Below are 55,461 nucleotides of genomic sequence, written 5' to 3' on the forward strand. Positions count from 1 at the left end.
TGGAGCTGAAGATATTAAAAAAGATGATGATGATTTAATAATTTATACTAAAAGAGAAAAATTGCAAGAAGTAAAAGAAAAAATAGAAAAAAATAATATTAAAATTGAAAGCGCGGAAATTGAATTTATTCCAAAAGAAATAAAGAAAATAACAGAACAGAAAGAAATAGAAAAATTACAAAAATTATTTGAAGCGTTAGATGAATGCGATGATGTGAATAATTTTTATACAAACGCTGATTGGGAATAATTTTTGTTGATTGGGTTAATTTCTTTTGTCATTCCAGCGAAGGCGGGAATCTCTAAATATAGAGTATTTTATATAAATAGATTCCCAATCAAGTTGAAAATGACATTATAAAGAAAAAGGACTACATGATAAAATCACATAGTCCTTAAAAGGTTTTTTCGCCCACGGGGAGAGATTTTATCTCTCAATTTTAATCTGTTTAACAGACTAAAATTCCTTTTTTAACCCGCCGTTTATTATCTGTCAGGGGAACGACGCCCCGTTTTGCTCCTCGTTTTATAACATTCTATTCTTCCTTTTTTATGGGTTTATATTTTTATTTTTTAATTTTATATTATAATATAAAAATAGATTATGTTAATAGATGCGCCAAAAAATGAAATTATTTTAGGCATTGATCCAGGATTTGCGATCGTAGGTTATGGATTGATTAAAAAAGATAAAAATAATAATATTTTTGTAATTGATTATGGGGCAATTGATACTCCCACAAAAGATATTTTTCCTGATCGGTTGAAACAAATTTATGTTGAATTAGAAAATGTTATTAAAAAATACAAGCCTGATATAGTCGCGGTGGAAAAATTATTTTTTTATAAAAATGTAAAAACAGCGATAGAAGTTGGGCAGGCAAGGGGGGTTATAATTTTAATAGCAATTCAAAATAAACTTCCTGTTTTTGAATATACGCCCTTGCAAGTCAAGCAGGCTGTTGCTTCTTATGGTAGAGCGGATAAAAAACAAGTTCAGGATATGGTAAAAATATTATTAAATTTAAAAGAAATTCCCAAACCAGACGACGCTGCTGACGCTTTAGCAGTCGCTATCTGTTGCGCAAGCAGTTTGAAAGCAGAAAGTCTGTAAAATTGGAAGTTAGAATAAATTGTAATTACCAATCGATTTGGTAATATTTAATGGCTTAAAAAAAATTTAAAATTGTTAAATATGTTAATAGACACTCACACCCATACAAATTTTAAAGATTTTAAAGATGATTATAAAAATGTTATTGGCAGATCATTAGAAAATAATACTTTGTTGATAAATATTGGATCGCAAATCAGCACATCAGAAAGAGCAATTAAAATCGCTAATGAATATAATAAAGGTGTTTACGCGACAGTTGGATTACATCCAATACATTTGCAGGATTTTTATGTTAGCGAGGGGGATATGCAGTTTAAAAGCAGAAAAGAAAATTTTAATTATGATAGTTATAAAAAATTAGCTGAAAATAAAAAAGTTGTCGCGATTGGCGAAATCGGCTTGGATTATTTTCATATAAAAGACAGGGCAGTTGATGAAATAGACGATAAGCAAGAAGAAAAAATTAAAAAACAACAAAAAGAAATTTTTATAAAACAATTTAAGTTAGCGCAAGATTTGGGTTTGCCTGTGATGATTCATTGCCGCGACGCGCATAATGATCTGATAGAAATTTTGCGAAAATTAAAAATAGATTATCCTAAGGCGAAAGGAGTTATCCATTGTTTTAATCAAGATTTGATTATTGCTAAAAAATATTTTGATTTGGATTTTTTAATTTCTTTTACAGGAATTATTACTTTTGCAAAAGGATTTGATTGGATAAAAGATATTCCAGAAGATAGATTTATGGTAGAAACGGACGCTCCATATTTAACTCCGAATCCTCATCGTGGAGAAAGAAACGAGCCAGTTTATGTAAAATATATTGCAAAGAAAATTGCTGAAATTAGAAATGCAAGTTTTGAAAAAATAGCAAAAATAACAACTAAAAACGCTAAAAATTTTTTTCAAATTTAATAATTTAAAAATGGAGCAAGAAAAAACAAAAATATATATTGTAGCAACTCCAATCGGCAATTTAGAAGATGTAACTTTTAGAGCTGTTAAAATTTTAAAACAGGTTGATTTTATTTTGTGCGAAGACACCAGAATAGCAAAACGGCTTTTAAATAATTATGAAATTAACACTCCAACTATTAGTTATCATCATCATTCTGGAAAGTCTAAAATAGATAGTATAATAAAATTAATCAATCAGAAAAGAGATTTGGCTTTAGTAACTGACGCAGGCACTCCTGGAATTTCAGATCCAGGAAATGAATTAATAGGAGAGATTTATAAAATGTCGTTAGATGTTTTAATAATTCCGATTCCTGGCTCGTCAGCAATTTTAACTTTAGCGTCTGTTGCTGGAATTAATATGCAAAAATTTATTTTTTTAGGATTTCCTCCACATAAAAAAGGCAGAGAGAAATTTTTTAAACAAGTCGCAAATAGCAAAATTCCAGTGATTTATTATGAATCCCCATATCGTGTATTAAAAAATTTAGAATTGTTGCAGAAGTTTTGTGATAAAAAAGTAATAATCGGAAGAGAGATGACGAAAATATTTGAAGAGATTGTCAGAGGCGAAATAAGCGATGTTTTAAAATATTTTAAAAATAAAAAAATAAAAGGCGAATTTACTATAATAATACACTAATTTTAACTAATATTTTATGAAGTTTTATGTCACAACTCCGATATTTTATATTAACGCAAAACCGCATATCGGCCACGCTTACACAACTATAGCGGCTGATGTTTTGGCTCGCTATCATAAAATAATTGGAGATAAGACATTTTTTTTAACTGGCGTTGACGAGCATGGCGCAAGTATTGAAAAAAAAGCTAAAAAAGCTAATCTTGATCCTAAAAAGTTTGCTGATAAAATTTCAGCTGAATTTCAATTAACATGGGATGAATTAGATATTTCAAATGATTTTTTTATTCGCACAACAGAAGCAAAACATAAAAAAACTGTTCAGAACGCTTTACAATATTTGTATGATAATGGAGATATTTATTTAGGGAAGTACGAGGGGCTTTATTGTAAAGGATGCGAGCAATACAAAAGCGAAAAAGATTTAATTGATGGAAAATGCCCTGATCATCAAAAAAATCCAGAAAAAATTAGCGAGGAGTGTTATATGTTTAAAATGTCAGCTTATCAGGATAAATTGTTAGAACTGATTAAAACTGATAAACTAAAAATTAGGCCGATTGAACGCAAGAATGAGATTTTAAATTTTTACAAAGACGGATTAAAGGATATTTCTTTTTCTCGCAAAAATGTGAAATGGGGGATTCAGCTTCCTTGGGATAAAAGCCAGACTGTTTATGTTTGGGCAGACGCTTTTTTAAATTATCTAACAGGCTTGGGATGGGATGGAAATTTAAAAAAAATTCCAGAAATGTGGCCAGCTGATATTCATTTAATGAGCAAGGATATTTTGCGTGTTCATTCAACAATTTGGTTGGCAATGCTTTTGGCCTTAGATTTGCCATTGCCAAAGCAATTATTTATTCACGGTTATTTTTTAATAGATGGGCAAAAAATGAGTAAGTCAATTGGAAATGTGATTGCGCCAAAAGATTTAGTTAAAAAATACGGGGTTGACGGAACAAGGTATTTACTTATGAGCGCTACGCCATTTGGACATGATGGAGATGTTGGCTTGAAAAAATTTGATGAAAAATATAATGCTGACTTGGCAAATGGTTTAGGAAATTTAGTGGCGCGATCAATAACGCTTGTTGAAAAAATGCAAGATGTCGGAATAAAAATGCAAAACATAAATAAAAAATTACAAATTACAAATTCCAAATCACAAATAAATCCCAAATTACAAATTTCAAATTATAAAATTGATAAATCGTGGAAAAATTACATGGATAGTTTAAAAAATTTGCAAATAGATAAAGCAATCGATACTTTTAAAAGCGAGATTAAAATTTTAGATAATTATATTACTTCTACTAAACCGTGGGAGATGATTAAAAATAAAGATGAACAAGTCAAAGTTATAATGTATTTTATTTTAGAAAAATTACGGCATATCGCGTGGATGCTTTTGCCGTTTATGCCTGATACTGCTGAAAAAATTTGGGAAAGTTTAGGATTAGATATTACAGAAGAAAAAGAAAAAAAATTTTCAAAAGCTACAAAATGGGGCGGATTAAATCCAAAAACAAAAATTAAAAAAAGTAAACCATTATTTCCAAGAATTAATTAGTTATTATATAAACAAAAATAAAAAATTTCATTGATAAAATTACGATTTTTTTATTTTGTTTAAAAAAAGAAATATGCTTAAAATCAAAAAAAGTCATTTTTTTATGACAGTAGGATTGATTTGTTCTTTTGTTTTTATGTTTAATTTTGTTTTTGCTTGCGACACTTGCGATGACAATAGCGACAGCAACGATAGTAGTGTTGTTGATTCTATTATTTTTTCAGGAGATAACGCCAATGTTAAATGGACTGTTAATGGGTATTCTAATAAGGGATTTAAAGTTGTTTGGTCAAAAAATCCAAATCCAACTTATCCAACAAGAAGCGGAGATAAATATCATTATCACTCCAGTTTGAATAAAGATTCTGACACCTTAACGGCATTTGACGGGAATGGAATTTATTACGCGCGCGTATGCGAATATTTAGGTGGTAAATGCGGAGTCTATAGTAACGAAATAGTAATTGAATTATCTGATTCATCAAATAATAATAAGGAAGAAACAACAACTAATAATCCAGTTGTATCTATTAAACTAAGAGTTGAAGGAATAAAAATAAAATGGAAAACTAATGGTTATTCCGCTAAAGGCTTTAAGATTTCTTGGTCAAAAAATCCAAATCCAACTTATCCAACAAGAAGCGGAGATAAATATCATTATTATTCAAGCCCAAGCCAGTCAAGCGACACATTAAACGCTTTTAACGGCGATGGAATTTATTATGTCAGAGTCTGTGAATATTTAGGAGGTGTTTGTCGTATTTATAGCAATGAAGTAACTATTAATTTGCAAAAAGACGAAGAAATAAAAAAAATTGAAAATAATAGTAAATTATTAGCTGAAAATAAATTAGATGATATTTTAGCTGAATTAAAAGAATTAAGAAATTTAGTAAGAGAACAGCAAGATCAAATTAAATATTTGCGCTCTTTAGTTGACGATATGAATCAAATCACAAGTGGTATGCGGTCAGCAATTAATAACTTTATTTCTTACGGAGTTGACGAAAATACTAAATGGCTGGGCGCTGGAGAAAGAGCAGCGGTAATTTATTCTTATAAAAGTGCTTTTGGAAGATTGCCTTCCACAGAAGAAGATTTAACAGATACAATAAAGATTGCTAATGGACGATGGCCAAGCGCTGTTAGCGAGGAAGCATTAGAACGCGCTAAAGAAAAATTTAAAGTTATTTATTTACGCGAAGCAGATACTAATAATTTTAAAGATGACGCGGCAGTTACAATTATGGCTTATGGATTAAGACAAAGATCGGAAAATAGAAATTTGAATTCAGAAAGAAATGGTTTGAAAATTTTCCAATCAATTTTTGGGCACTTGCCGGAAACAACAGAAGATTGGAATGCTCTTCAATCAATTACTTATTCAGGATCAACAAGATAAAATATAAAATAAATTTATGATAATTTTTGATGTTATATTATTAATAATTTTAACTGTTTTTGTTGTCTGGGGATTATTTGCCGGATTTATTGAAGCGCTTGGGTCTTTAGTTGGAATTGTTTTAGGCATAATAGTTGCTGGAAAGTATTATATTGTTTTTTTTGGATGGTTTGATTGTTTTTTGCCTTTAGGAGACAGAACATTAAAAGTAATTGCTTTTTTAATAATTTTTATTTTAACAGCCAAGTTAGTCGGATTGTTGTTTTTCATAATAGACAAAATTTTTAAGTTGATTTCTATTATTCCTTTTTTAAAAACAATCAATCGTTTGTTAGGCGCGATTTTAGGATTAGCTGAGGGAGTTTTTATTGCGGGAGGATGTGTTTATATAATTAGCAAATATCCTATAAATTTATGGTTTGAAAATTCTTTACTGAATTCAAAATTATCTCCAATATTGTTAAAATTTTTTCATCCGCTTGTCGCGCTTTTGCCTAAAATTTTACAGGAGATAAAAAGTTTGATATAATAATTTTAACCACTCATTTAATAATTAGGAAAATATGAAATGGCATATAATATCTAAATTTGGTTTAATAGGCGCGGTTATATATATAATAATATGCGCTGGTTTTTTTATTTTCGCAACTAAATTTTGCGCTATTTTATATGATGGCTGGGGCGGCTTGGCATGTGCGTATTCAATACTTATTCCAGCAATGCCATGGATTTTATGGTGGGACAAATTATTATACTCATTTTTAATTAATTTAGTTATTTTTTATATCATTGGAACAAGCATTGAAAGGTTAATCATAAAAAAAAGAAAATCAGATTTTCAAAAACCTACTTTTTAAATTTAACCATATTTATTTTAGAAGGTTGACAAGGATATTAATAATCATTTAAAAATTAAAATATTAAAAATTATTTTTTATGCTTAGAATTAACAAAGATATTTGCATTGGATGCGGGACTTGCGAGAGCCTTTGTCCCGAAGTTTTTGAAATGAACGACGCTGACAAAGCAAAAGTAAAACCAAAAGCGCCAAATGGAATAAGCTGTATTCAAGAAGCAATTGATTCTTGTCCAGTGCAGGCAATTAGTAAATAATTTTGAATTACAAAATTATCAAAATGTCATTTCGACTGAGTCGAAGGCAAATGGAGGGTTTGTCGTTGCCTGTCCCGCAGAATTGCGGGGAGCGTAGCCGAATGGGAATCTTTTAATCTAAAGATTCTTTCCCGCCGTATGGCGGGATTTCACTCGCTCAGAATGACATTAATATTATATTTAGGATTAAAAAATAATATGTTTAAAGCTAAATATGACATTATAACAATTGGCGGGGTAACCAGAGATTTTTTTGTTTTAACTGAAAAAGGCGTAATATTGAGCAAAAAAAATATAGTTGCGAAAAAATTTTTGTCTTTTGAATTAGGATCTAAAATTTACGCGCAAAGTTTACGATCAAGCTTAGGTGGGGGTGCCTGTAATACAGCTGTTGGATTTTCAAAATTAGGGCTGAAAACTTCAATTAAAATTTGCGTTAATGAAAAAGAAGAAGGCGACTGGATTAAACAAAAATTAAAAGAGAAAAAAGTAGATATCAGCCAAGTTGTTAATACTAACAAAGAAGCTTCAGGATTTTCTTTCATAATTATTGATAGCGGAATTAAAAGCAAGGAGCATATTATTTTTTCTTGCAGAGGCGCTAACAAATATCTTAAAATAAATCCAAAAGAAAAATTTAACACAAAATGGTTTTACCTTTCCTCTTTTTCCGGCGATAATTGGCAATCACAATTAAAAAATATTAATCAAATAATAAAAAATCAAAATATAAAATTAGCTTTTAATCCAGGTCGCAGGCAAATAAACGAAGGAATTTCAAAATTAAAATTTATTTTAAAAAATACGCAAGTTTTGATATTGAATAGAGAAGAAGCAATAGAATTAATTTTGTTAAAACATTATTATAGCCAAGCTCCACATATTAAATTATTGTTAAAAGAGCTATATGTTTATTCTCCAAACTTAATTATTATTACAGACGGAACTAACGGCGTTTACGCTTATGACGGAAAAAAATTTTATAAGCAAAAAAGTTTAAAAGTAAAAGTAATAGACACAACTGGAGCTGGCGACGCGTTTTCTTCGGGATTTATTTTTGGTTTTATCAAATATAAAGGAGATATTAAAAAAGCGTTAAAGCTGGGCGTAAAAAATGGAGCAAGTGTTGTTAAAAAAATAGGCGCGCAAGAAGAGCTGTTGGATATTTTTTAATTTTTAATTTACCAGCTGGTAAATTAAAAATTAAAAATTTTATACCTTATAGTCTTGACAAAAAGCAATATTTTTTTTATTCTTAATATTATTATCGCGGGGTAGAGCAGTGGCAGCTCGTTGGGCCCATAACCCAAAGGTCGCAGGTTCGAATCCTGCCCCCGCAACATGAAGTTTTATTTGTATATTTTACAAAGCAAAAAAATAAAAAAAACAAGTAATGAATAAGGAGGCAAAAAAGGGTGAAGAAAATAGAGGAAAGAATAGGTAAAAAAGTTTTTTGTTGTAAAGATAAAAAAAGAAGGAATGGGACTATAGTTTCGGATTCAGACCCTGAAAAATTGATTGTCTATTTTGACAATCACATCATAAAAAATTGCGCAGGTTGCAGGTTTTTGGCAAAATGAGATATTATAAATTAGTGTGAAACAGGCGTTTGAAAAAACGCCTTTTATTTTTAAAACATTAAAAAGAATACTATTGACTATTTTAAAAAATAATATAAACTATTATAAGTTAGCGTTTTAAGAAAGGGTCGGTACCAAAGCGGTCAAATGGGGCTGACTGTAAATCAGCTGGCTTTGCCTTCGGGGGTTCGAATCCCTCCCGGCCCACAAATCAAAAATTAAATTAATCTATCATGCCCTTAAAAATTAATTTCCTCTGTTTTTAAAACGGACAAAAGGGCAGAAGTTCTGTATTTTAATTAATTAAGTGATTAAAATATAGGAATAAAAGGAAAAATTTATGTCTAAAAAAATAGAACTTTCAGAGATGCTGAAAGCAGGATTGCATTTTGGCCATAGTGTTTCAAAATGGCATCCTAAAATGGAGCCTTACATTTTTACTTCGCGTAACGGAATTCATATTATTAATTTGGAAAAAACAGCTAAAAAGCTTGAAAAAAGTTTAAGTTTTTTAAAGGATTTGTCATCTAATGGCGGTGTAACGCTTTTTTTAGGAAGCAAACCGCAGATTAGAGATATTGTTAAAAAAAGCGCTATAGACGCTGGAGCGTCTTATGTTGTTGATAGATGGTTAGGTGGAACTATTACTAATTTTTCTGTTATTTTTAAAAGCATTAAAAGATATATTCTTTTAAAACAGCAGAAAGAAAAAGGAGAGTGGATAAAATATAAAAAGAAAGAGCAGTTAAGTTTAGGAAAAGAACTTGAAAAATTAGAAAAAAAATTTGGGGGGATAGAAGCACTAAAAAAAATTCCTGATGTTATTTTTGTGGCAGACGCTAAAAATGAAAAAACAGCAATAGCTGAAGCAAAAATAAAAAAAGTTCCTATTGTCGCATTGTGCGATACTAATGTTAATCCAGAAGAAATTGATTATGTAATTCCTGGAAACGACGATTCAATAAAAGGAGTCCAAATGATTTTGGATTTTGTCGCATCAGCGATAAAAGAGGGTAAAGAAATTTTTGATAAAAAGCCGGGTATGATTGAGGAAAAATAATTTGATCAAAAAGATTTATATACAAAAAAAACATATTTGAAATATGTTTTTTTTGTGGTCAATCACTATTTATTAGAATACTTATTACTTTTTCCTTTTTTCTTTTTGTAATTTCTTTTTAATTTAGGCAATTTAACGCCTGTTGTTTCTTTGATTTTCTTTTTTCTGGGCATAGGTTTTGTTATTTTTATTATTTTATGCGGGGACGAAGGGACTCGAACCCTCGGCCTTCTGCGTGACAGGCAGACGCTCTAACCGACTGAGCTACGCCCCCGTGTTAGCTTATAGATTTTAGCTTTACTAGCTTTTAGGAATTTTATTTATATTCTATAAGCTATAAGCTAATGAAGCTAATATTAGGTGGACGATGTAGGATTCGAACCTACGACCCCTTCGGTGTAAACGAAGTGCTCTAACCAACTGAGCTAATCGTCCAAAATTAATTATAAAATATTAAACAATAAGATTTATTATATCAAACCGCAATATTACTGGATATTATAAACCAGCTACCTGTCCCGTCGAATGGCGGGAAGCTAATCGTCCTGATCTGTTATTCTATTTTATCTTTCCAATAAAATTGTTTTTTGGTTTTGATGTACCAATCGCTGATATTTGAAAATCTGTCTGAAGGAATAATAACATTAGATATTTTTACGCCTTTTATATTATTGTCAATCATATAAGAATAAATTGGCTGATAAAGAAATATTGCTGGCGTTTCATCATTAAGAATTTTTTGAAATTCATTATATTTTTCTTTTCTTATTTTGACATCATTTGTCGCAAGGGCTTCTTCTAAAAGTTTATCAACTTTTTTATTGCTGAAGCTTGATAGATTCAGCCCGCCTTTTTTATTTTGCGATGAGTGCCAAAATTGGTAGGGATCAGGATCAAACCCAGTCATTTCTCCATAAAGCAGAATTTCATAATTTTTTTCCTCTATTCTATTTTTTATTTCTGGATTTTCTAATAATTCTATTTCTGTTTTAACACCGATATTTTCCCAATATTTTTTTATTATTTCTGTTATTTCAATGTTTCGTTTAGAATTAGCGGAAACTATAATAACTGTTAGTTCTTTGTCTTCTTTTTCTCCGTCAATAGTTATTTCTTTATGATAAAATTTATCATCTTCATTTTTTATAAATTTTAAACTTTCAATCAATTTTTTACTTTCTTCTGGATTAAAAATATGTTTTTGATTTTCTTTATCAATCCATTTTGTTTTTAATATAGGACCATCAACAATATTTGCTTTATTTTTCAGCAAATCATCAATTATTTTTTCCTGATTAACCGCTAAAGACAATGCTTTTCTGATTTCTTTATTTTTTAAAAGGTCATTTTTATTTTGATTTAAAAATAAAGCCGTGTATTGCTGTATTGGAAAAGAAAAATTATTAAGATGTTCTTTATTTTTTAATTCTTCCTCCATTTCTGTCGGTATAAAGCTTAATCCTTGGACGCTTCTTGTTTTTAACGCTTCTACGGCTTCAATATATGATGAGAAAAAAACAAGAGACAAATTTTTAATAAGTGGTTTTTTTGAATAATATTTATCATTTATTGTAAGTAAATATGATTTTATATTTCCTTCTTCGTCTTTTATAAAAGAGTCTGCTTTATACGGTCCAGATCCAATCGGTTTTAAATTATATTTAGCCAAATTAATATTTGTTAAACTAACTTCTTCCCAAATATGTTTTGGCAAAATGCCAAAAGTCAAAACAGAAATAAACGGAGCATATGGTTCTTCAAGAATAAATTTTAATGTTCTATCATTGATTTTTTCAGTTTTTACCCCCTTAAAGCTAATGCCAAGAAGGCTTTTAACTTTTTGATACTTAGACAGTTCTACGGTAAAAATCACATCGTCAGCCGTGAGCGGTTCATTGTCTTGCCAGAGCAGATTTTCACGCAGATAAAAAATGTATGTTTTTTGGTCTTCGCTTATTTCATATTTTTCACAAAGATCAGGTTTTAACTTTTGGGTTTCTCCGTCATATTTTAACAATCCCGAAAATATCAATTTTACTAAATCAGCGTCCGTGTTGTTTGCTTGGCAAAACAGAGGATTTATGTATTGAGGACTGCCGACTATGGCTTCCGTATATGTTCCAGCGACAGTTGGTATCACTTGAATATGATTTAAATAAAAATTTATAGACAATAAAATCGCGCAAATACAAATAACAACGCTCAAAGATTTGATAATTATTCTTTCTTTGTTTGATAAAAAATGAGGCAATTTTCGCAACTGTTTTAATGTTGGAAAATGTGATTTCGACAGATTTAAAACCAATTTTTTATCTAAAGAATCTTGCAATATATTATCTGAGCGTTTTGTAAATATTTTTCCAATAATCTTATCAATTATATTGTTTATTTTATTTTTTGTAGATATGATGAACAGTTTTATTTTATCCACGAATTTGGTGTTAATGATATAGAATTATATTAAATAACTAAGGCAATAACGCCTGTCCCTAAAAATATGACAACCAAAATAATTGTGCTTTTGAATAAAAATTTTTCAGCTCCTCTTTTCGCGCTGTATATATCATTTGATCCTCCAAATATCCCTGATAATCCTGAACCTCTTTGTTGCATTAAAATAAAAATAATTAACAGCAAGGCGCTTACTAATTGTAAAACAATTAAAAAATTTTCCATAATTTTAAATTAATTTTAATAATTGACTTGTAACAAAATTAATTATGATATAAGTCTATTATAAAATTAACAAGAAATTTATATTTAGTCAATAGAAAAAACAAAAATTCATATTTTAAATTTCACAAACGCGAAAAAATGTGTTAATTTGTATATGAGTTACATTATTATCTATATAGTAGCAAAATTAAAAAAATAAAATATAATTTGTAAAATTTTGAGTTTTAAGTTTTGAATTTTAAAAAATATATGTTGAGCAAAAATAAAAAAATATGGCTTATTGCCGTTGATATGGGGTATGGGCATCAACGCGCGGCTTATCCTTTAGAAAAATTAGCTTATAGTGGAGATATTATTAATGTTAATAGTTATAAAGGCATACCAAAAAAAGATTTGAAAAGCTGGCGCCAGAGCAAAAAATTTTATAATTTTATTTCGCGCTTTAAGAATTTTCCTTTGATTGGAAAGCGCGTTTTTAATATTTTTGACAGGTTCCAGTCAATTTCTCATTTTTATCCAAAAAGAGATTTGTCTAAACCTAATCTTCAGCTTTTGAGTACTATTTCTTTAATCAAAAAGGGCTGGGGAAAACATTTTGTTGAAAAATTAAAAAAGAAAAATATTCCTTTGGTTACTTCTTTTTTTGTGCCAGCTTATATGGCGGAGATTCATAATTTTAGCAATGATATTTATATATTGGTTTGCGACACTGATATTAGCAGAGCATGGGCGCCTTATAAGCCGAACATCAGCAAAATTAAATATTTGGCGCCAAACCATCGTGTTATTGAACGCCTTAAGCTTTATGGCGTTCCTGCAAACAGAATTTTTTTAAGCGGTTTTCCTTTGCCTTTGGAAAATTTGGGAAATAAAAATTTGGATATTTTGAAACGCGATCTTGGAAGCCGTTTGGTTAATTTAGATCCGAAGCATAAGCGTATTGACAAATACAAAGGAAGTATTATAAAGGAGTTGGGAAAGAAAAATTTTTTTTATCATAAAAAAAGAATATTGTCATTGACTTTTGCTGTTGGAGGAGCTGGAGCGCAAAGAGATTTAGGGATTGTTATCGTAAAAAGCTTAGCAGACAAAATTAAAAACAGAAAAATTCAAGTAAATTTAATAGCTGGGATTCATAACCATGTAAATCAGTTTTTTAAAGAAAATATTCAAAAGTTAGGGCTGAGAGCTGAACTAGGCAAGGGCATAAAAATAATTTTTGCTTCTGATAAAAATAAATATTTTAAAAAATTTAATCAAGTTTTAAGGAAAACAGACATTCTTTGGACAAAGCCGAGCGAGCTTAGTTTTTATGTTGCTTTGGGAATTCCGATTATTATGTCAAGTCCGATCGGTTCTCAAGAAAAGTTTAATAAAAAATGGCTGATGGCGATCGGAGCCGGGATTCAACAGCAAAATCCAAAACATACTAATGAATGGCTATTTGATTGGCTTGAAGGCGGGATTTTTGTTGAAGCCGCTATTAACGGATATTTTAAAGCTGAAAAATTTGGTTTGTTTAACATAGAAAAAATAGTGTTTGGCAATCCAGAAAAAATTAGCAAAAAGAGCGAAAAATATCCGCAATATTAAAATCAATTTTCAATTTTTTATTTTTTTAAATTTATTAAAGCTGTTGCCAGATTGATTATCAATTACAAATAAAATATATGTCTTCTACCACTGAAGAAATAAAATCAAGATTGGATATAGTGGAGGTTGTTGCTGAATATGTTAAATTAACTCAAGCTGGAAGTAATTGGAAAGGCTTATGCCCTTTCCATAATGAAAAAACACCGTCGTTTTTAGTAAGCCAAGAAAGACAATATTGGCATTGTTTTGGTTGCGGAGAAGGTGGAGATATTTTTACTTTTATAATGAAAATTGAAGGGTTGGAATTTTATGAATCTTTAAAATTATTGGCGAAAAAAGCAGGGATTGAAATAAAGCAACAAAATATACAAACAATTAATTTAAAAAATAAACTTTTAGATATAAATGAATTATCTAAAAAATTTTTTCATTATATTTTACAAAATTCGCATTCGGCTGAAAACGCAAGAAAATATTTAGAGAAAAGAGGAATTAAAAAAGAAACAATTGAAAAATTTGAATTAGGATGCGCTCCTAATTTTTGGGATAAGTCATTAAATTTTTTAAAATCAAAAGGATATAAAATAGAAGATATTTTTTTGGCTGGAATTGTTGTTAAAAAAGATAATAGATATTACGATCGTTTTCGCGATCGTTTAATTTTTCCAATAAATAATTTGCACGGACAAACAGTTGGATTTAGCGCAAGAGCTTTAAATAAAGAAGACAACGCAAAATATATTAACAGTCCGCAAACAGAAATTTATAATAAAAGCGAAATTTTATACGGATTAGACAAAGCTAAAAATAGCGCGCGCAAAAAAAACGAAATTATTTTAGTTGAAGGACAAATGGATATGGTTTCATCTCATCAGGCGGGGGTTGACAATGTTGTGGCAACTTCTGGAACTGCTTTGACTAAACAGCAAATTAAAATTTTAAAAAGATATTCTGATAATTTGTTATTAGTTTTTGATGAAGATCAAGCGGGATATAATGCTTTTAGAAAAGGTAGTCAAATAGCTGTTTTTTCCGAAGCTTTTAAAACAGGAGCAAATTTAAAAGCAATTTATTTGCCTGACGGACAAGATCCCGATGATTGTATTAGAAAAAATCCAAAAGAATGGAAAGACGCGATTAAAAAAGCAATGCCATATTTAGAAAAATATATTAAGCAAGCATTAGATAAATTTGATATGGATAGTGTTGAAGGCAAAAAATCAATTTTGAATTTTATGAAAATTCTTGCTATCGTTCCCAGCAAAATAGAGCAAGATTATTATATAAAAAAATTGTCGCAAATTTTAGGTATTGACGAAGAATGTTTAAGAGAAGATTTAGAAAATATTAAAGAAAAACGCGCAAACACTGTTGTAAAAAATGAGCAAGTTGTTGCCGTTAAAAAGGATGGAAGTCTAAAATTAGCGGAACAGATTATTGCTTTATTGTTAAAATACCCTGATAGCGCGAGTTGTTTTAAAAGCAATTTAGACAAAGAAATTTTTATTAGTTCAGATTTAATTAAGATTTACGAAAAATTTTTTGATTTTTACAAAAACAAAAAAATAATGGGAAACTCAGAAGATTTTATTGATAGCTTTAAAGAAAGCAATGAGCAGTTATTCTATTTTTGCGAAGAATTTTTGTTGTTAGCTGAAAAGGATTTTTCAGATTTTGACAAAAAAGAAGCAAAAGAATATATAGTTGAACATTTAAAAAAATTGCAAAAATTTTATATTATAAAACAAAAGAAAATTTTAGAAAACAAAATAAGAAAAGCAGAAGAGCAGGACAGCGAGATCGTTGACGAATTATTGCAGGAAGCTTTTTTATTAGATAAAAAATTATTGGAGTTAGAATAATCAAAATATGATTAAAATATACAAAAATTCAATTCAGCAGAAAAAGCTGAGGCAGATAAAAAATTATGAAGTTCATAGCTGGATTTCTGTTGTCAGTCCGATAGAAAATGAAGCCAATGATATTGGCAGGCGTTTTAATATTTTCAAAGAAACAATGCAGGATTGCTTGGACGGCAATGAACTTCCAAGAATTAAAATTGAAAATAAAAACCTAATTGTTATTTTAAGAGTGACAGTAAAAAAAGATAATATTTATTCAACTTCTCCTTTAACAATTATTTTAAATGATAAAAATATTACGACCATAGCTTTGGAAGAAACAGATATAATTAATGATTTAAAAAGACAAAAGATAGAAGTCTACACAACCCAGCGTTCAAATTTTTTAATAAATATTTGCTTGTCAATAATCAATTATTATCAAAAAAATATAAATTCGATAACAAAAGATGTGCAAGCAAAAAAGAAAAATATACAAAAAATTAGTAAAAAGGATGTTTTTCATCTAATAGAAATAGAGGAAATTTTGAATAATTTTATTTCTTCATTAGTTCCGAATATAAATGTTATTAAAAGAATTTTAAGCCATAATTATATTGACTTATATCAAAAAGACAAAAATTTAATTAGCGATTTGCTGGTTGACGGAGAGCAGGTTTTGGATCTGTGCAAAACAAATCTGAGAACCATAAATAATATTAGGGAAGGTTATTCAACTGTTTTGTCTATGCGATTAAACCAAATTATCCAGATTTTGACATATTTGACTGTTTTTTTAACAATTCCAATGATTATTGCCAGCGCTTACGGAATGAATATTAGGCTTCCGTTTTCAGGTAGCGAAAATATTTTTTGGATTTTACTGCTTGTAAATTTTTTGATTATGGGAATTGTTTTAGTTGGTTTTATTATATTCAAAAAAAGGCTGTGATTGATTTTTTGTCGTTGCGAGGAATAGAGTTTAAGCAAAGCTAAAATGAAATGACGAAGAAATTTTATGATTCATTTTGTTAATTAAATTAAAATAATAAGTTTAAATAATATGGTATATCTGGCTTCGCCATAAATAATTAATAATATGCAAAACAAAATATAGGAAATGCAGGAGAATATTATATTGCCTCAAGATTATGAGCAGAAGATTTTGTAGTGACTATAACTTTGGGCAGAGCGGAAAAATATGATATTATAACTATCAACACAAGCGGTAAAACATTAAAAATTTCTGTTAAAACTAGAATACTTGATAATATAAAAAGATTTCCTCTTTCTAAAAAAGACGAAATCGGAGGAGCTAAAAATTTTTACTACATATTTATAAAATTAAATGAATTCAAAACGGAGCCAGATTTTTGGATAGTTCCAAGTATAAGAGTAAACGAAATTATTAAAATTTCACATAGTAAATGGATTAAAGGTGTTCCTAAAAGGGGAAAGACACGAACAGATTGTGGCATTAGAAATTTTTGGTTAGAGATTAATTCAATAAGCAAGGGTTTATTTCCTAATAATTGGGAAACAGAATTGAAGAAATATTATAAAAATATTCATCAACTAAGAAAGATTTAGATTATTTATGCCAAAAAAAATTATTACAACTAAAATCGCTATATTTAAAGGTAAGAAAATAAGAAAGACTATTTATAATAATGAATGGTGGTTTGTTATTGTTGATGTCATTGAAGCATTAACGGATTCAACTAACCCTAAGCAGTATTTAAAAAATATGTTGAATCGAGATGAAGAATTGGCTGGAGGGTGGGTTCAAATTGAACACCCCCTTTTAATTGATACAAGAGGCGGAAAACAAATGATGAAATGCGCCAATACAGAAGGAATTTTTCGAATTATTCAATCAATCCCATCACCCAAAGCCGAACCATTTAAGCGTTGGTTGGCAAAAGAAAGAGACTTGGTCGTTCCATTGTTTTAAAAAATAATTTTAAAGCATTAGACTAGAAAGGGTTAAAATCAGGAACTAAAAAAAATTAAAATAATTTGTGTTAATATCATTTAAAAATGTCATATTTGACGAAATTAATTATAATAATTTTTTAATTTATTATTAATTTTATGACAAAAATACGAACAAGATTTGCTCCAAGCCCGACTGGGTCTTTACATATAGGCAGTGTAAGAACTGTTGTTTTTGATTATCTTTTGGCAAAAAGCAAGGGGGGGGATTTTATTTTACGGATTGAAGATACAGATCAAAAAAGGCAAATAAAAGGAGCAATAAAAAATTTAATTGAAATTTTAGATTGGCTGGGAATAAAATTTGACGAAGGTCCTGTTGTTGGTGGAAAATTTAGTCCTTATATTCAGACTGAACGGCTTGATATTTATAAAAAATATATTGATCAACTTCTTAAAAAAGGAGAAGCTTATTATTGTTTTTGTTCTGAAAATAGATTAAAAGGATTGCGTGAAACACAAATCAAAAATAAACAAGCGCCAAGATATGACAATCATTGCAGAAATTTGAAGCCAGAGGAAGTTGAAGCAAAAATAAAATCAGGAGAAAAATTTGTTATCAGACAAAAAATGCCGTTAGGAGGGAAAACAGAAGTTTTTGACGAATTAAGAGGAAAAATAGAATTTGACAATAAAGAATTAGAAGATCAAATTTTAATGAAAGCAAATCAAATTCCAACTTATCAGTTTGCCAGCGTTGTCGATGATTATCTAATGGAGATTTCAGATGTTATCAGGGGAGCTGAATGGATTCCGTCGTTTCCTAAAAATATTCTGCTTTATAAAGCGTTTGGCTGGCAATCGCCAAGATTTATTCATATTCCCTTGACAATGAGTCCAAACGGTGGAAAATTAAGCAAAAGAGACGGGGATACAACTGTTGAAGATTACAGAAGAAAAGGCTATCTTCCAGAAGCGTTAATAAATTTTTCAGCGCTTTTAGGTTGGCATCCAAAAGATAACAGAGAGATTTTTACCTTGGAAGAGCTGGTAAAAGAATTTTCATTAAAAGGAATGGGGGTCAGTTCGGCTGTTTTTGATATTAATAAATTGAAATGGATAAATGGCGAGCATATTAGGAAAAAAAGTTTGAAGGAATTCCATAAAATGGCTTTACCATATTATAAAGAATTTAAAAAAGATTTGGATTTTTTTGAAATAAGCAGAATTTTGCAAAATAGAACAGAAATTTTAAGCAATATTCCAGAAATGATAGAATTTTTTAACAATCTCCAAAAATACAATATTGATTTGTTTGTGAATAAAAAAATGAAAACAGACAAACAAATTTCTTTAAAAGCTCTTGAAAAATCAATTTCTGTTTTAGAAAATATAAAAAATTGGAATCAGGAAACAATAAAAGAAAAACTTTTGAATTTAGTAGAAGAGATTGGATGTAAAAATGGACAAGTGCTTTGGCCGATCAGAATCGCTTTAAGCGGAAAACAGTTTACTCCAGGTGGCGCCATTGAAATCGCTTTTATCTTAGGAAAAGAAGAATGTATAAAAAGAATTAAAATAGGAATAGAAAAATTGATGTAAAATTGATTAACGAGCATATCTCAAAAAAATTATATTTATGGCTAAAAGAACAATATCTAAAAAAATAAAAAATTTTGTTTTTAATTATCTTCAATATCTTAAAGACGATGGTTTATCTATTGAAAAAACGTTTATTTACGCTAAAGGGGTTTAAAATAAATGGAGTGATATTGATTTATGTGTTATTTCTTTGAAGTTTAAAAATCAATTTGACGCGATGCGTTATCTTCTGCTAAAATCGTATAATATAGACGCAATTATTGAACCACATCCTTACCATCCGCGCGATTTTGTTAATGAAGATCCTTTGGTTTGGGAAATAAAAAAAACGGGAATTGAAATTTCTTTTAAAAAAATAAAGTCAAAAAAAATTAAAAAATAGATTATCTTGACATCAAATTTTTTTGATATTATTGTATTAATAGATTAAGAAGCAAAAAATATATTGCTTTAAGTTTTATTTTTTTGTGTATTAAATTCATATATTTAATAAGTTTGGATAATATTTATTAGCCTAAATAAATAATTTTTTTTGTTATCGTAGAATAATGCTCGGAGTTTAAATTAGATGTTTTGAATTTAAAAGTTTTGAATTTTGGTTATTGTAATTTATTTGGAATTTGAAAATTGTAATTTGTAATTTTTTTAAAAAATTGTAATTTTAATTCGAATTATATCTTATTCGTGTCATTCGCATAAATTCGCGGATTCGCATTATATTTATATGTTTAAAAATATATTTTCAAAATTAGTTTACAGAGGAGAAAAAAGCAACAGAAGAAAATATCGCCTTACAGTATTGGCAATTATTATTGTCGCTGTTTTTTGTTTTTGTTATGTAACGCCGAATTATTATGATAAAATTATTGATTGGCTAAATCCTAAGATAGGTCAGAATTTTCCGCATTTTATTAAAACGCCTTTTCGTTTAGGTCTTGATTTGCAGGGCGGAACGCACTTAGTATATGAAGCTGATGTTTTAAAGATTGAAGGCGAAACAAGCGAACAGGGTTTGGCGTTAGAAGGGGTTAGAGATGTTATTGAAAGAAGAGTTAACGCCTTTGGAGTTTCTGAACCAATAGTGCAAACCAATCATTCAGGCGATAATTGGAGGCTTATTGTTGAGTTAGCTGGCGTGCATAATGTTGATCAAGCAATTAAAATGATTGGGGAAACTCCGATTTTAGAATTTAAAGAAGAAAATCATGAGCCTTCCCGCGAATTAACAGAAAAAGAAAGCAAAGAGATGAAAGAATTTAATAATAAAGCTCTTGAAACAGCAAAAGATATTGTTATAAAAATTAATGGAGGAGAAGACTTTGGAGAGCTGGCTAAAGAATTTTCTGAGGATCCAGGCAGTAAAGAACAAGGCGGGGAGCTGGGGTTTGCCCAAAAAGGAATGATGGTGCCTGAATTTGAAGAAGCCATTTTCGGAGATTTAGAAGTAGGAAAAATAACAGAAGAGCCAATAAAAACTCAATTTGGTTATCATATTATTAAAAAAGAAGAAATAAAAGGCGGTATACAGCCAGACGGGGTTGACAACACGGAAGTTAGGTCAGCTCATATTTTGATTAGAACAAAATTAGAGGCTGATTTTGTGCCTCCTGTTGATCCTTGGAAAAACACAGGTCTTTCAGGAAAACAGCTTGTGAAAAGCCAAGTTGAATTTGATCCTAACACAAATGAGCCAGAAGTAGGACTGATATTTGATGACGAAGGAAAAGATTTATTTTCTGAGATCACAAAAAGAAATGTTGGCAAAAAGGTTGCGATATTTTTAGATGGAATGCCATTAAGTATACCTGTTGTTAATGAACAGATTCGCGACGGCAGAGCTGTTATTTCTGGAGGTTTTGACATTAAAGAAGCGAAAAAATTGTCGCAAAGGTTGAATGCTGGAGCTTTGCCTGTTCCGATCACTTTAATCAGCCAGAATACTGTTGGAGCAAGTTTAGGGCAAGCATCTTTAGACAAAAGTTTAAAAGCTGGCATTTGGGGTTTTTGCGCGATAATAATTTTTTTGTTGATTGTTTACAGGTTAAAAGGATTAGTTGCTGCGATAGCTTTAATTATTTACGCTGTTTTTACTCTGTCTTTATTTAAACTGTTTGGAATTACTTTAACATTAGCGGGATTAGCGGGATTAGTGCTGTCAATTGGAATGGCTGTTGACGCGAACGTTCTAATTTTTGAACGGATGAAAGAGGAAAAACATTTAGGCAAAACAGGGCTAAGACTTATTGATGACGGATTTTCAAGGGCATGGACATCAATTCGCGACGGAAATATCTCAACACTGCTTACATGTTTAATTTTGATTTGGTTTTCCACGAGTATGGTAAAGGGTTTCGCAATTACTTTAATCATCGGCATATTAATGAGTATGTTCAGCGCGGTTGTTGTGACTATGTTTTTATTAAAAGGTTTTACAAGAAAATAATTTTTTACATATCATTCTTAATATTTTTTAACATTGTCATTCTGAACTTGATTCAGAATCTGTAAATTTTAAAATAGATTCCGTGTCAAGCACGGAATGACAAATAGCTGTTATTCTCAGTATTGTCATCCTCAACTTGATTGTGGATTGACTGGGAATTTATCAACTTCATTTATGATAAATATTATAAATTATAGAAAAATATATTTTATTCTTTCAGGTATTTTAGTTACCGTAAGTATTTTTGCTTTTGGATTTTGGGGATTGAATCTTGGAATTGATTTTACTGGCGGGAGTTTATTGGAAATTGAATATGTTGATGACAGGCCTCGAATAAGCGCAATTCAAGAAAAATTGGCCAGTTTAGAATTAGGAGATGTTGTTGTCCAGCCAATTGGAGATAAATCTATGTTGTTGCGTTTTAAGTCAGTGAGCGAGGAAGAGCATCAAAATATTTTAAACAGATTGAGAGAAAATAATAAATCAGAAGAAAAAAATAAAGACTTGGCTGATGTTGAAGAAATAGAAAAAGAAGAAATAATAGAATCTATTGAAACAGGTGGGGGAAGTAATAAAATAATTGAAAAACGCTTTGATTCAATTGGTCCTGTTATCGGGCAGGAGTTAAAGAAAAAAACAATTTACGCTATTATGATCGCGCTTGTTGTTATTATTCTTTATATTGCGTGGGCTTTTAGAAAAGTTTCTAATCCTATATCTTCATGGAAATATGGAGTAATAGCTATTGTTGCTCTTTTTCATGATATTATTATCGTAGTCGGCATTTTTGTTTTTTTAGGAAAATTTTGTTCAATAGAAATTAACACTCCTTTTGTCGCGGCATTGCTTACGATTTTAGGATATTCAGTAAATGATACAATTGTTATTTTTGATAGAGTCAGGGAAAATTTAAAAAATTATGATTATAATTTTGAAAATACAATTAACAAAAGCGTAAATCAAAATTTATTAAGATCTTTTTATACATCTCTTACTACACTGTTAGTTCTTTTCTCTTTGTTATTTTTTGGAGGAGACACGATAAAAAGTTTTGTGCTGGTATTAATAGCGGGCATTATTTCTGGAACATATTCTTCAATCTTTTTGGCAAGCCCGTTGTTGGCTGTTTGGGAAAAAATAAATAAAAAATAAATTGATTTTTAAAATAAATAAACAGGCTATTCAATTTTGAATAGCCATTTTTTTGTTTTTATTAAAATAAAAAATATGTTAGAATAAATAAAAGAAAGTTTATTTTACATTTTTAATTTTAATTTTATGAATTTTTGTCCTAATCCGAACAAAAAATTGAATATTAAAACTAAGTATGGCGAGTTTAGCCGTTTTCCAATTAAAACAAATTTGATAAAACCAGACGATAATGTATTTGATTCTATAAAAAAATACGCCTTGCCTTATATTAAAGATAATGATATACTTTTTATAAGCGAAAAAGTTATTGCTGTCACGCAGGGGCGTTCTTATAGAATTTCAGATATTAAACCAACAAGATTAGCGACTTTTTTAAGCAGATTTGTTTACAGAAATCCCGGAGGAATAGGGTTGGCGATGCCTGAAACAATGCACTTGGCAATACAGGAAGTTGGAATTTTGCGGATTTTATTCGCCGCTTTTTGCGCTATGATAACCAAGCCGTTTAAAATTAAGGGAGTTTTTTATTTTATTGCCGGTGATGGCGCAAGATCTATAGATGGACCTGTTCCTTACGCGATTCCTCCTTATAATGAATACGCTAGCAAAGGTCCTGAAAATCCACAAAAAGTTATCAAAGAAATTGAAGAAAAATTTCACATTAAGACAGCAATTATTGACGCTAATGATTTAGGAATAAGAATTTTAGGAGCAAGCAAGGGAATTTCTAAAAAAATGTTAAGCAAGGCCTTGATTGATAATCCTTTGGGACAGTGCGACGAATCAACTCCAATGGGAATTTTGCGAAGAATATAATAATCTAATCCTTTCCTTATTTAAATTCATAGATTAAAAAGCAATTTGATAAAAAATCTATTTTAAAATTTATCTTGAATTTTTTTTAAAATGTTATAAAATTAATTAAACGACAATTTTAATTTAATTTTATTTATTACTTTTTAATATATTATATTTATTTATGAAATTTTTTTTTGGCAGGCATAAAAAATTTATTATTTTTATCATTATTCTTTTAATTGGAGGAGCGGTTGGCGCTAAGTATTTTTTAGTTGATGAGAAAATAAATTACGTTACCTCGAAAGTTAAAAAAGGAGATATAATCAATACAGTTTCTGTCACGGGATCAATAGTATCAGACATAATTACAGATCTTCATTTTGAAATAAACGGAAAATTAGAAAAAATTAATTTTAATGTCGGCGATAGCGTGAATAATGGAGATATTATAGCTGAGTTATCAGCTAATGATGAAAAAATACAGGTTCAAGAGGCAGAAGCGTCATTAAACGCGGCTCAAGCGAATTTGAATTTGAAAAGAGCGGGAGCTACATTGGAAGACATAAGAGTGGCTGAAACTAACGTAGCTTCAGCGGAGGTAGCTTTAAAAATTGCTAAAACAAATTTAACAAATACAGAGGCTTCTGGGGCAGAGGACATAAGAAAAGCAGAGTTGGATTTGCAAAATTCAGAACTTTCTTTGCTGTCATCTCAAATAGATATGGATAATAGTGAGATTAGTTTGTCAAATATTGTTGAACAGAATCAACAATCAGTTGATAGCGCGTACGAAGCATTAAAGGTTACTATGGAAAAAAATTTATTGAAAATTTATGATTACTTGATTGACATGGATGAAATTCTTGGCGTGGATGACGAAGACGTAAATGACAGCTTTGAATCGTCTTTGGGTATTTTAAAAAGCACAAGTCTTGAACGCGCGCAAACAGCTTATAGAATCGCAAAAAATAATTATATTGTTGTTGATGAGGAATTTATTGGATTAGAAGAAAATAGTTCTTCTGAAAAAATAAAATCGGTCGCTGATGATATTGACTCAGCTTTGCGTTTAATTGATACTGCTTTGTTGAAAACAAGAGTTTTGTTGAATAATTCTGTTGTATCATCTAATTTAACATCAACAATGTTAAGCGCTTTTAAATCAACCATTGACACTGGCAGGACAGGAATTAACACAGAAGCGAGTAATTTACAGACAAAAAAACAGGCATTAAATTCAGCTGAAATTTCTCAGAAATATAATATTGACACAGCGCAAGCCGTTTATGATATAGCAAAAAGTAATTATGAGAAAGCGCAAAAATCAAAAGAAATATCTGAACATAATTTAAGCACAACAAAGATAGATGTTGAAAATTTTATTAATAGCGCGGAATTAGAAATAGAATTAAAAACAAAAGCTTTAGAAACAGCAAAAGCTTCTTATAACTTTAAAAAGGCGCCTCCAAGAAAGGTTGATGTTGCCAGTTTAGAAGCTCAAGTTGTTCAAGCTCAAGCAGCGTTAAGTCTTGCAAAAAAGAATTTAGAAAAAACTAAATTAAAAGCTCCAAGCAACGGCATAATAATTAATATTAACGGAGAGTTAGGTGAAAACATCTCCATTTCAACTAATTTCGCTGTTATGATTTCGCAACAGCTTATTATTGAAGCAGATGTATCAGAAACTGACATTAGCAAAATTAAAATCAGCCAGCCTGTTAATATAACTTTTGACGCTTTTGGAGATGATAAAAAGTTTTTAGGCGATCTATTTTTTATTGATCCTGCTGAAACAAGAATTCAAGATGTGATATATTATAAAATAAAAATCGCTTTAAATGATAGACACGGCAAATCAATTCGTTCAGGTATGACAGCTAATATTGACATTTTAGCTGAAAGCAGAAAAGACGCGCTGTTTATTCCTCAAAGAACGATTATAGAAAAAGATGGCAACAAAATTGTTAAAATTTTAAAAAATGGAGATGTAAGGGAAACAAGAGTCGCGACGGGCATTAGGGGAGACGGCGGTGTAATAGAAATAATTTCAGGTTTGATGGAAGGGCAGGATGTAGTTGTTTCAATTAAAAAGTAATTTTAAACATTTTAAAATGTCAATTCCAGTCATAAATGTTAAAGATTTAAAAAAAGAATACCGCAATGAAGAAATAATAACAAAAGTTTTGCGCGGTGTTTCTTTTTTTATTAACAAAGGAGAATTTGTGGCGATTATGGGGCCTTCAGGAAGCGGAAAATCCACTTTAATGCATATTTTAGGATTTTTAGACAAGCCAACATCAGGCAAATATGAATTTGCTGGCAAAAACGTTGTTGATTTAGAAGATAATGAATTGGCGAAATTGCGTAATAAAAAAGCAGGTTTTGTTTTTCAATCTTTTAATCTTTTGCCAAGGACAACTGTTATAGAAAATGTAAAATTGCCTCTTATTTACAGCAATGACACGAAAAATTTAAATGAAAAAGCAAAAAAAGTTTTAGAAATAGTCGGCTTGGGACATCGCTTGTATTATTTTTCAAACCAATTGTCAGGAGGAGAAAAACAAAGGGTCGCTATCGCGCGCGCTTTGGTTAACGACCCTGAAATTATTTTTGCTGACGAGCCAACAGGCAATTTGGATTCTAAGTCAGGCGTGCAAATTATGAGAATTTTACAAGAGCTGAATAATCAAGGGAAAACAATAATTCTGGTTACTCACGAAACTTACACTTCTGAACACGCAAGAAGAATAATTTATCTTGTTGACGGGAAAATTGTTTCTGACCAAAATGTGGAGCACAGAAGATTTGCGAAAGACGGCGAAGTATTAAAATAGGTTTATATTTTTATGGATTATTTTTACGCTATAATTTTTGGAATTATCCAAGGAGCGACTGAATTTATTCCAATCTCAAGTTCGGCTCATTTAATAATATTCCATAAAATAATAAACTTGCCGATTAATAATGAACTTGCGTTTGATGTTTTTTTGCATCTTGCGTCATTTTTGGCTATTATTATTTTTTTTAAAAAAGATATTTTTCAATTATGCAAATCTTTTTTTAAACAAGATAAAAACAGATTGCCATATTTAATAATTTTAGCGACAATTCCAGCCGCTGTCGCAGGATATTTTTTAGAAAATTTGATAGATAATAATTTTCGTTCTTTGCATACTATTTTTATAACTTTAATAATCGGCGGGTGTTTGTTTCTAATAGTCGAAAAAATAGGAAAGAAATTGTATAATTTAGATAAATTAAATTGGAAAAATTCTTTAATAATTGGTTTTGCGCAAGCATTGGCGATAATTCCGGGAGTTTCACGATCTGGAATTACGATAACAGCTGGAATGTTTTTTAATTTAAAACGTGAAACAGCTGTTCGTTTTTCTTTTTTGCTTTCCGCTCCAATAATTTTAGGCGCTTCAATAACACAAATTCCTCAATTAGATATTAGCGGTTTGCCGAAACAAGATATTTATATATTGTTAATAGCTTTTATTTTTTCATTTTTATCGTCATTTTTCGCCATTAAATTTTTTATTTCTTTTGTAAAAAAATATTCATTAAAAATTTTCGCTTATTACAGATTTATTTTAGCGCTAATAATTTTACTATTTTTAATTTTTTAATTTATAATTTTATGAGAAAAAAATTATTCTTAAGTATTTTTCTTTTTACGCTCACAATCGGATTAAGCGGATGTTATGTTCCGTTTTTAAAAAAAGAAATCACAATTCCATTTTTTGAAAAAAAGCCGGAAAAAGCAATCAGTTTAATGATGGACAAAATGAGCGATCTGAAAACAGTAAAGTATAAAACAAATATTGCTGTTAAAATGCGTATGGATCCGTCTAAAATGGAAAATAGCCCTTTGTCATTTTTAAACAACGGCGCGAAACCAAAAGTTTTAGGCAAAAGCGTTTCGGCTTTTGATGATATGGGTATCTTGCCAATACCTGATAATAATATGAATATGCCGATACTTGGCGATGGTCCAACGGATTTTAAATATAATATTTTTTTATCTGGGGCGAGTGATAATAGAGACAAAAATAATTTAAAGAACGAAACAGAATTTGATTTTAATTTTGATATTGGCGGAATGGCAATGAGCGTTAAAGGCGAGACAAAAGTTGTTGATAAAAAAATTTATTTTAAAATAAATCAATTACCGATTTTAGTTGCTCCAATGTTTGGAGAATTCAGTAATAAATGGTATGAATTAGATATAGAAGAATTACAGGAATTTCAAAAACAGAAAATGGAAAAAGCAGGCGTAGAAACAGATTCAGAAAGTTTTGATTTTGAAAAAAACAGCAAGAAAATAAAAGAGCTTGCGAAAAAAATAAATAAATTAATAAAAGATAATGAATTGATTTCAGTTGATAAAAGATTAAAAGACGAAAAAATAGACAATAAAAAATGTTATCATTATCAAACAAGCGTAAATAAAAATAATTTAGATAAATTTATAAAAGGATTTATAAAAATAATAGGACAAACATTTATAGAAGAAAAAATAGATAATGAAAAATTTGATGAAGTTATAAATAACCCAAAATTCAATTCTTTTATTAACAATTTATATGAAATAATTCAAACAACAAAAATAGAGTTTTGGATAGATAAAAAAGATTTTTATTTGCGAAAATCAAAATTTAATTTCCAGCTTGATTTCGCGAAGATAGAAGTTAATAAACAAAAAATGCCAAAAGACTTTGCGAATGTTGAAATCAGCGGAGATTTGCTTTATTCAGATTTTAACAAGCCTCTAAATATTGTACCGCCTGTTGATCCTAAATCTTTAATAGAAGAAATAAAATTAGAAATGGGGAAAATAGGACAAGTAATATTCAAGCAACCTGGAATACCAAAGAAAGATTTTATTGACACAGATAACGACGGATTAACTGATGAAGAGGAAAAATTTTACGGTACAAGCATAATCAGTCCTGATACTGATGGAGACGGATATTCAGATTATGACGAAATTCAAAATAATTATAATCCTTTGGGGCAGGGGAAATTAAATCAAAACAATAATTAGTCAATTGCTAATTAAAGATAAAAAAAGCAATGACTGTAAAAGATGAGATACATAGGTAACACTCTAAATTTGCCTAAAATTAAAAAATCAGGCAAAATAGAGTGTTAAATCATAATTTATGTATTAATATGTATTATTAAAAAACTTATCAAATCAGAGAATTAAAAAATGAATGGTCTTTTTTAAAATTCAAATCAATTAAACTTTTAAACAAATATGAACGATGGAAAAAGGTAACTAAAATATTAAAAGTTTCTAGAGAAGCAATAAACAGATTAGAATGGATTATATATTATTTTGAAAAATCAGAAAAGGATGCGTCTAAAATAGCAAGACATTTTGGAATTTTAAGAAAAACATTTTATAAATGGTTTAAGAAGTTTGATGAAAATAATCTTTATACAATATATCTTTTGCAAGATAAATCAAAAGCTCCGTAAAAAACAAGGCAAAGAGAAATAACTCAATTATAAGAAAACAGCTAACTATATTATTTGTTTAGACACAATTATAATTTATTGGAACGGGCTAAAACGATATATTTTTACCGAAATTGACAAATCCGGCAAATTCGCTTACGCAAGAATGTATAAAACAAAAAGCACTTTAAACAGCAGAGACTTTCTTTATCGCTTGAATTATTTTTTAGATGGAAATATTCCAAGAGTCTGGCATGATAACGGGACTGAATTTAAAAAGTATTTTAAACAAGCTTGTAAAGAATTAAAAATTAAGCAATACTATTCAAGAGTGAGAACTCCAAAAGGCAATCCTGACAATGAACGGTTTAATCAAACGTTAGAAACTGAATTTATTGATTTGGGAAATTTTACAACTGATGCAACTAAATTTAACAAAAATTTTACTGAATGGCTTATTGAATATAACTTTCACAGACCGCATAAATCTTTAAATTACAAAACCCCGATGGAATATTCAAAAGTGTTACCTATGTGCTCATCTTGTATATTTGCTTGACTTTTATTTATTTTTTGTTAATATAATAATAACCGCAGATAATAGGCGCTTATAAAGCTTAATTTCCTATTGAGGTTTAAAATTAAACATTATTTTTTGTTTTATTTAAATTTCTGCGATTATTACGCGGTTTTTTTATTAATTTTATAAATAGTATGCCTAAAAATAAAGATCAAAAAAAACAAATTTTAGATTTAATAATTGATAAGCTTAAAATATCAAAAGCAGCGGTTTTTGTTGGTTTTAACGGCTTAAGCGTTAATGATTCCGAACAATTAAGAAATTTATGCAGAAAAAATGATTTAGAATATTTGGTCGCGAAAAAAACTTTGCTGAGTATAGCTTTAGATAAATTAAATTTAAAAACAGATGAAAAAGAAATTTTTTCAAATGAAGTGGCGATAATTTTTTCTTATTGTGATGAAATTACTGGAGCTAAAATAGTCAGTAAATTTGCGAAAGATAATGAGGCGGTAATTATCAAGGGTGGGATTTTTGAAAACGAAATTGTAAATTTATCAATGATAAAAAAGATAGCCAATATTCCTGGAAGACAAGAATTATACGCTAAATTGGTTGGAAGCTTAAACGCGCCTGTGAGCGGTTTTGTAAATGTTTTAAAAGGAAATTTAAGAGGATTTGTTCAAGTTTTAAATGCGATTAAAGAAAAAAAATAAATTATATAATTAATATTAATATTATAAAAAAAATTTATGAGTGAAGAAAAAAAACCACAAGAATCAGTGGAAAAAAAATTAGCAGATACTAAGGTTGAAGTTCCAACAAAATTTAAAAAAATTGTTGAAGAAATTGAAAAGATGAGTGTTTTAGATTTAGCGGAACTTGTCGGAATTTTAGAAGAAAAATTCGGAGTTTCAGCAGCAACTCCAATGATGGCCGCTCCAGTAGCTCAATCAGCAGAAGCTGGTGAAGCAGCAGAAGAGAAATCAGCTTTTGATGTTGAAGTAACTGAGGCTGGCGGAAATAAAATCGCGGTTATTAAAGCTATTCGCGAGATTACGGAAGTTGGGCTAAAAGACGCGAAAGATTTAGCGGACGCCGCTCCAAAAGTTATAAAAGAAGGAGTTGCGAAAGCTGACGCTGAGGGTATGAAAAAGAAATTAGAAGAAGCCGGAGCAAAAGTAACTTTGAAATAAAAATTCCAAAAATAAAAAAACTTTTATATTATGATATAGAAGTTTTTTTATTGGACTTATTTTTATAAAGATGGTAAATTAAATAAAGGAAGAATTAATATTGGGTTTTATATTTTAATTTTTGTCATTTTGAATAATGTCATGATGAATTTAATTCAGTACTATTTTAGAATCCGCCATCTTTTTTGTAGATTCTGAATCTTTGCCTGCCAGCAGGCAAGAAGTTCAGGATGACAAACCATGAGTTTAAATTTAAAAAAATAAACGCAATTTTTATGATTAACAAAAAGCTATTCCAGCATTTAAAAGAAAAACATAGCGATTACAGCAGATCGCGGAATATTTTAATCAAAGAAACAAATGTTATTTTGTCAGCTTCCAAACAGGCAATTTTTGCTTTTCATAGGGATGATATAAAAGATGGAAAAAGATTATTAAAACAAGCAGAAGAAGGTTTAAAAAGCATTGATCAGCGTTTTGTAAAAAAGAACGCGCATCTTTTATATGAGGGAAGTTTAAAAGCCGCGCAAGAGGAATTTATAGAAGCAAAATTTTTTAGCATTGTTTTGGCTAAAAAAAAGTTGGATTTGATAAAAGATATAGAGATTAATTTTGAAAGTTATTTTGGAGGGTTATGCGATTTAACAGGTGAACTTGTCAGAAAAGGAGTTAATATGGCTTCTGAAGGGAAAAATAAAGAAGTTTTTAGGCTGAGAAAAATTATAGAGGAAATTATTAAGGAACTGATTAAATTTAATTTAACAGGATATATCCGCGTTAAATACGATCAAGCCAAAAATAATCTTAGAAAAATAGAAAAAATTTGTTATGATATAAAATTAAAAAGATAATTATTTTGTTTTATGGCAAAAAAATTTGAAAATATTTTATCTCAGAATGAAGATGGGAAAATAACAGAGCAAAGCTTAGATGATCTTACCGAAGAATTAAGCATAGAGGTTAAAGCAGAAATTGATCGCGCGCGAACTAAAGATAAAAAAAGCTTGGGATATAATTGCGTTAAGGTGTTTAATAGAAAAGATATTTCATTGCCTTTAAGACCGCGATTATTTGAAAAGATAGAAAATGTAATAAAAAAAAGAAATAACAACGAAGATCCTGATTGGAGAATAGAAAGTTTTCACAGACATAAATTACGAGAGGAGAGAAGAGCTGGTCAAAGTTACATTGACAGCGATTTATAGAATTAAAATTTGAAGCAACTATCAGAATTAAAATAATTATTTTTATTTTAAATATTTTTTGTTTAATATATTTATGTTTAAAAAAACAAAAGTTAAAACAAATTCAAAAGTTAAAAATAAAAAAGTTAAAACTGTTAAACTTGTTAAAAAAGTTAAAGCTAAACCAACAGTTAAAATTGTTAAGAAAGAGAATCAGACAAAAAAAATAAAACATATTGTTAAAAAAAGCAAAATCCTTAAGAAAAAAATTGTTAAAACAGCTGTTAAAAAACAGAAAGTAAAAAAAGTAATGCCAAAGATTGAAATAGTAAAGCCAGCGCAAGAAAAACTTGACGAATTATTTCACAAAGTTAAAAATAGAGGTTTTATTACTGAAAAGGAAATATTTTATATTTTTCCTTATATGGAGCATTATATTGATTTTGTGGAGGATTTTTTGGAAAAAATTGAAATTGCCGGCATAAAAATTGTTGATAATTTAGGGGGTATATTGCGAAAGGAGGATGAAAGAAATAAAATTTTTGCGGAAATTAGAACAAGCAATAATGATAAAAAATTTGATTTAGGAATAATTTCTGCTGATTCTATTCAGATGTATTTGCGCGAAATAGGGAAAGTTCCTCTTTTAAGCCAAGAAGAAGAAATTGAACTGGCAAAAAAGAAAGAAAAAGGCGATACAGCGGCTGAAATGAAGATTTTGCAAGCGAATTTAAGGCTGGTTGTTTCCATTGCCAAAAAATTTACTGGCAGAAAGTTATCATTATTGGATTTGATTCAAGAAGGAAATATAGGGCTTTTTAGGGCAGTGCAAAAATTTGAATATAGAAAAGGATATAAATTTTCAACATACGCCACATGGTGGATCCGCCAGGCAATTACACGTTCTTTAGCGGATCAATCAAGAACAATAAGAATTCCAGTGCATATGGTTGAGACTATAAATCGTTTTAAGCAAGCGCAAAGGCAATTAATTCAAACGCTTGGAAGGGAGCCATTACCTGAAGAGATCGCGGCTGAAATGGGAGAGGATTTAGAAAAAGTGCAGCATATTATAAAAATTTCACAGGATACGATTTCCTTGGAAACATCAGTAGGCGATGATGATGATGACAGCACTTTAGAAAATTTTATTGAAGATGTGAAAACAATCGCTCCTGACAGAGCGGCAGGCTTGCAATTATTGAAAAAGTATGTAATAGATGTTATAAAAGAGCTATCTCCAAGGGAGAAAAAAATATTAGAAATGCGTTTTGGCTTGACTGACGGAGTTACTCATACATTAGAAGAGGTCGGGCAGGAATTTGGCGTAACAAGAGAGCGAATCAGGCAAATTGAAGCAAAATCATTAAAAAAAATGGGCGAGATAGAAGGAGTTGAAAAGTTAAAAGATTATATATAAATCGCGCAAGAATTTATTAAAATTTTTCCTTGATAGGATTAACGCGGAATTTAACGCAAAAAGTAATGGAAAGAAAATATATTAAAATTAATTAATTTTTAAAAACAAAAATATGCAAAATCAAAACAAAAATAAAATTTTAGACGAAGAAATAAAATTAAATGAAGAGTTAGAAGAAGAATTAGAAATTAAAGAGGAAAATGATTTCAATAAAAGTGAATTAAAAATAGAGCAAGACGAATCAACGGATAAAAATAAGGAAGATGATTTATCAGATCGAACAAAAGAAGACAGTAATAAAGGCAAAAATGATGATATTAACGAAAAAATAGAGTATGTTAAAATTCAGCTTTTAAAAATAGAAAGCCAAGCAAAGCAAGCCTTAAAGTATTTAGAAAGTGTTCATGGCTTACCTGGCAAAACAGAATTTTCACAATATGAGGAGAAAAAAGCTGATTTAGCTGAAACGAAAGAAACAGAAGGCCAAAAAATTATAGAAGGAGTTTTTAACGGCGAAGAAATGGTGGGGGCAGACGGCAAACGTTATAGCATTTCGTCAAATTACGCGTCAAAATCAAAATTAGTGGAAGGAGACGTGTTAAAGCTGATTATTGATTCTGACGGAACTTTTGTTTATAAACAGATCGGGCCAATTGAGCGGAAAAGAGTATTCTGCGCTTTAATTCAAAACAAAGAAAATAATCAATATTACGCTATGGAGGACGGAGACAGATGGAAAATTTTAAAAGCGTCAGTCACATATTTTAAAGGCGAAGTAGGGGATGAAATAATTATTTTAATTCCCAAGGAACATAAAAGCCAATGGGCGGCTGTGGAAAATATAGTGAAAAAAGCATAAATTTAATTGATTATTTTATTCTAATAATTTTAACCATCCTAATAATTTTATTTTTATGGCTGTTTTATACCAAAAATACAGGCCGGGTTTTTTTTCTGAAGTTGTCGGACAAGAGCATATAAAAAAAATATTAACGCAAGAAATCAAAAAGGACAAAGTTGCTCATAGTTTTTTATTTGTCGGACCGCGCGGAATCGGCAAAACAACTTTAGCGCGAATTTTAGCAAAATCATTGAATTGCGAAAAAAGAAAAGCAGGAGAATTTGAGCCATGTAACAAATGCGCGAGCTGTAAATCAATTAACGCTGGAAGCGATTTAGACATAATAGAAATTGACGCGGCTTCGCACACGGGAGTTGACAATGTTCGGGAAAATATTATTTCTGTCTCTAGAACAGCCCCCGCGTTGAATAAGCATAAGGTTTTTATTATTGACGAGGCGCATATGCTTTCAACATCAGCGTTTAACGCTTTGCTAAAAACCTTGGAAGAACCGCCAAAAAATATAATTTTTATTTTAGCAACAACGGAAATACAAAAAGTTCCGCTGACTATAATTTCCAGATGCCAAAGATTTGATTTTAAAAAAATATCTTTTAACGATACTTTAAAATGTTTGGAAAAAATATGCGATAGCGAAAAAGTAAAAGTTGATATAGATGTTTTAAAAAATATCGCTTATATTTCAGAGGGATGTTTGCGCGACGCTGAAAGCTTGCTAAGCCAGATTTTAATATTAGGCGACAAAAAAATAACAAAAGAGCAGGCAGGGGCAATTATTCCGACAACAGACATAGGTTTGATTTTTTCATTAATGGAATTTTTGATAAAAGGCAACGCGAAAGAAAGCATTGAATTAATTAATAATTCTTTAAGTAAAGGAGTTGATTTGCCAATATTGTCGCAAAGTTTAATTGAATTATTGAGAAAAATTTTATTGTATAAGATTGATCCAAACTTAGAAGAATTCAGCAGAGAATTTGATAATGAAAACAAAAAAAAGGTTGATGGTTTCAGCCAGAAATTAGATGAAAAACAGATTTGTTTAATGATTGAAATATTTAATAAGCGTTTGTTAGAAATAGAATCAGCGAAAATTATTCAATTGCCGTTAGAAATGGCAGTAATTGAAATTTGTTTGTTGTTTGGCAGTGATAAAAAACAAAATATAGAAATAGAAAAAAATCGTGACAATGGAAAAATCAAAAATCAGAAGCATGTTCTGGGTGAAGCCGAAGGATCAAAAACCAAAAATAATTTATTAGATAATAAAAAAATTGATAATCCAGAAAAAGAAATCAGAATACAGGATATTCAATTTAATTGGTCAAGCATAATAGACGGAATTAAAAAATATAATAATTCTTTATCTTCTATATTAAGAACAAGCGTTTTGCGGAAAATTTCCAAAAATATTTTAACCCTTGCTTTTCAGTTTAAATTTCATCAAGAGAAAATAAAAGAATTGAAAAATAAAACTATTATTGAAAATATAATCAAAGAAAATGTCGGATGTTTAGTTAGAATTGACCCTGTTTTTGATAAAGAAATAAAAAATGATAATTCAAAAAATAGCAATAAAAATATTTTAGACGCAATGAATGAAGTTTTTGGAGATGACATCGCAAAGTAGAAAAATATGTCATTCGGGGATCGTCTAATGGTAGGACGGCTGGTTCTGGTCCAGTTAATCGGGGTTCAAATCCCTGTCCCCGAGCAAATATAATTTTTGTGTTTTATGGCAAATTAAAATTAAAGTTGTTGTTGACGATAAAATATGTTATTATAAAAAATAAGAATAATTCAAATAATTAATTTATGGATATTAGAAATAGTTCAAATAGAATTATATTAGTGATTTTTATATTAGCTGTTATTTTTTTGTTAATTGCTATAGCTTTTTCTTTTATATTTAAACATTAATTTTTTTAAAAAGCATTTTATGCAAAGAAAAATACATCCTTTAGCTCTTTTAATCATTCTTTTTATTTTAATTTCTATGTTGGGAAAAAATATTTTTCCTTTCTTAATTATTGCGGGCATTATTTTATTAATTATAAAAATTGCCGGCAAGAAAAAAATTATGGACAGAGAAAATGTGATTAATATGGATTCAAATATGAATTTTGATCCAAAACAATTTAAAAAAGGAGGAGTCGCTGTTTTAATTGTCGTGTTTTTGTTAATATTTGGAATTTTTTCAGTCGTGATTATTCCCGCCGGCGAAACAGGAGTATTTCATCTTTTTGGAAAAGTCCGCGACAAAGAAATGTCATCTGGTCTTCATTTCAAAAATCCTTTAGCTATGGTTACAAAAATGAGCATTAGAACTGAAGAATACACAATGAGTATTGTTAAAGGCGAAGGTCAGGTTAAAGCGACAGACGCTATTAAAGCTTTGACTAAGGAAGGGCTGGAGGTTGAATTAGATATGACAATTTTGTATCATTTGGAAGAAAACATGGCATCTAACATTTTTAAAAACGTCGGACTTAATTATGTGGAAAAAATAATCCGCCCAAGCATTAGAAGCGGTATAAGAGAAATAATCGCCAATTATGAAGCAAAAGATATTTATTCAGAAAAAAGGCAGGAAGCCGCGGGACAAATTTTGGAAAAATTGAAAAGTGATATTAATCCCAGAGGGATTGTTATTGAAGAAGTTTTATTGCGTAATGTAAATTTGCCGACAAAACTTTCAAACGCTATTCAGGAAAAATTAACTGCCGAGCAAGAGGCGCAAAGATATGATTTTATTCTGCAAAAAGAAGAAAAAGAAGCTGAAAGAAAAAGAATTGAAGCAGCTGGCCAGCGCGACGCGCAAAAAATTATTAATGAAAGTCTAACAACAAATTATTTGAATTATCTTTATATTAAGGATCTTAAAGACCGCGAAGGAACAATTTATATTCCAGTAAATCCGTCTACGGGGATGCCAATGTTTAAAGGATTATAATATTTTTATGGTAAAATTTGAAAATATAACCAAAATTTATCCGCCGAATATAGTCGGAGTTGAAAATATTGATTTGCATATTAAGCCGAGAGAATTTATTTCTATCGTCGGTCAAAGCGGAGTCGGCAAAAGCACTTTGGCAAAACTTTTAATTGCTGAAGAAAGTCCGACAAACGGGCGTGTTATTGTCGGCGGATGGGACATTACAAATATTAGAAGAAATAAAATTCCAATTTTGCGCAGGCAGATCGGTGTTGTTTTTCAGGATTTTAAACTTTTATCGCAAAAAACTGTTTTTGAAAATGTTGCTTTTGCTTCTGAAGTGTGCGGAATCCATAGAAAAAAAATAAAAAAAACAGTTCCGCAAGCATTGAGCATAGTAGGGCTTGATGATAAAGGCGATCGTTATCCTTTTCAGCTTTCTGGGGGGGAAAAGCAAAGGGTTGTAATCGCGCGATCATTAGTGCATCGCCCAAAACTTTTGATTGCTGACGAACCAACTGGAAATTTGGATTCAGTGAACGCGCGAGAAATTGTTGATTTGCTTTTGAAAATAAATGATTTTGGCACTACTATTATTTTAGTAACGCATAATCAAGATATAGTTGATTCATTAAATAAAAGAGTTATTGTGATGGAAGGAGGAAAAATTATAAGTGATAAGAAAAAAGGGAAATACACTTTATAAATTAAAAAATAAAAATTAAAGAGGAAAAATAACAAGGAAAAATTTAAAATTGATATTATTAATGTCAAATGTCAATTCAATGTCAAATGACTAAATGCCAAATTAATTTTTGAACAAAATTCAAATTCTAAATTTCATCTTTATTTGACATTTGGATTTTGAAATTGTTATTAATTTTTTTATTTTTTCATTTTTAGTTTTTAATTTGAAATATGTTTTTTAGAATTATAAAATTTGCTTTTCAGAATTTTTATCGCAATTTTTGGCTTGCCATAGTAACCATAACTATGCTTGTTGTTACTTTGTTTTCCGTGACAACTTTAATAAGTTTGAATGTCGTGTCTGACCAAGTAATTAAATCAATAGAAAACAAGATTGACGTGAGCGTTTATTTTCATCAAGACGCTGATGAGTCCCAAATTTTAAAAGCAAAAATAGGGCTTTCAAATTTGCCTGAAGTTGAAAAAATAACTTTTGTTAATAAAGAAGAAGCATTAGATCTGTTTAAAGAAAAATATAAAGATAATCAATCCATATTGTCATCTATTGATGTTTTAAATGAAAATCCTTTGCCGAATTTTTTTATTATTAAAGCTAAGAATTCTGAATATTATCCAAAAATTTTAGATGAATTAAACAAAAGCGATTATAATAAAATAATTAAGAAAAAGGATTTTGACGACCATAAAATTTTTATAAATAAAATTTCTTCAATAAAAAATAAAACAAAAAAAATGGGCTTTATTGTTATTGCCATTTTTAGTTTTATTGCTTCTTTAATTGTTTTTAACACAGTGCGTATTGCTATTTATACGCATAGAGACGAAATAAAAATTATGAGATTGGTCGGAGCCACTAATTGGTTTATTCGCGTGCCGTTTCTTTTAGAAGAATTTTTTTACGCTTTTATTAGTTTATTGATCTTAATGTCCTTCTTTTATCCATTGCTAAATTTTATACAACCGCATCTTAATTATTTTTTAGAATATGATTTTGATTTAATTTCTTATTTTAAAAATAATTTTTTCTTTATTTTTGGTTTAGAATTTTTGGTTGTTATTTTAATAAATACAATATCTTCTTTTTTGGCAATGAAAAAATATTTAAAAGTTTAAGATTCGTTAATTTTTTCATAGATAATACTTGCTATTAAAATATATCCAATGCCCAACGGATGATTTAAATAAGGAGTAAAAAAATGTATTGCTAAAAGCGATGCGAAAGCAAGTAAACTGCCGAATATAATTTCGTTATTTTTATTTTGCCAGCCTGTTTTTAAAATTTTTCTTATAAGTAAAAAATATATTGACAGCCCAGCAATGCCTATCTTCAGCCATATGTCAAAATAACCCCATTCAAAAGCGTAAGTCGTGTATAAGCCGTTACTGTTATTTTCCAACGCGCGCGGATCTTTTGTTTCATAAGTTATAGTTGTTCCAAATCCAGATCCTAAAACAGGATTTTTTTTTATTTTATTAAATAGCGGAGGCAATAGATTCCAACGGCTTCCAACAGCTGCTTCACCTGATATTTTTGTTGTTCTTTCGCTTATTGCCGTAAAAAAATTGGCGTCTGTCTTATTTTTTTGCAGAAATGAAATTTTTGTTAATGATGTAGTTAAAAAACCAGCTGAAACAAAAATTACCAATATTAACAAAGCATTAACGAAAATAAACTTAATTTTTTCTTTAAAAATGAAAAATAAAATAACGTAATATAATAAAATTCCAAACAAAATTCCTATCCAAAAACTTCTTGAAAAACTGATTAAAATAATCATCGCGAAACTTATCGCAAAAAACAGAATAGGGATGTTATTTTTAATTTTTTCTTTTTTCTGAACAAATTTTTTATTCAATAATGGAAGAATAATAAAAAATCCCAAGATAGCGTAAATATGCGATTGAAAAAATATACGGAAAAAACTGTTTCCCATATCAGTAATTTCTCCAACGCCTGTTATTCTTATCCAGCGATATATTTCCGGCATTACGCTTATAATATGATTAGAAAAAATAATAAAAATTATTGTTGTTTTTAAAATCATAGCGCTTACAGCGCCTAATATAACTGAGAACAGTTTGTCAAAATTTTCTTTTTTAATTGATTGAAAAAAAGGAAAAATCAACAAAAAATATAGCCAGCCGTTAAAATCAAAAAATATATTTGAAAAAGAATTCCTATGCGCTATTGCTAAAATAATTCCAATAATAAAAAAAGCAAACAAAGACAAAAAATAAAGAGACAATTTTGATTCTAAAATTTTTATTTTTATTTTGTTTGTTTTTTTAGAATCTAACGCTAATTTTATTAACCAAACAGCAAAAACAATGGAAAATAGCCCAACTCTAATAGAAATTGATTTTTCATTAATTTCCCAATAAAATAAATAGCCCTTGCTTGCTATTATTAACTCGCTTAATATAATATAAATTCCATATTCTAATTTTTTGCATGATAGAATTAATGTTATTAAAATAATAGCCAAAAAAAATAATTTGTTTAACTCTGGAAAAATAAAAGCATATAAGCTAAAAAATTCTATTAGAATAATCGCATATAATGCTGTTTTAAAATATTTTTCATTGAATTGAAACAAATTTTGCATTTTGATTTTTTATTTATTTCATTGTTGACAAGCTTCTTTTATAAAGTTCTAAATTTTCCAAAGCGATTCCTGTCCCTTTTGCCACGCATAAGAGCGAATCATCGGCAGTATAAGCTGGAACCTCAATAGTTCGCGACAAAAGCTTATCTATATTCCGCAGCAAGCTTGAACCGCCCGACAAAATCATTCCTTTATCAATAATATCCGCTGAAAGCTCTGGCGGAGTTTTTTGCAAAACAGATTTTGTGGCGTTGATGATCCCTTCTAAATCATTTTGGATTGCTTCTGTTATATCGTCAGAAGTGGCTAAGATAGTTTTTGGCAGCCCACTCATCATATCACGCCCTTTTACTTTTATTGTCATTTTTTTATCAAGATACATTGCCGAGCCGATATTGATTTTTATTTTTTCAGCTGTGCGGTCGCCGATCGCCAAATTGTATTTTTTTCTAATAAATTCTGATATAGAAGAGTCAAATCTATCTCCGCCAATTCTCACTGAAGTTGATGTTACAATTCCGCCCAAAGATATCACGGCTATTTCTGAAGTTCCGCCTCCAATATCAATAATCATATGCCCAGAAGGCGCGCCAATAGGAATATTTGCTCCAATAGCCGCAACAATCGGCTCTTTAATAATGTAGGCCGCCTTAGCTCCAGCCGCTATTGTAGCGTCAATCACTGCTCTTTTTTCAGTTGATGTAATTCCTGCTGGGACAGCGACCATCACCTCGGGGCGGAACAATCGAACATTGCCAAGAGCTTTATTGATAAAATATTTTATCATTATTTCAGTTGTTTTATAATCAGCAATAACGCCGTCTTTTAACGGACGCGAAGCAACAATTGAATCAGGTGTTCTGCCAATCATTTCTTTTGCTTCAGCTCCGACGGCCAGGATTTTATTGTCAGTAAGGGATATCGCGACTACGGATGGTTCATTTATTATAATGCCTCTTTTTGGCACAAAAACTAAAATATTTGTCGTGCCTAAGTCAATCCCTATTTTTTTTAAAAACATAATATAAAAATGCAAAAATCAAATCTCAAAATTAAATTTTTTTATTATTTTAATCTAAAATTTTAAGCTTTAATAAGTCAATAATATCAATTTTTTGTTTATTAGTCAAGCGTAAAATTTTGCCAGTGGCTGATCCGCAATCAGGGCATGACTCCATAAATTCTACTATTTTTTTCAGATAATTTTCAGCTAAGATCAGATCTTGATTTAAAACTAAAATATATTTGCTGTCTGATAATTCTATTGCTTGATTATGTCCCTTTATAAAGCCCAAATTTTTTTTGTTTTGTATAAAACGAAAATCAATTTGACTATCCGCGAATTTTGTTTGGAATTTTTTTATTATTTCAGCGGAATTGTCAGAAGAATTATTGTCAATTATCAACAATGCGAAATTCTTGTAATCTTGCGCCAAGATTGAATTAAAACAATCATGCAAATATTTTTCACCATTATAAGTAAGTAGATTTATTGATACTTTTGTCATAAATTTAATGCAATAATTTTATTTGCATTTTAATAATTTTTTATTATAATACAAATAAGTTTTTTGACTTTTATATTGATTATAAAGCATTGGCATTTTAGGTTAAATAATAACAAGTTTAGATAATTATAAATAAGCAATTTGAACAATATTTTTTTAAGGAAGAAAAAATAAATTTGATTTTTTATTAATTTAACAAAAAATATTATGGAAAAAAGAAAAATAGTGATTTGTGCCAGCGCTTCATTTGAAAGTGAAATTATTAAATTAAAAAATAAGTTAAAAAAACGTGGCTTTGAAGTTATAAAGTATCCTACTAAAATCAAGAAAGATTTTCTTAATAGTTATAAAAAGGAATTTTCAGAGCATTATGAAGCTATTTTCAAAGCAGACGCTATATTAGCGCTTAACTTAGAAAAAAAGGGACTGTTTGGATATATAGGATCTGGAGTATTTGCGGAAATTGCTTTTGCAATAGGTCTGAATAAAGTTTTAAACAAAAAAATAGAAGTATATTATTTAAACCCTATTCCAGAAGGAATTTTTCCTCATTCTGACGAATTAAAATTTTGGCAAGAGTTGGGATGGATAAAATTGTTTAAAATGCCAAAAATTTAAAAAAGAAAAAGCCGTTTTTATACCACGGCTTTTTTGTTTGGCATTAGTTTTTTGGCCAATTATCAGCAATAAATTTTTTGAGCTTAAATTTAAACGGATTTTTTAGTTACATTAAATCCTAAATATTTTCCAAGCATTAAGCGAGTTTGCGCGTCAATAGCTGGTATAGATCCGAACGCAATCATACAAAAGGGAAATAATATCCATTGTAAAACCATAAAAAGATATTTACCTTTCGCGTATTTTTTAGGGCGAGGAGGCAACATTAAAACGCTTAACAGAGCTGAAAGAAGCAACCCAATCATAGAAGCGTTCATTAAATATTGAAGCGTTGTTGGAGCGTTTTGCGCCAAGACAGTAGCCTTAACTTGATCTCCTGCAAAATGCAAAGGCAGCCATCCCATTATAAAAATAATTATCGGAGCTGTCGCCCAAGAGTATGTACCTTCAAGTTGGTTCCATGTGTATCGCAATTTTATAAACAATTTGATTTTTTTATTGCCCCACATATTTTTCATCATATACGGAAAATTTTCAACGCCATAAGCCCATCTTCGTATTTGTTTGTATTGATTTTTCATACTTGTCCAAAAATTTCCTTCATAAGCCGTATTCATAGAAATTGAAATATACATTGGAATTACATCATAATTTCCGTTATATCTGATTATGCCTTGCAAACAGATTCTTGAGTCTTCAGTTACAATATCTTTTTGCCAAAATCCAACATCAACTAACGCCTTAAAACTCATACTGTGCGATGAAAATGTAAAAAGTCTTTCTGGTCGCGCTAAATCAGTGAACAGCCAAAAAGTTGTGCTGTTATGCACAACTCTTATTAAGGAGGGAGACTCCCAGATATTATTATTATAAGTCGCAACAGGTTGATAACTTGCTTGCAAGCGATTCGGATTGTTTAAAAATTTATAAGTAAGATACGCGAAATATTGTTTATGCGGGCAAGTGTCAACATCAAAATTTGAAATTAGAATATTTTCATAAGGAATTTTTTGCTCATCAATAAAATTTTTAGCGCGATGGCCTGCCCAACAAGCATTTGAGCCTTTTCCTGGCATTTCATTAGGTAGTCCTTTTGGGTGAACTGTTGTAATTAAACGAAAAAATTTATCTCCAAATTCTTTTTTTATGGACTCAGCGTAGCGCAAAAAATTTTCCTTATCTCTTTCTTCGCCTGAAAGGACAATAATAAATTTATCCAGCGAAAATTTTGTGTTTATTAAATTTCTAAAAGTTTTTTGCAACACTTCTAACGGCTCTAAATAAGTCGGCAAAATTAAAACTTGGTAAATTTTTTTCCATTCTGGATTTTCTTTTTGCAATTTTTCAAACCAATCTATTTTTTGCGCTTTTTTAAATCTACGCCATGATACTATTGAAAAAATCATCATATAGCAAATTCTCACAAACCAATAAACATCAAAAACAATAATAAAATAAATTGCCCATAGCGGTTTTGTAAAAGACAAAATCAGAACGCTGATTAGCGTTGCCCAAACCATAGCGCCTGGAATAATTTCTAAAATTCTGTATTTTAAATGATCGCTTATTTTAAACATATTAATTTTTATAGAATGCCTTATATGCCTCATAAGCGGAATAAATATCAGCCTTTGAAGAAATTTCCATTGGAGCATGCATATTAAAAAGAGCGATCCCGCAATCAATTGTGTCAATATTTCTATTAGCCAAATATTTTGCGATAGTTCCTCCGCCTCCTTCATCTATTCTGCCAAGTCCGCCTGATTGCCATTTTATATTGTTTTTGTTAAAAATTTCTTTGATTTGAAAAGCATATTCAGCGCTTGCCTCGCTGGTTGAATATTTTCCACCGCTTCCAGTATATTTTTCTATTGCCACGCCATATCCAAGATAAGCTGTGTTTTTAGCGTCATAAACCTGCTTGTAATCAGGATCAAATCCTGCGGTAACATCCGCTGAAATAGCTTCTGAATTTGAAAAAAATTGATAAACATCTTTTAAGGAACTTTCTTTTTTAAAAATTTCCATTAATTCCAATAAAAAATTTTCTAAAAATAAAGACTGAGATCCGCTTACGCCGTCACTGCCAACTTCTTCTTTGTCCACTAAAAAACAGATTTGAGTTTTATTAATGTTGATTTTATTAGATTCTATAATAGACATTAAAGAAGTATAAGCGCAAATTTTGTCATCCTGCCCGTAAGCCGCTATCATTGATCTGTCAAAACCAAGATCGCGCGCTTTGCCGCAAGGAACAGCCTGCAGGTCGGCGCTGAAAAAATCTTCTTCAATAATTTTATATTTTTTATTTAAATAATCTAAAATAGCTAATTTAATTTTGTTTTTAACATCTGCGTCTTTAACAGGAATAGAACCGACCAACAGATTAAGCTCTTCGCCTTCAATTGCTTCTCTTAACGGTTTGCCCATTTGTTTTCTTGCTAAATGTGGAAGAAGGTCGGTAATCATAAAAATCGGGTCATTGTCATTATCTCCAATATTTATTTTTACTTTTCCGTTGTTTTTTGTCATTACTGTTCCGCGCAAAGACAACTGGATTGTTGGCCAATGATATTTTTTAATTCCTCCATAATATTGTGTTTTTAAAAACGCTAAAGATTCGCTTTCATATAATGGATTTGGCTTAAAATCAAGACGTGGCGAATCAATATGCGAAACAATAAATTTAGCTCCATTTTTTAGAAAGTCTTTTTTAAAAACAGCTAAAATTAAATTTTTTTCTCTATTTTTTTTATAAATTTTTATTGTTTCATTATTTTTTATTTTTTTCTTTTTTAACTCTTTTATCGTTATAAAACCATTTTCGCGCGCGATTTTTTCTCCTGCTTTAACAGCCTCTCTTTCTGTTTTCGCTGAATTTAAAAAATTTTTATATCCATCGCAAAATTCAAAAGCTTTTTTTGTTTTGTTCTTGTCCCATTCTTCCCAACAGGATTTTTTATTTAATAACAATTTTTTTTCTAATTTAGTTTGTTTAGGCATAAGGTTTTAGCTTAATTAGCTTCGTTAGCTCTTAGCTTTTAGATTTAATTATAAATTTAATATATCATCCTTCCTTTTAAAAATCAAGGAAAATATTTTTTGAAAAAATATCGCGTTGATTATTGTCTAGGGTTATTATGCAAAAAAATTAATATTGTTAAAAATTTGTCAACCTATTTTATGATTTTTATTTTATCGCCATCTTTTAACTCGCGATTTCCTTCAACAACAATTATATCGCCATCAACTAATCCTTTAATTACTATTACTTCATTCTCGTTGTCTTTAGTTTTTATTGTTTTAATTTTAATTTTTCCTTTATTGTCAACTGTATATACTTTTTCAACTTCATCTTCAATAAAGATCGCTGTTTTTGGAATCACTAAAACATCAGTTTGCTCTTTAATAATAATTTTAATATCAGCCATCATTCCTGCTTTAATTTTTTCATCAATGTTTTTTAATTGAATTTTAACAGTGAATTTTTTATTTGCTGGATCAGCCACAGAGCTGATATAATAAATTTTTCCGACAAATTTTTCATCAGGACAAGCAACTAAACTGATTTTAACATCTTGTCCGATAGACACTTTGCTAATATCAAATTCAGTCAAAGCGACTTCTATTTTTATGGATTTAATATCAACAACCGTAAATAATGGCGCGCCAGCCATAGCCATTTCTCCAATGTTAATAAATTTTTGGTTAACAGTTCCACTAATTGGGGAAAAAACAGTCGTATTTCCTAACATGGCTGAAATAGAGTTAATTTGGCCGTCAGCTGATTCCACATGCATTTCAGCTGAATTAATTTGAACTTCAGATTTAGCTCTAACATTGTTCAGCGCTTTTTGAGCCGATTCTAATTGTTTTTCGGCTAAATCAACTCCTATTCGCGCTGAATCGCTTGACATAGTGTCGCCAATTTTTAAATTAGCGATTAATTATTTAATTGTTTTTATATTAGAAGAAGATCCGTCTATAACAGCTTGCGCGCTGTAAATGCTATTTTTCGCCACTCCTAATTGAGCAACAGTAAAATTAGAGGATGTTATAGCATAAGACAAAATTATTCTCATATCATCCAAAGCAAGAGATGTTTTATTTGATATATCATCAATCTTAATCAACATTTCATCAATCTCTGCTCTGCTTGTTTCATATTTTATTGAATTATAATAATCTAAAGTTTTACTATATTCTGAGCGGGCAACAACATAAGAATTCATTAAATCATTAAAAGATTGAGAATTAGAAGTTGGAAAATATTGATAATAATTATTATAATGTCCTGTCGCATGATCATCTAAAATATTTTTAACGTTTTCCAAAGAATTATTTATTGTTAATAAAGCGGAATCACTTTTTAATTTTGCGTTTTCATAAGCGTTGCTTAAATCGTTAGTTGATTTGTCTAAGCTATTTTTTAAATTTTTTTCAGCAGTTGATATTCCTATTTCAGTTGATTCAATATCTTTTTGAGTGGAGAAAATTATATTTTCTAAATTTTTTTGCGCGATTTGATAATTATTAAAAGCTGTATTATAATTAGCAACCAACGATTGATCATCTTCTAATTGCGCGACAATTTGTCCCGTGTAAACAAAATCACCTTCATTAACATACATAATAGCCATTCTGCCACTTGTTTTTGCGCTAATTTTAGTTTCGTCTAACGGTTCAGTAATAGCAGAAAGCGAAATATCCTCAACAGCTGTTTTGCTTAATATTTTTTCAACCTTAATTTTTTGATATGTTTCATTTATATTTGCGTCTATTTTTTGTTTCTGATCATTGTCGTAATCATTATATTTATAAAAAGCGTAACTAAACACAGCGACTAACAAAACTATAATTACTAAAATAGAAATAGCCTGTTTAGATAGTTTAGATTTTATTTCTTGATTCATACTTTTAATTTTTAACAATAATTTTACTTACCAATCGGTAAGTATATTATCTTACTATACATTTTATTTAAAATATGTCAATAGTTTTAAATAACATAAACAGCCAGTTTATAACTGGCTGTTTATGTTCAAAATTTTTTATTTGTTAAAATTTTTGTAAATTAAAATATTTATTTTGAGCCATTAACTATTTTTTCAACCCTTACATAAATTCGTTTGGAAAATTTTTCCACTAAGCTGTAAATTACGGGAATTACCACTAACGTCAGTAAAGTGGAAATCAGTAATCCGCCGATTACCGCGATTGCCATCGGCCGCATCATTTCCGAACCTTCTTGTCTTGCCAAAGCCATAGGCAACATTCCCAATATAGTAGTAGTAGAAGTAATTAAAATCGGGCGCAAGCGAGTTATTCCGCCCTCAACTAAGGCATCAAATTTATCCACGCCTTTTTTTCTTAATTGGTTGATATAATCAATTAAAACAATAGCGTTATTTACCACAATCCCGGCAAGTATTATCACGCCCATAAAAGACGGCAAAGACAAAGTTTGTCCTGTAATAAACAGAGCCAACCCCACACCGATAAAAGCTAATGGCAATTCAAACATAACAATAAATGGATGGATTAGCGATTCAAACTGCGAAGCCATAACCATATAGACTAACAAAATTCCCAGCGCCAACGCCCAGCTTAAAGCGCTAAAAGCATCTTGCATCTGTTTATAAGATCCGCCGTATTCAATAAAATATCCAAACGGCAATTCATAATCGCTTAATTTGCTTTTTATGTCTTTTACCGCGCTTCCAACATCCCTATCAATAATATTAGCCGTTACCGCTACCACCCTTAATTGATCTTCGCGATTAATTTTCACAGCGCCTTCGTCTTTGGAAATTTTAGCTACTTGCTTTAGAGGTATCTGGCTCCCGAACGGAGTAGTTATCGTCAAATTTTCTATCTGTTTAATATCATCTCTATAAATTTTATCAAAACGAACTCTTATATCTGTTTCTTCTCCTCCTTGGCGCAATTGAGTGGCGACTGATCCCTGTATAGAATTTTTCACAACAGAACCAATTTGTCCGACTGTCAGACCTAAATAAGATGCTCTTTCCCGATCAATGGTAATAACTAATTCCGGCTTGCCTTTACTCAGAGTGGTATCAATATCGCGTACGCCTTCCAAGTCATCAATTTTTAGCGCGATTTCATAAGCCGTATTTTTTAAAACATCTAAATCCTTTCCAAATATTTTAATTTCAATTGGAGAGCTTGAACCGCTTATCAAAATTTTACTCATATCAGTAAAATTTATTTCTAAACCTCTTATTCTGGGAACTTTTTTTCTTATTATTTCCTGAACATCTTCAGCTGAATATTTCCTATCTTTTTTATCTTTTAATCTAATAAAAATTTGAGCTTCGTTAATGCCTGCTGACCCAAGTCCCAAACCGATACTTTCGCTTCTACTGGCTTCATCTAAACCGACAAAACTGGTAATAGCCGATATTTCATCAATGTTGACTAAATTATTTTCTATTTGGTTAATGGCTTTATTAGTTTCCTCCAGGGATGTGCCAACTGGCATTTTCACTCCAAGCAGCATCATGCTTTGGTCGCTGATAGGCATAAATTCAGTTCCAATAAACGGAACTAAGGCAATTACACCAATTAGCAAACTAATAGTAACAGCCATAGTTTTGAAACGATTATTCAATGACCAAATTAAAATTTTTTTATAAATATTTTGAATTTTTTTAAAATGACTCTCTCCAGAAGCTTTTTGATAATCTTTCGCTTGCTTTCTTTTTTTAAAAATTTTAGATGCGATCATCGGCACTAAAGTCAAGGCTACAAACAAAGAAGAGGCTAAAGAAAAAATGATTGTTAAAGACAACCCTCGCGATATTTGCCCTATAATGCCAGAGCCAAAAGACATGGGCAAAAAAACAGCAATAGTAGTCAGTGTAGCCGCTGTAATAGCCATTCCAACTTCTTTAGCTCCAATAATAGCGGCTTTTTGCCGCTTGCCGATTTTTTCCAAGTGGCGATAAATATTTTCAATTACCACCACGGCATTGTCCACCAGCATTCCGATTCCTAAAGCCAATCCACCCAAAGTCATAAGGTTTAAAGTATAGCCAACGGCGTAAATAGGAATAAAAGTGGCGATCAAAGATAAAGGGATAGCTAAACCAATAGCTAATGTAGGGCGCCAATTTCGCAGAAACAAATAAATTATCAGCATTGCCAACAATCCGCCGATTATTCCGCTTTGCGTTACTGAATCAGTTGAAGTTTTAATTAAATGGCTTTGATCCATTACTAACTTAAAATCAATATCTTGCGGCAAATTTTTTCTTAATTTTGGCAATTCTTGCTTAACTGCTTTGGCAATCTGCGAAGTATTAGCGCCTGATTGCTTATTAATCAACATTAATAAACTGTCTTTTTTGTTAGTACGGCAATAACTTCTTAATTCTTTATGTGTATCAATAATTTCTGCGACATCTTTTAAATAAATCGGTGTATCATTTTTGACAACAATAACTGTATTTTTCATTTCCTCTATATCCTTATATTTCCCTATCGTGCGCAAAGGGAATTCTTGCAAACCCTGTTCTATAAACCCGCCGGACAGATTAATATTTTCTCCGCGCAGAATTTGGACAACTTGAGCTTGAGTTAAATTATAGAGATCTAATCGCGGCTTATCTAATTTTATTAAAATTTCCCGATCTTGCCCGCCGCGCAATTCAACAGAAGCTACTCCATCCAATCTTTCAATTTTGTCCTTAATATTGTCTTCCAATATTTTTTTTAATTCTAAAATTTCCAAATTATCGGACATAACGCCATATCCAAGAATCGGCATTGCTCCGACATCCATTTTTATTACCATGGGATGGCGAGCATCTTGTGGCAAATAATCTTTTATCAAACCGATTTTATCTCTAATATCTTGAGCGGCAAAATCAACATTAGTTCCGCTATTAAATTCAACCATTACCGCTGATATTCCTTCCTGTGAAAAAGATTTAATTGACTTGACATCTTTGACTGTTGCTACAGTATCTTCAATTGGTTTAGTAATAACATCTTCAATATCTTCTGAAGTCGCGCCACTGTAAGAAGTAACAACAGATACTACTGGAAATTCAATGTCTGGAAGCATATCCAATCCCAAACGGCTTAAAGAAATAAAACCAAAAACAACAATGATTAAAACCATCATTGTTATAGTAACAGGCTTGTCAACTGAAAATTTTGGTAGATTCATAAATTCATTAATTTTTTAATTTGAGGCAAAATTTTAAGAGTAGCTTTTTCGCCAGCTCTAATAGTTTTTTTAACTTCTTTATTATCAAAGAATTTACTCCAGCCTACTAATCCTATTTCTCCAACTTTCGGCTCTATAAGAATATCAGCTGTTTTTAAAGAATTTTGCGCCAAATGATATCTTAATATATTTAACGCTCTTATCGGCACTTTCGTTAAATTAATATTTTTATCTAAATCATTTTTTAATCCATTATTAAAAGAAGTATTATCAAGATTAACAGCTATCACTATATCAGCTCCCATTGCGCGCGCCACATCATCTGGTAAAGGATTTGATAATCCGCCGTCAGCTAACAATTTGTTTTTATATTTCAATGGCTGGAAAACAACAGGAACCGACAAACTTGCCCTTATTGCTTTAATAATATTGCCTTGTTTAATATCAATTTCTTTGCCAGTAGTTAAGTCGGTTGCTACTATTACAAGAGGAATTTTCAGATTATTAAAATTCAGATCGCTCGCGATCCATGTTTTAATTAAATTTTCTAATCTCTTTCCTTTAACTAATCCTCCATTAAAAGTCGGATCAACTATTGACAGTCCTGTTCTCCATGTGGCTTCTAAAGCTATTGCTTCTAATTTATTTATATTTTGATTTGCGGCATAAAAAGCGCCGACCAAAGCGCCGATACTTGATCCAGCAATATAATCAATAGGGATATTATTATCTTTTAAAGCTTTAATAACGCCGATATGTGTTAGCCCTTTGACTCCGCCACTTCCCAAAGCCAAGCCGATTTTCGGTCTTTTAAATTTTGTCATAAACTATTTTTTATTTTTTTAATCTTTTTAAATTATATAAATATTATAAAAGCGCTCAATTTTGCATCTAAAAATTTATTAATTAAGCGCAATTATAATATTTTTATTGTCCAAATGGCCAATTACCTTCCGACCAAGCCCAAAAAAGATATCCTGCAACAGCTATGACGGCAATAGCCGCAACTCCGATTATAATTGTTGTTGGACTTGACCAATCCATATTTGTTAAAAAATCTGGCATATTTTTACCTCCTTTCTTAAAAATTTATTTGTAAGATATACTATCGTTGTTTACACTTTTTGAAAATTTTTTTTGGTTGTCATTCCGGAAAGTATGATTTCTCGACGAGCTTGCGAGTCGTAAGAAATTAACTTATCCGGAATCTACGCTATATATAACCACAAATCAATTGAAGTTATAGATTCCGGATAAATGATTTTTTAAAAGCTCGCAGACTCGCTTAGAAAATCTGTTTTCCGGAATGATAAAAAGTGTAAACAACGCTCTTGATTCTTACAATTTATTTTATAAAATAAATGGCGCTAGCGTAACACATTATAGCGAAAAGCGCTCCAATCAAGGCTACTGTAGACGCGTAAAATAACGGAGAGGAAGTTTTACCTTCTAGCAAGGCGCGATGAATTCCAAAAATAAACAGTAAAACTATTCCTGTCATAATAGAAATTATTCTGGCAATATTTAAATCATTCATAAATAAATACGAAATAAGCGGTAAAACAATAATTATAAAAGTAAATATAAAAGATCCAGTGCTTTCAAAAATATCATCTTGAGAATAAGTTTTCGTTTTAGATTTAACAACTAAAGGACCGAACGAATTCGCGAAACTGCTTGCTAATCCGACTATCAGCCCTGATGATAAAATTGTCCAATGATTTGAAGTAAGTGTTGAAATTCCCAAAGCTATGCCAAAACTCGCCATAATAGAACCGAACAGTCCTAAAATGATTCCTTGTATCTTTTTTTCTATATCAGACAATTCAAACATTATTTTTTTATTTTTTTTCTCATCATTAGAATTAGAATGAGAATGGTTTGTGCCTGTTTTTTTGTTAAATTGTTCTAATGGCATATTTTTAAAATAAAATTGTAATAATTTGATTAGATATTTTTTTTGAATTAATTTTTTTATTTAAAAATGAATATTCTAAAAGTAATCCGTCCATCATTCCAGTAAGCAAAGAAGTTAACAGTCTGCTATCAACTTTTCGCGCTAATTTTTTTTTTGCAATCATTTCTGTAATAACTGGTTGGATTAAATCAACAGTTTGTTCTCTTAATTTAATAATATGTTTTCTTATTTGCGTATCAGTCGGCGACATTTTAAATATTAAAGATTTGATAAGATTTTTTTCATTAAAGCCAAAATCCAAATAATTTTTTATAAGTATACGCAATTTTTTGTCAGCCGTTTTTTCATTAAACGCGCCAGCAATAGACAAGCTTAAATTATGAAAAACCTTATTAAGCACATCTTTATAAATTTCAGCCTTGCCTGAAAAATGGTAATAAAGAGCGGCTTTAGTAATATTGAGTTTTTTGGCAATATCATTCATTGAAACTCCCAAATAGCTGTATTCTGAAAAAAGCTTGCGAGCAATTTCAATAATATGTTTTTTAGTGCCTTGAATAATATCTTCTTGTTGTTTTATGATAGCCATAAATTTATTTTTATTTAATTAATTTGCTTACCACTCGGTAAGTATATTTATACTATATATATTTCTAAAAAGTTTGTCAATACTATATATTTAATTTTGTCAAAAAAATGAAAATTGACGCCTCTTTATTAACATGATAATATTTTTTTATCCACCAATATAAAAACAAAATAAAAATAAAAGGAGGTGAAAAAACAAAAATTGTGGTGGATATTTGTTCTTTATTGTTCTTTATATTAACGAAGAAAGGAGATGTTGCATGAAAAAAGTAAATGTATTATTAGTTAATATATCGTTAATGAAAAATTTTTTTAGACCAACAATAAAAAAAATATTAATAACTTCCATGTTAATATATATAGGTAATTTAACAGTGCACTATGGAGTAATGCATTCTTTTTATATTAATAAAGAAACGCCAATATTTTTTAATGTCTATAAAGTATTTTTATTACCGATGGAGTTAATAGAAAAAATAATAATATATTTTGGAAATTTTACGCCTGACATTATTATATTTAGTTCTTTTTTTGCTTCCTTGATTTTTTTAAATTATTTTTTTTATCAATATTTTTTAAGTTGTTTATTAGTTAAAATATATGAAATATCAAAAAAATATATAAAAAATTTTAAACATAAAGATTATAAATAATTATCTGTTTGTATTAAGAAAGCTTTAAAATTATTTAAGTATTCAAATAAAAATAAAGAATATCTGTTTAAACAGGTATCTTTTTTTTGGATTATAGATTATAATTATGTAAAAAGATTATTTTTATGGAAACAAAAATTATATTAGACAATCAAACAATCAAATGTCAGATTAAAAAAAGTAGAAGAGCTAAAAGAGCGCGACTGGCTGTTTATTGCGACGCCAGTGTTGTTTTGACAATTCCTTATTATTGCAGTAATAAGTTGGTTGAAAATTTTATCAAAAAAAATTCAAAATGGCTTTTTGCTAAAATAAACAATTTTAAAAAAAGAAAATTTTCTTTAATAGGGGGAGATAAAAATGATTATTTAAAAAATAAATTAAAAGCGTTGGGAACAGTAGAACAAAGAGTAAATTATTTTAACAGTTTTTATAATTTTCAATTTAATAAAATCTTTATCAGGAACCAAAAAACAAGATGGGGGAGCTGTTCTCAAAAAAGAAATTTGAACTTTAATTACAGAATTATTTATTTACCTCAGCATATCGCGGATTATATTATAGTGCATGAACTTTGCCATTTGCGAGAGTTTAATCATTCAAGAAAGTTTTGGAATTTAGTTTCACTTAAAATCCCAAATTATTTGGAGATTAGAAGGGAATTAAGAAAGTAAACAAAAATAAACAAATTAAATTTTGTGTATTCTAAACACTATATTACAATTTAATAAGCATTAAATTCAAAATTCCAAATAACAAATAAATTACAATGACCAAAATCCAAAATACAAAACAGTTTAGAATTTTGAATTTTTAGATTTTGAATTTATTTAGGATTTGTGATTTTGAATTTGTAATTTATTGATAGGTGTTTATTTTATTATTTTTTAATGGAAAAGAATATAGTTTTTTTACAAAACAAAATTTAAATTTATTTTATGGAATTTAATGAAGCACAACAAAAAATTATCAATAATATTTTCGGAGCTTATATTATTTCGGCTCCTGTTGGAACAGGCAAGACAACAGTTTTGACAGAAAGAGTAATTAAAGCGCTGGACTCTGGAATCAAGCCAGGGGAAATTTTGTGTCTGACTTTTACTAATCGCGCTGCTGAGGAAATGATGAACAGAATAAAAAAAAGAATCAAGTCAAAAGAAATTATTGATAATTTGACAATCAAAACTTTTCATGGATTTTGCGCTTATTTTATAAAATCAGAAGCAAAGAAAATTTGTATTAATTTTGATTTTGTTGTTTTTGACGAAACAGAACAGGTGGAGATAATGAAAAATATTCTGCTTGATTATCCAGAGTTAATTATTGAAGGAAAAAACGAAAAATATCAAATTTTTGATTTAATTGATAAATTGTATCGTTATAGATTAAACAAATTAGAGCAGGAAATCGGATGTGTTGTTAAATCCAGGCATCTTGACAGTGATTTAATGGAAATAAATAAAAAATATTTGCAAACTTTAAAAGATCAAAACGCGCTGGATTTTAACGAGCTTGTTCTTTTAACAATCAGATCGCTCTATCTTGATAAAAAATTAAGAAACAAATGGTCAAAAAGATATAAATTTATTCA

Annotated in this window: 53 protein-coding genes, 5 tRNA genes and 1 other annotated feature; of the genes, 42 read left to right on the top strand and 16 right to left on the bottom strand. The window is 29.7% G+C overall.

Annotated elements, in window-relative coordinates:
* From U9O55_04045 to rpsB, 13 genes are all read left to right on the top strand, one after another.
* Positions 1 to 250, top strand: a 250-nt coding sequence (locus U9O55_04045) for a YebC/PmpR family DNA-binding transcriptional regulator (protein ID MEA2088981.1), incomplete at its 5' end; no start/stop codon positions are given.
* A 354-nt stretch (positions 251 to 604) separates the two neighbouring features.
* Complete coding sequence (gene ruvC / locus U9O55_04050) at positions 605 to 1,114, top strand: crossover junction endodeoxyribonuclease RuvC (GenBank protein MEA2088982.1); 510 nt, start codon at positions 605 to 607, stop codon at positions 1,112 to 1,114.
* Positions 1,115 to 1,195: 81 nt separating this feature from the next.
* Positions 1,196 to 2,035, top strand: coding sequence for a TatD family hydrolase (locus U9O55_04055; GenBank protein ID MEA2088983.1), 840 nt, complete (start codon positions 1,196 to 1,198; stop codon positions 2,033 to 2,035).
* Between the two features lie 10 nt (positions 2,036 to 2,045).
* Positions 2,046 to 2,720, top strand: coding sequence for a 16S rRNA (cytidine(1402)-2'-O)-methyltransferase (gene rsmI / locus U9O55_04060; protein MEA2088984.1), 675 nt, complete (start codon positions 2,046 to 2,048; stop codon positions 2,718 to 2,720).
* Positions 2,721 to 2,736: 16 nt separating this feature from the next.
* On the top strand, positions 2,737 to 4,293 hold the full coding sequence (metG, locus tag U9O55_04065) for a methionine--tRNA ligase (GenBank protein ID MEA2088985.1): 1,557 nt from the start codon (positions 2,737 to 2,739) through the stop codon (positions 4,291 to 4,293).
* A 73-nt stretch (positions 4,294 to 4,366) separates the two neighbouring features.
* The gene (locus U9O55_04070; GenBank protein MEA2088986.1) at positions 4,367 to 5,695 is read left to right on the top strand and encodes a hypothetical protein; all 1,329 of its coding nucleotides are present in this window, start codon (positions 4,367 to 4,369) and stop codon (positions 5,693 to 5,695) included.
* Between the two features lie 16 nt (positions 5,696 to 5,711).
* Positions 5,712 to 6,224 (top strand): CvpA family protein, encoded by a 513-nt coding sequence (locus tag U9O55_04075; protein MEA2088987.1) that lies wholly within the window; start codon positions 5,712 to 5,714, stop codon positions 6,222 to 6,224.
* Between the two features lie 34 nt (positions 6,225 to 6,258).
* Positions 6,259 to 6,552: a hypothetical protein gene (locus tag U9O55_04080; GenBank protein MEA2088988.1), complete on the top strand. Its 294-nt coding sequence runs from the start codon at positions 6,259 to 6,261 to the stop codon at positions 6,550 to 6,552.
* Positions 6,553 to 6,631: 79 nt separating this feature from the next.
* Entirely contained in the window at positions 6,632 to 6,808 is a 177-nt protein-coding gene (locus U9O55_04085; GenBank protein MEA2088989.1) for a ferredoxin, read from the top strand.
* Positions 6,809 to 7,006: 198 nt separating this feature from the next.
* Positions 7,007 to 7,981 (top strand): carbohydrate kinase family protein, encoded by a 975-nt coding sequence (locus U9O55_04090; protein ID MEA2088990.1) that lies wholly within the window; start codon positions 7,007 to 7,009, stop codon positions 7,979 to 7,981.
* A 95-nt stretch (positions 7,982 to 8,076) separates the two neighbouring features.
* Positions 8,077 to 8,148, top strand: a tRNA-Met gene (locus U9O55_04095).
* 365 nt (positions 8,149 to 8,513) lie between these two features.
* Positions 8,514 to 8,595: transfer RNA gene (locus U9O55_04100), tRNA-Tyr, on the top strand.
* Positions 8,596 to 8,728: 133 nt separating this feature from the next.
* A complete protein-coding gene (rpsB, locus tag U9O55_04105; protein ID MEA2088991.1) occupies positions 8,729 to 9,448 on the top strand; it encodes a 30S ribosomal protein S2 in 720 nt (239 codons plus the stop codon).
* Positions 9,449 to 9,648: 200 nt separating this feature from the next.
* On the opposite strand, the gene U9O55_04110 is transcribed toward rpsB, so the two are convergent.
* The 4 genes from U9O55_04110 to secG all read right to left on the bottom strand — a co-directional run bounded on the left by U9O55_04110 (position 9,649) and on the right by secG (position 12,124).
* A tRNA-Asp gene (locus U9O55_04110) sits at positions 9,649 to 9,722 on the bottom strand.
* A gap of 87 nt (positions 9,723 to 9,809) precedes the next feature.
* Positions 9,810 to 9,883: transfer RNA gene (locus U9O55_04115), tRNA-Val, on the bottom strand.
* A 118-nt stretch (positions 9,884 to 10,001) separates the two neighbouring features.
* Complete coding sequence (locus tag U9O55_04120) at positions 10,002 to 11,879, bottom strand: ABC transporter substrate-binding protein (protein MEA2088992.1); 1,878 nt, start codon at positions 11,877 to 11,879, stop codon at positions 10,002 to 10,004.
* A gap of 29 nt (positions 11,880 to 11,908) precedes the next feature.
* On the bottom strand, positions 11,909 to 12,124 hold the full coding sequence (gene secG, locus U9O55_04125; protein ID MEA2088993.1) for a preprotein translocase subunit SecG: 216 nt from the start codon (positions 12,122 to 12,124) through the stop codon (positions 11,909 to 11,911).
* 249 nt (positions 12,125 to 12,373) lie between these two features.
* On the opposite strand from secG, the gene U9O55_04130 reads away from it, so the two are divergent.
* From U9O55_04130 to U9O55_04255, 26 genes are all read left to right on the top strand, one after another.
* Positions 12,374 to 13,717 carry a hypothetical protein gene (locus U9O55_04130; GenBank protein ID MEA2088994.1) on the top strand — a complete coding sequence of 448 codons (1,344 nt, stop codon included), beginning with the start codon at positions 12,374 to 12,376 and terminating at the stop codon, positions 13,715 to 13,717.
* 77 nt (positions 13,718 to 13,794) lie between these two features.
* Positions 13,795 to 15,579, top strand: coding sequence for a DNA primase (dnaG, locus tag U9O55_04135; protein ID MEA2088995.1), 1,785 nt, complete (start codon positions 13,795 to 13,797; stop codon positions 15,577 to 15,579).
* A gap of 7 nt (positions 15,580 to 15,586) precedes the next feature.
* The gene (locus U9O55_04140; protein MEA2088996.1) at positions 15,587 to 16,510 is read left to right on the top strand and encodes a magnesium transporter CorA family protein; all 924 of its coding nucleotides are present in this window, start codon (positions 15,587 to 15,589) and stop codon (positions 16,508 to 16,510) included.
* A gap of 218 nt (positions 16,511 to 16,728) precedes the next feature.
* On the top strand, positions 16,729 to 17,148 hold the full coding sequence (locus U9O55_04145; protein ID MEA2088997.1) for a hypothetical protein: 420 nt from the start codon (positions 16,729 to 16,731) through the stop codon (positions 17,146 to 17,148).
* Positions 17,149 to 17,155: 7 nt separating this feature from the next.
* Positions 17,156 to 17,512, top strand: a complete 357-nt coding sequence (locus U9O55_04150; protein MEA2088998.1) for a Bro-N domain-containing protein — start codon at positions 17,156 to 17,158, stop codon at positions 17,510 to 17,512.
* Between the two features lie 140 nt (positions 17,513 to 17,652).
* Positions 17,653 to 19,095, top strand: a complete 1,443-nt coding sequence (gene gltX / locus U9O55_04155; GenBank protein ID MEA2088999.1) for a glutamate--tRNA ligase — start codon at positions 17,653 to 17,655, stop codon at positions 19,093 to 19,095.
* 190 nt (positions 19,096 to 19,285) lie between these two features.
* Positions 19,286 to 19,477 carry a hypothetical protein gene (locus U9O55_04160; protein MEA2089000.1) on the top strand — a complete coding sequence of 64 codons (192 nt, stop codon included), beginning with the start codon at positions 19,286 to 19,288 and terminating at the stop codon, positions 19,475 to 19,477.
* Between the two features lie 342 nt (positions 19,478 to 19,819).
* Complete coding sequence (gene secD, locus U9O55_04165) at positions 19,820 to 21,538, top strand: protein translocase subunit SecD (protein MEA2089001.1); 1,719 nt, start codon at positions 19,820 to 19,822, stop codon at positions 21,536 to 21,538.
* A 174-nt stretch (positions 21,539 to 21,712) separates the two neighbouring features.
* Complete coding sequence (gene secF, locus U9O55_04170) at positions 21,713 to 22,690, top strand: protein translocase subunit SecF (GenBank protein MEA2089002.1); 978 nt, start codon at positions 21,713 to 21,715, stop codon at positions 22,688 to 22,690.
* Between the two features lie 126 nt (positions 22,691 to 22,816).
* A complete protein-coding gene (locus tag U9O55_04175) occupies positions 22,817 to 23,506 on the top strand; it encodes a coenzyme F420-0:L-glutamate ligase (GenBank protein ID MEA2089003.1) in 690 nt (229 codons plus the stop codon).
* 163 nt (positions 23,507 to 23,669) lie between these two features.
* Positions 23,670 to 25,583, top strand: a complete 1,914-nt coding sequence (locus U9O55_04180; GenBank protein ID MEA2089004.1) for an efflux RND transporter periplasmic adaptor subunit — start codon at positions 23,670 to 23,672, stop codon at positions 25,581 to 25,583.
* A 16-nt stretch (positions 25,584 to 25,599) separates the two neighbouring features.
* Positions 25,600 to 26,322 (top strand): ABC transporter ATP-binding protein, encoded by a 723-nt coding sequence (locus U9O55_04185; protein MEA2089005.1) that lies wholly within the window; start codon positions 25,600 to 25,602, stop codon positions 26,320 to 26,322.
* A 12-nt stretch (positions 26,323 to 26,334) separates the two neighbouring features.
* Entirely contained in the window at positions 26,335 to 27,120 is a 786-nt protein-coding gene (gene uppP, locus U9O55_04190) for an undecaprenyl-diphosphatase UppP (GenBank protein MEA2089006.1), read from the top strand.
* Positions 27,121 to 27,131: 11 nt separating this feature from the next.
* The gene (locus U9O55_04195; GenBank protein ID MEA2089007.1) at positions 27,132 to 28,538 is read left to right on the top strand and encodes a hypothetical protein; all 1,407 of its coding nucleotides are present in this window, start codon (positions 27,132 to 27,134) and stop codon (positions 28,536 to 28,538) included.
* 492 nt (positions 28,539 to 29,030) lie between these two features.
* Complete coding sequence (locus U9O55_04200; GenBank protein MEA2089008.1) at positions 29,031 to 29,516, top strand: integrase core domain-containing protein; 486 nt, start codon at positions 29,031 to 29,033, stop codon at positions 29,514 to 29,516.
* Positions 29,517 to 29,530: 14 nt separating this feature from the next.
* Positions 29,531 to 29,662 (top strand) — a sequence feature (ribosomal protein L10 leader region).
* A gap of 9 nt (positions 29,663 to 29,671) precedes the next feature.
* Positions 29,672 to 30,193: a 50S ribosomal protein L10 gene (rplJ, locus tag U9O55_04205; protein ID MEA2089009.1), complete on the top strand. Its 522-nt coding sequence runs from the start codon at positions 29,672 to 29,674 to the stop codon at positions 30,191 to 30,193.
* A gap of 36 nt (positions 30,194 to 30,229) precedes the next feature.
* Positions 30,230 to 30,673 carry a 50S ribosomal protein L7/L12 gene (rplL, locus tag U9O55_04210; protein MEA2089010.1) on the top strand — a complete coding sequence of 148 codons (444 nt, stop codon included), beginning with the start codon at positions 30,230 to 30,232 and terminating at the stop codon, positions 30,671 to 30,673.
* A 275-nt stretch (positions 30,674 to 30,948) separates the two neighbouring features.
* A complete protein-coding gene (locus U9O55_04215) occupies positions 30,949 to 31,524 on the top strand; it encodes a hypothetical protein (GenBank protein ID MEA2089011.1) in 576 nt (191 codons plus the stop codon).
* Positions 31,525 to 31,536: 12 nt separating this feature from the next.
* Positions 31,537 to 31,878, top strand: a complete 342-nt coding sequence (locus U9O55_04220; GenBank protein MEA2089012.1) for a hypothetical protein — start codon at positions 31,537 to 31,539, stop codon at positions 31,876 to 31,878.
* Positions 31,879 to 31,951: 73 nt separating this feature from the next.
* On the top strand, positions 31,952 to 33,277 hold the full coding sequence (locus U9O55_04225; protein ID MEA2089013.1) for a sigma-70 family RNA polymerase sigma factor: 1,326 nt from the start codon (positions 31,952 to 31,954) through the stop codon (positions 33,275 to 33,277).
* Between the two features lie 112 nt (positions 33,278 to 33,389).
* Entirely contained in the window at positions 33,390 to 34,136 is a 747-nt protein-coding gene (locus U9O55_04230; GenBank protein ID MEA2089014.1) for a hypothetical protein, read from the top strand.
* 55 nt (positions 34,137 to 34,191) lie between these two features.
* A complete protein-coding gene (dnaX, locus tag U9O55_04235; GenBank protein ID MEA2089015.1) occupies positions 34,192 to 35,769 on the top strand; it encodes a DNA polymerase III subunit gamma/tau in 1,578 nt (525 codons plus the stop codon).
* Positions 35,770 to 35,782: 13 nt separating this feature from the next.
* Positions 35,783 to 35,853, top strand: a tRNA-Gln gene (locus U9O55_04240).
* Between the two features lie 225 nt (positions 35,854 to 36,078).
* Positions 36,079 to 37,092, top strand: coding sequence for a prohibitin family protein (locus U9O55_04245; GenBank protein MEA2089016.1), 1,014 nt, complete (start codon positions 36,079 to 36,081; stop codon positions 37,090 to 37,092).
* Positions 37,093 to 37,099: 7 nt separating this feature from the next.
* Positions 37,100 to 37,780 carry an ATP-binding cassette domain-containing protein gene (locus U9O55_04250; protein MEA2089017.1) on the top strand — a complete coding sequence of 227 codons (681 nt, stop codon included), beginning with the start codon at positions 37,100 to 37,102 and terminating at the stop codon, positions 37,778 to 37,780.
* A gap of 212 nt (positions 37,781 to 37,992) precedes the next feature.
* Positions 37,993 to 38,895 (top strand): permease-like cell division protein FtsX, encoded by a 903-nt coding sequence (locus U9O55_04255; protein ID MEA2089018.1) that lies wholly within the window; start codon positions 37,993 to 37,995, stop codon positions 38,893 to 38,895.
* Here the strand turns inward: U9O55_04255 and U9O55_04260 are convergent.
* The 3 genes from U9O55_04260 to U9O55_04270 are packed head-to-tail and all read right to left on the bottom strand — an operon-like array spanning position 38,892 to position 41,896.
* Entirely contained in the window at positions 38,892 to 40,388 is a 1,497-nt protein-coding gene (locus tag U9O55_04260; GenBank protein ID MEA2089019.1) for an O-antigen ligase family protein, read from the bottom strand. The genes U9O55_04255 and U9O55_04260 overlap by 4 nt on opposite strands.
* A gap of 13 nt (positions 40,389 to 40,401) precedes the next feature.
* Positions 40,402 to 41,409, bottom strand: a complete 1,008-nt coding sequence (locus tag U9O55_04265; protein ID MEA2089020.1) for a rod shape-determining protein — start codon at positions 41,407 to 41,409, stop codon at positions 40,402 to 40,404.
* 49 nt (positions 41,410 to 41,458) lie between these two features.
* Complete coding sequence (locus tag U9O55_04270) at positions 41,459 to 41,896, bottom strand: glycosyltransferase (GenBank protein ID MEA2089021.1); 438 nt, start codon at positions 41,894 to 41,896, stop codon at positions 41,459 to 41,461.
* 207 nt (positions 41,897 to 42,103) lie between these two features.
* Here U9O55_04270 and U9O55_04275 point away from each other — a divergent pair, with 207 nt between their 5' ends.
* Positions 42,104 to 42,514 carry a hypothetical protein gene (locus tag U9O55_04275; GenBank protein MEA2089022.1) on the top strand — a complete coding sequence of 137 codons (411 nt, stop codon included), beginning with the start codon at positions 42,104 to 42,106 and terminating at the stop codon, positions 42,512 to 42,514.
* Between the two features lie 89 nt (positions 42,515 to 42,603).
* Here U9O55_04275 and U9O55_04280 read toward each other — a convergent pair whose 3' ends face one another.
* From U9O55_04280 to U9O55_04320, 9 genes are all read right to left on the bottom strand, one after another.
* Positions 42,604 to 44,091 carry a glycosyltransferase family 2 protein gene (locus U9O55_04280; GenBank protein MEA2089023.1) on the bottom strand — a complete coding sequence of 496 codons (1,488 nt, stop codon included), beginning with the start codon at positions 44,089 to 44,091 and terminating at the stop codon, positions 42,604 to 42,606.
* 1 nt (position 44,092) lies between these two features.
* A complete protein-coding gene (locus U9O55_04285; protein ID MEA2089024.1) occupies positions 44,093 to 45,517 on the bottom strand; it encodes an aminopeptidase in 1,425 nt (474 codons plus the stop codon).
* 173 nt (positions 45,518 to 45,690) lie between these two features.
* On the bottom strand, positions 45,691 to 46,431 hold the full coding sequence (locus U9O55_04290) for an efflux RND transporter periplasmic adaptor subunit (GenBank protein MEA2089025.1): 741 nt from the start codon (positions 46,429 to 46,431) through the stop codon (positions 45,691 to 45,693).
* A gap of 30 nt (positions 46,432 to 46,461) precedes the next feature.
* The gene (locus U9O55_04295; protein MEA2089026.1) at positions 46,462 to 47,427 is read right to left on the bottom strand and encodes a biotin/lipoyl-binding protein; all 966 of its coding nucleotides are present in this window, start codon (positions 47,425 to 47,427) and stop codon (positions 46,462 to 46,464) included.
* A 170-nt stretch (positions 47,428 to 47,597) separates the two neighbouring features.
* Positions 47,598 to 50,711, bottom strand: a complete 3,114-nt coding sequence (locus U9O55_04300) for an efflux RND transporter permease subunit (GenBank protein ID MEA2089027.1) — start codon at positions 50,709 to 50,711, stop codon at positions 47,598 to 47,600.
* Entirely contained in the window at positions 50,708 to 51,535 is an 828-nt protein-coding gene (locus U9O55_04305; GenBank protein ID MEA2089028.1) for a patatin-like phospholipase family protein, read from the bottom strand. Before U9O55_04305 ends, U9O55_04300 begins: the two co-directional genes overlap by 4 nt.
* Before the next feature lie 103 nt (positions 51,536 to 51,638).
* Positions 51,639 to 51,776: a hypothetical protein gene (locus tag U9O55_04310; GenBank protein ID MEA2089029.1), complete on the bottom strand. Its 138-nt coding sequence runs from the start codon at positions 51,774 to 51,776 to the stop codon at positions 51,639 to 51,641.
* Between the two features lie 280 nt (positions 51,777 to 52,056).
* Positions 52,057 to 52,629, bottom strand: coding sequence for a hypothetical protein (locus U9O55_04315; protein ID MEA2089030.1), 573 nt, complete (start codon positions 52,627 to 52,629; stop codon positions 52,057 to 52,059).
* Positions 52,630 to 52,633: 4 nt separating this feature from the next.
* Positions 52,634 to 53,218: a TetR/AcrR family transcriptional regulator gene (locus U9O55_04320; GenBank protein MEA2089031.1), complete on the bottom strand. Its 585-nt coding sequence runs from the start codon at positions 53,216 to 53,218 to the stop codon at positions 52,634 to 52,636.
* A gap of 777 nt (positions 53,219 to 53,995) precedes the next feature.
* On the opposite strand from U9O55_04320, the gene U9O55_04325 reads away from it, so the two are divergent.
* Positions 53,996 to 54,544 (top strand): M48 family metallopeptidase, encoded by a 549-nt coding sequence (locus U9O55_04325; GenBank protein ID MEA2089032.1) that lies wholly within the window; start codon positions 53,996 to 53,998, stop codon positions 54,542 to 54,544.
* 264 nt (positions 54,545 to 54,808) lie between these two features.
* Positions 54,809 to 55,461: UvrD-helicase domain-containing protein (locus U9O55_04330; protein ID MEA2089033.1), on the top strand; the 653-nt coding region annotated here is incomplete at its 3' end.

The sequence above is a fragment of the Patescibacteria group bacterium genome (assembly GCA_034660655.1).
In the GTDB taxonomy this organism is placed as follows: domain Bacteria; phylum Patescibacteriota; class Patescibacteriia; order JAACEG01; family JAACEG01; genus JAACEG01.

Excerpts from the sequence above, each read along its gene's own strand:
- ruvC (MEA2088982.1), top strand. The coding sequence starts at position 605 with ATGTTAATAGATGCGCCAAAAAATGAAATTATTTTAGGCATTGATCCA.
- U9O55_04055 (MEA2088983.1), top strand. The coding sequence starts at position 1,196 with ATGTTAATAGACACTCACACCCATACAAATTTTAAAGATTTTAAAGAT.
- rsmI (MEA2088984.1), top strand. The coding sequence starts at position 2,046 with ATGGAGCAAGAAAAAACAAAAATATATATTGTAGCAACTCCAATCGGC.
- metG (MEA2088985.1), top strand. The coding sequence starts at position 2,737 with ATGAAGTTTTATGTCACAACTCCGATATTTTATATTAACGCAAAACCG.
- U9O55_04070 (MEA2088986.1), top strand. The coding sequence starts at position 4,367 with ATGCTTAAAATCAAAAAAAGTCATTTTTTTATGACAGTAGGATTGATT.
- U9O55_04075 (MEA2088987.1), top strand. The coding sequence starts at position 5,712 with ATGATAATTTTTGATGTTATATTATTAATAATTTTAACTGTTTTTGTT.
- U9O55_04080 (MEA2088988.1), top strand. The coding sequence starts at position 6,259 with ATGAAATGGCATATAATATCTAAATTTGGTTTAATAGGCGCGGTTATA.
- U9O55_04085 (MEA2088989.1), top strand. The coding sequence starts at position 6,632 with ATGCTTAGAATTAACAAAGATATTTGCATTGGATGCGGGACTTGCGAG.
- U9O55_04090 (MEA2088990.1), top strand. The coding sequence starts at position 7,007 with ATGTTTAAAGCTAAATATGACATTATAACAATTGGCGGGGTAACCAGA.
- rpsB (MEA2088991.1), top strand. The coding sequence starts at position 8,729 with ATGTCTAAAAAAATAGAACTTTCAGAGATGCTGAAAGCAGGATTGCAT.
- secG (MEA2088993.1), bottom strand. The coding sequence starts at position 12,124 with ATGGAAAATTTTTTAATTGTTTTACAATTAGTAAGCGCCTTGCTGTTA.
- U9O55_04130 (MEA2088994.1), top strand. The coding sequence starts at position 12,374 with ATGTTGAGCAAAAATAAAAAAATATGGCTTATTGCCGTTGATATGGGG.
- dnaG (MEA2088995.1), top strand. The coding sequence starts at position 13,795 with ATGTCTTCTACCACTGAAGAAATAAAATCAAGATTGGATATAGTGGAG.
- U9O55_04140 (MEA2088996.1), top strand. The coding sequence starts at position 15,587 with ATGATTAAAATATACAAAAATTCAATTCAGCAGAAAAAGCTGAGGCAG.
- U9O55_04150 (MEA2088998.1), top strand. The coding sequence starts at position 17,156 with ATGCCAAAAAAAATTATTACAACTAAAATCGCTATATTTAAAGGTAAG.
- gltX (MEA2088999.1), top strand. The coding sequence starts at position 17,653 with ATGACAAAAATACGAACAAGATTTGCTCCAAGCCCGACTGGGTCTTTA.
- secD (MEA2089001.1), top strand. The coding sequence starts at position 19,820 with ATGTTTAAAAATATATTTTCAAAATTAGTTTACAGAGGAGAAAAAAGC.
- secF (MEA2089002.1), top strand. The coding sequence starts at position 21,713 with ATGATAAATATTATAAATTATAGAAAAATATATTTTATTCTTTCAGGT.
- U9O55_04175 (MEA2089003.1), top strand. The coding sequence starts at position 22,817 with ATGAATTTTTGTCCTAATCCGAACAAAAAATTGAATATTAAAACTAAG.
- U9O55_04180 (MEA2089004.1), top strand. The coding sequence starts at position 23,670 with ATGAAATTTTTTTTTGGCAGGCATAAAAAATTTATTATTTTTATCATT.
- U9O55_04185 (MEA2089005.1), top strand. The coding sequence starts at position 25,600 with ATGTCAATTCCAGTCATAAATGTTAAAGATTTAAAAAAAGAATACCGC.
- uppP (MEA2089006.1), top strand. The coding sequence starts at position 26,335 with ATGGATTATTTTTACGCTATAATTTTTGGAATTATCCAAGGAGCGACT.
- U9O55_04195 (MEA2089007.1), top strand. The coding sequence starts at position 27,132 with ATGAGAAAAAAATTATTCTTAAGTATTTTTCTTTTTACGCTCACAATC.
- rplJ (MEA2089009.1), top strand. The coding sequence starts at position 29,672 with ATGCCTAAAAATAAAGATCAAAAAAAACAAATTTTAGATTTAATAATT.
- rplL (MEA2089010.1), top strand. The coding sequence starts at position 30,230 with ATGAGTGAAGAAAAAAAACCACAAGAATCAGTGGAAAAAAAATTAGCA.
- U9O55_04215 (MEA2089011.1), top strand. The coding sequence starts at position 30,949 with ATGATTAACAAAAAGCTATTCCAGCATTTAAAAGAAAAACATAGCGAT.
- U9O55_04220 (MEA2089012.1), top strand. The coding sequence starts at position 31,537 with ATGGCAAAAAAATTTGAAAATATTTTATCTCAGAATGAAGATGGGAAA.
- U9O55_04225 (MEA2089013.1), top strand. The coding sequence starts at position 31,952 with ATGTTTAAAAAAACAAAAGTTAAAACAAATTCAAAAGTTAAAAATAAA.
- U9O55_04230 (MEA2089014.1), top strand. The coding sequence starts at position 33,390 with ATGCAAAATCAAAACAAAAATAAAATTTTAGACGAAGAAATAAAATTA.
- dnaX (MEA2089015.1), top strand. The coding sequence starts at position 34,192 with ATGGCTGTTTTATACCAAAAATACAGGCCGGGTTTTTTTTCTGAAGTT.
- U9O55_04245 (MEA2089016.1), top strand. The coding sequence starts at position 36,079 with ATGCAAAGAAAAATACATCCTTTAGCTCTTTTAATCATTCTTTTTATT.
- U9O55_04250 (MEA2089017.1), top strand. The coding sequence starts at position 37,100 with ATGGTAAAATTTGAAAATATAACCAAAATTTATCCGCCGAATATAGTC.
- U9O55_04255 (MEA2089018.1), top strand. The coding sequence starts at position 37,993 with ATGTTTTTTAGAATTATAAAATTTGCTTTTCAGAATTTTTATCGCAAT.
- U9O55_04260 (MEA2089019.1), bottom strand. The coding sequence starts at position 40,388 with ATGCAAAATTTGTTTCAATTCAATGAAAAATATTTTAAAACAGCATTA.
- U9O55_04265 (MEA2089020.1), bottom strand. The coding sequence starts at position 41,409 with ATGTTTTTAAAAAAAATAGGGATTGACTTAGGCACGACAAATATTTTA.
- U9O55_04270 (MEA2089021.1), bottom strand. The coding sequence starts at position 41,896 with ATGACAAAAGTATCAATAAATCTACTTACTTATAATGGTGAAAAATAT.
- U9O55_04275 (MEA2089022.1), top strand. The coding sequence starts at position 42,104 with ATGGAAAAAAGAAAAATAGTGATTTGTGCCAGCGCTTCATTTGAAAGT.
- U9O55_04280 (MEA2089023.1), bottom strand. The coding sequence starts at position 44,091 with ATGTTTAAAATAAGCGATCATTTAAAATACAGAATTTTAGAAATTATT.
- U9O55_04285 (MEA2089024.1), bottom strand. The coding sequence starts at position 45,517 with ATGCCTAAACAAACTAAATTAGAAAAAAAATTGTTATTAAATAAAAAA.
- U9O55_04290 (MEA2089025.1), bottom strand. The coding sequence starts at position 46,431 with ATGTCAAGCGATTCAGCGCGAATAGGAGTTGATTTAGCCGAAAAACAA.
- U9O55_04295 (MEA2089026.1), bottom strand. The coding sequence starts at position 47,427 with ATGAATCAAGAAATAAAATCTAAACTATCTAAACAGGCTATTTCTATT.
- U9O55_04300 (MEA2089027.1), bottom strand. The coding sequence starts at position 50,711 with ATGAATCTACCAAAATTTTCAGTTGACAAGCCTGTTACTATAACAATG.
- U9O55_04305 (MEA2089028.1), bottom strand. The coding sequence starts at position 51,535 with ATGACAAAATTTAAAAGACCGAAAATCGGCTTGGCTTTGGGAAGTGGC.
- U9O55_04310 (MEA2089029.1), bottom strand. The coding sequence starts at position 51,776 with ATGCCAGATTTTTTAACAAATATGGATTGGTCAAGTCCAACAACAATT.
- U9O55_04315 (MEA2089030.1), bottom strand. The coding sequence starts at position 52,629 with ATGCCATTAGAACAATTTAACAAAAAAACAGGCACAAACCATTCTCAT.
- U9O55_04320 (MEA2089031.1), bottom strand. The coding sequence starts at position 53,218 with ATGGCTATCATAAAACAACAAGAAGATATTATTCAAGGCACTAAAAAA.
- U9O55_04325 (MEA2089032.1), top strand. The coding sequence starts at position 53,996 with ATGGAAACAAAAATTATATTAGACAATCAAACAATCAAATGTCAGATT.